Annotated in this window: 47 protein-coding genes and 1 pseudogene (2 of these 48 cut by a window edge); 22 read left to right on the forward strand and 26 right to left on the reverse strand. The window is 61.9% G+C overall.

The features are described from left to right. From G9X64_RS17890 to G9X64_RS17915, 6 genes are all read left to right on the forward strand, one after another. Window positions 1–501, forward strand: the end of a protein-coding gene (locus G9X64_RS17890) for a putative bifunctional diguanylate cyclase/phosphodiesterase (RefSeq protein ID WP_171377101.1). Its footprint begins 1,803 nt before the window's first position; only the last 501 of its 2,304 coding nucleotides appear in the window; its start codon lies off the left edge, out of view; its stop codon occupies window positions 499–501. 145 nt (window positions 502–646) lie between these two features. Then, on the forward strand, window positions 647–1,399 hold the full coding sequence (locus tag G9X64_RS17895; protein ID WP_168308608.1) for an N-acyl amino acid synthase FeeM domain-containing protein: 753 nt from the start codon (window positions 647–649) through the stop codon (window positions 1,397–1,399). A gap of 244 nt (window positions 1,400–1,643) precedes the next feature. Next, window positions 1,644–1,868 (forward strand): aa3-type cytochrome c oxidase subunit IV, encoded by a 225-nt coding sequence (locus G9X64_RS17900; protein WP_003542954.1) that lies wholly within the window; start codon window positions 1,644–1,646, stop codon window positions 1,866–1,868. 154 nt (window positions 1,869–2,022) lie between these two features. Then, entirely contained in the window at window positions 2,023–3,171 is a 1,149-nt protein-coding gene (locus G9X64_RS17905) for a Re/Si-specific NAD(P)(+) transhydrogenase subunit alpha (protein WP_171377102.1), read from the forward strand. Further along, entirely contained in the window at window positions 3,171–3,569 is a 399-nt protein-coding gene (locus G9X64_RS17910) for a proton-translocating transhydrogenase family protein (protein WP_003552830.1), read from the forward strand. Before G9X64_RS17905 ends, G9X64_RS17910 begins: the two co-directional genes overlap by 1 nt. Window positions 3,570–3,575: 6 nt before the next feature. Beyond that, a complete protein-coding gene (locus tag G9X64_RS17915) occupies window positions 3,576–4,970 on the forward strand; it encodes an NAD(P)(+) transhydrogenase (Re/Si-specific) subunit beta (RefSeq protein WP_168308606.1) in 1,395 nt (464 codons plus the stop codon). A 93-nt stretch (window positions 4,971–5,063) separates the two neighbouring features. Here G9X64_RS17915 and G9X64_RS17920 read toward each other — a convergent pair whose 3' ends face one another. From G9X64_RS17920 to G9X64_RS17940, 5 genes are all read right to left on the reverse strand, one after another. Next, window positions 5,064–5,546 (reverse strand): DUF992 domain-containing protein, encoded by a 483-nt coding sequence (locus G9X64_RS17920; RefSeq protein ID WP_171377103.1) that lies wholly within the window; start codon window positions 5,544–5,546, stop codon window positions 5,064–5,066. Between the two features lie 114 nt (window positions 5,547–5,660). Then, window positions 5,661–7,313, reverse strand: coding sequence for a sensor histidine kinase (locus G9X64_RS17925; RefSeq protein WP_168308604.1), 1,653 nt, complete (start codon window positions 7,311–7,313; stop codon window positions 5,661–5,663). Between the two features lie 313 nt (window positions 7,314–7,626). Then, entirely contained in the window at window positions 7,627–8,496 is an 870-nt protein-coding gene (locus G9X64_RS17930) for a tetratricopeptide repeat protein (protein ID WP_171377104.1), read from the reverse strand. A 135-nt stretch (window positions 8,497–8,631) separates the two neighbouring features. After that, on the reverse strand, window positions 8,632–8,844 hold the full coding sequence (rpsU, locus tag G9X64_RS17935; protein WP_003585885.1) for a 30S ribosomal protein S21: 213 nt from the start codon (window positions 8,842–8,844) through the stop codon (window positions 8,632–8,634). Between the two features lie 176 nt (window positions 8,845–9,020). Beyond that, on the reverse strand, window positions 9,021–10,622 hold the full coding sequence (locus G9X64_RS17940) for an adenylate/guanylate cyclase domain-containing protein (RefSeq protein WP_168308602.1): 1,602 nt from the start codon (window positions 10,620–10,622) through the stop codon (window positions 9,021–9,023). Between the two features lie 284 nt (window positions 10,623–10,906). On the opposite strand from G9X64_RS17940, the gene G9X64_RS17945 reads away from it, so the two are divergent. Then, window positions 10,907–13,078: a CHASE2 domain-containing protein gene (locus G9X64_RS17945; protein ID WP_171377105.1), complete on the forward strand. Its 2,172-nt coding sequence runs from the start codon at window positions 10,907–10,909 to the stop codon at window positions 13,076–13,078. Window positions 13,079–13,084: 6 nt separating this feature from the next. On the opposite strand, the gene G9X64_RS17950 is transcribed toward G9X64_RS17945, so the two are convergent. After that, complete coding sequence (locus G9X64_RS17950) at window positions 13,085–14,116, reverse strand: FecR family protein (RefSeq protein WP_171377106.1); 1,032 nt, start codon at window positions 14,114–14,116, stop codon at window positions 13,085–13,087. Window positions 14,117–14,371: 255 nt separating this feature from the next. On the opposite strand from G9X64_RS17950, the gene G9X64_RS17955 reads away from it, so the two are divergent. The 6 genes and pseudogenes from G9X64_RS17955 (at window position 14,372) to G9X64_RS17980 (ending at window position 20,353) form a co-directional block, all read left to right on the forward strand. Then, window positions 14,372–15,625, forward strand: coding sequence for a sarcosine oxidase subunit beta family protein (locus G9X64_RS17955; RefSeq protein ID WP_018243577.1), 1,254 nt, complete (start codon window positions 14,372–14,374; stop codon window positions 15,623–15,625). Then, window positions 15,625–16,025 (forward strand): annotated as a pseudogene (locus tag G9X64_RS17960) (hypothetical protein). Before G9X64_RS17955 ends, G9X64_RS17960 begins: the two are co-directional and overlap by 1 nt. A 12-nt stretch (window positions 16,026–16,037) precedes the next feature. Next, a complete protein-coding gene (locus G9X64_RS17965; protein ID WP_168315418.1) occupies window positions 16,038–16,379 on the forward strand; it encodes a sarcosine oxidase subunit delta in 342 nt (113 codons plus the stop codon). Next, window positions 16,376–19,369: a sarcosine oxidase subunit alpha gene (locus tag G9X64_RS17970; protein ID WP_171377107.1), complete on the forward strand. Its 2,994-nt coding sequence runs from the start codon at window positions 16,376–16,378 to the stop codon at window positions 19,367–19,369. The genes G9X64_RS17965 and G9X64_RS17970 overlap by 4 nt, the downstream gene beginning before the upstream one ends. After that, window positions 19,362–19,910, forward strand: a complete 549-nt coding sequence (locus G9X64_RS17975; RefSeq protein ID WP_168308595.1) for a sarcosine oxidase subunit gamma — start codon at window positions 19,362–19,364, stop codon at window positions 19,908–19,910. The genes G9X64_RS17970 and G9X64_RS17975 overlap by 8 nt, the downstream gene beginning before the upstream one ends. Window positions 19,911–19,954: 44 nt before the next feature. Beyond that, window positions 19,955–20,353, forward strand: a complete 399-nt coding sequence (locus G9X64_RS17980) for a VOC family protein (RefSeq protein ID WP_168308594.1) — start codon at window positions 19,955–19,957, stop codon at window positions 20,351–20,353. A 15-nt stretch (window positions 20,354–20,368) separates the two neighbouring features. On the opposite strand, the gene G9X64_RS17985 is transcribed toward G9X64_RS17980, so the two are convergent. The 14 genes from G9X64_RS17985 to G9X64_RS18050 all read right to left on the reverse strand — a co-directional run bounded on the left by G9X64_RS17985 (window position 20,369) and on the right by G9X64_RS18050 (window position 44,515). Continuing rightward, window positions 20,369–20,857 carry a MaoC family dehydratase gene (locus G9X64_RS17985; protein WP_168308593.1) on the reverse strand — a complete coding sequence of 163 codons (489 nt, stop codon included), beginning with the start codon at window positions 20,855–20,857 and terminating at the stop codon, window positions 20,369–20,371. A gap of 90 nt (window positions 20,858–20,947) precedes the next feature. Then, on the reverse strand, window positions 20,948–22,924 hold the full coding sequence (glgX, locus tag G9X64_RS17990) for a glycogen debranching protein GlgX (protein WP_171377108.1): 1,977 nt from the start codon (window positions 22,922–22,924) through the stop codon (window positions 20,948–20,950). A gap of 12 nt (window positions 22,925–22,936) precedes the next feature. Further along, window positions 22,937–24,568 carry an alpha-D-glucose phosphate-specific phosphoglucomutase gene (locus G9X64_RS17995; RefSeq protein ID WP_168308591.1) on the reverse strand — a complete coding sequence of 544 codons (1,632 nt, stop codon included), beginning with the start codon at window positions 24,566–24,568 and terminating at the stop codon, window positions 22,937–22,939. Window positions 24,569–24,574: 6 nt separating this feature from the next. After that, window positions 24,575–26,017, reverse strand: a complete 1,443-nt coding sequence (glgA, locus tag G9X64_RS18000; protein ID WP_171377109.1) for a glycogen synthase GlgA — start codon at window positions 26,015–26,017, stop codon at window positions 24,575–24,577. A gap of 3 nt (window positions 26,018–26,020) precedes the next feature. Further along, window positions 26,021–27,283, reverse strand: a complete 1,263-nt coding sequence (gene glgC, locus G9X64_RS18005; protein WP_171377110.1) for a glucose-1-phosphate adenylyltransferase — start codon at window positions 27,281–27,283, stop codon at window positions 26,021–26,023. A gap of 19 nt (window positions 27,284–27,302) precedes the next feature. After that, the gene (gene glgB, locus G9X64_RS18010; RefSeq protein WP_168308588.1) at window positions 27,303–29,510 is read right to left on the reverse strand and encodes a 1,4-alpha-glucan branching protein GlgB; all 2,208 of its coding nucleotides are present in this window, start codon (window positions 29,508–29,510) and stop codon (window positions 27,303–27,305) included. Next, window positions 29,507–31,969 carry a glycogen/starch/alpha-glucan phosphorylase gene (locus G9X64_RS18015; RefSeq protein ID WP_168308587.1) on the reverse strand — a complete coding sequence of 821 codons (2,463 nt, stop codon included), beginning with the start codon at window positions 31,967–31,969 and terminating at the stop codon, window positions 29,507–29,509. The genes glgB and G9X64_RS18015 overlap by 4 nt, the downstream gene beginning before the upstream one ends. A gap of 276 nt (window positions 31,970–32,245) precedes the next feature. Further along, a complete protein-coding gene (locus tag G9X64_RS18020; protein ID WP_168315409.1) occupies window positions 32,246–33,448 on the reverse strand; it encodes a vWA domain-containing protein in 1,203 nt (400 codons plus the stop codon). Between the two features lie 116 nt (window positions 33,449–33,564). Continuing rightward, window positions 33,565–34,443 carry a transglutaminase family protein gene (locus tag G9X64_RS18025; RefSeq protein ID WP_171377111.1) on the reverse strand — a complete coding sequence of 293 codons (879 nt, stop codon included), beginning with the start codon at window positions 34,441–34,443 and terminating at the stop codon, window positions 33,565–33,567. A 5-nt stretch (window positions 34,444–34,448) separates the two neighbouring features. Continuing rightward, the gene (locus G9X64_RS18030; protein ID WP_168308585.1) at window positions 34,449–36,866 is read right to left on the reverse strand and encodes a circularly permuted type 2 ATP-grasp protein; all 2,418 of its coding nucleotides are present in this window, start codon (window positions 36,864–36,866) and stop codon (window positions 34,449–34,451) included. Window positions 36,867–36,905: 39 nt separating this feature from the next. Next, complete coding sequence (locus G9X64_RS18035) at window positions 36,906–40,232, reverse strand: transglutaminase family protein (RefSeq protein ID WP_168308584.1); 3,327 nt, start codon at window positions 40,230–40,232, stop codon at window positions 36,906–36,908. Window positions 40,233–40,391: 159 nt separating this feature from the next. Then, complete coding sequence (locus G9X64_RS18040; RefSeq protein ID WP_171377112.1) at window positions 40,392–41,774, reverse strand: sensor histidine kinase; 1,383 nt, start codon at window positions 41,772–41,774, stop codon at window positions 40,392–40,394. After that, window positions 41,771–42,448, reverse strand: a complete 678-nt coding sequence (locus G9X64_RS18045; RefSeq protein WP_168308582.1) for a response regulator — start codon at window positions 42,446–42,448, stop codon at window positions 41,771–41,773. The genes G9X64_RS18040 and G9X64_RS18045 overlap by 4 nt, the downstream gene beginning before the upstream one ends. Before the next feature lie 198 nt (window positions 42,449–42,646). After that, window positions 42,647–44,515 (reverse strand): adenylate/guanylate cyclase domain-containing protein, encoded by a 1,869-nt coding sequence (locus G9X64_RS18050; RefSeq protein ID WP_171377113.1) that lies wholly within the window; start codon window positions 44,513–44,515, stop codon window positions 42,647–42,649. 429 nt (window positions 44,516–44,944) lie between these two features. On the opposite strand from G9X64_RS18050, the gene G9X64_RS18055 reads away from it, so the two are divergent. Both G9X64_RS18055 and G9X64_RS18060 read left to right on the forward strand, forming a co-directional pair. Further along, on the forward strand, window positions 44,945–45,814 hold the full coding sequence (locus G9X64_RS18055; protein WP_171377114.1) for an ornithine carbamoyltransferase: 870 nt from the start codon (window positions 44,945–44,947) through the stop codon (window positions 45,812–45,814). 64 nt (window positions 45,815–45,878) lie between these two features. Further along, window positions 45,879–46,925, forward strand: a complete 1,047-nt coding sequence (locus G9X64_RS18060) for an ABC transporter substrate-binding protein (RefSeq protein ID WP_168308653.1) — start codon at window positions 45,879–45,881, stop codon at window positions 46,923–46,925. Between the two features lie 5 nt (window positions 46,926–46,930). On the opposite strand, the gene G9X64_RS18065 is transcribed toward G9X64_RS18060, so the two are convergent. Next, window positions 46,931–48,544: a right-handed parallel beta-helix repeat-containing protein gene (locus G9X64_RS18065; RefSeq protein WP_168308579.1), complete on the reverse strand. Its 1,614-nt coding sequence runs from the start codon at window positions 48,542–48,544 to the stop codon at window positions 46,931–46,933. A 481-nt stretch (window positions 48,545–49,025) separates the two neighbouring features. Here G9X64_RS18065 and G9X64_RS18070 point away from each other — a divergent pair, with 481 nt between their 5' ends. The 4 genes from G9X64_RS18070 to G9X64_RS18085 all read left to right on the forward strand — a co-directional run bounded on the left by G9X64_RS18070 (window position 49,026) and on the right by G9X64_RS18085 (window position 52,404). Beyond that, window positions 49,026–49,970 (forward strand): Bug family tripartite tricarboxylate transporter substrate binding protein, encoded by a 945-nt coding sequence (locus G9X64_RS18070; RefSeq protein ID WP_168308578.1) that lies wholly within the window; start codon window positions 49,026–49,028, stop codon window positions 49,968–49,970. Next, on the forward strand, window positions 49,967–50,458 hold the full coding sequence (locus G9X64_RS18075) for a tripartite tricarboxylate transporter TctB family protein (RefSeq protein WP_168308577.1): 492 nt from the start codon (window positions 49,967–49,969) through the stop codon (window positions 50,456–50,458). Before G9X64_RS18070 ends, G9X64_RS18075 begins: the two co-directional genes overlap by 4 nt. Before the next feature lie 88 nt (window positions 50,459–50,546). After that, window positions 50,547–52,064, forward strand: a complete 1,518-nt coding sequence (locus G9X64_RS18080; RefSeq protein WP_168308576.1) for a tripartite tricarboxylate transporter permease — start codon at window positions 50,547–50,549, stop codon at window positions 52,062–52,064. Window positions 52,065–52,233: 169 nt separating this feature from the next. Further along, the gene (locus G9X64_RS18085) at window positions 52,234–52,404 is read left to right on the forward strand and encodes a hypothetical protein (protein ID WP_168308575.1); all 171 of its coding nucleotides are present in this window, start codon (window positions 52,234–52,236) and stop codon (window positions 52,402–52,404) included. A 100-nt stretch (window positions 52,405–52,504) separates the two neighbouring features. Here G9X64_RS18085 and G9X64_RS18090 read toward each other — a convergent pair whose 3' ends face one another. Next, complete coding sequence (locus G9X64_RS18090; RefSeq protein ID WP_168308574.1) at window positions 52,505–53,596, reverse strand: DUF475 domain-containing protein; 1,092 nt, start codon at window positions 53,594–53,596, stop codon at window positions 52,505–52,507. Window positions 53,597–53,940: 344 nt separating this feature from the next. Here G9X64_RS18090 and G9X64_RS18095 point away from each other — a divergent pair, with 344 nt between their 5' ends. Both G9X64_RS18095 and G9X64_RS18100 read left to right on the forward strand, forming a co-directional pair. Then, the gene (locus G9X64_RS18095) at window positions 53,941–54,171 is read left to right on the forward strand and encodes a hypothetical protein (protein ID WP_168308573.1); all 231 of its coding nucleotides are present in this window, start codon (window positions 53,941–53,943) and stop codon (window positions 54,169–54,171) included. A 56-nt stretch (window positions 54,172–54,227) separates the two neighbouring features. Beyond that, complete coding sequence (locus G9X64_RS18100) at window positions 54,228–54,404, forward strand: hypothetical protein (RefSeq protein ID WP_168308572.1); 177 nt, start codon at window positions 54,228–54,230, stop codon at window positions 54,402–54,404. A 57-nt stretch (window positions 54,405–54,461) separates the two neighbouring features. Here G9X64_RS18100 and G9X64_RS18105 read toward each other — a convergent pair whose 3' ends face one another. After that, the gene (locus G9X64_RS18105) at window positions 54,462–54,974 is read right to left on the reverse strand and encodes an MgtC/SapB family protein (RefSeq protein WP_168308571.1); all 513 of its coding nucleotides are present in this window, start codon (window positions 54,972–54,974) and stop codon (window positions 54,462–54,464) included. 232 nt (window positions 54,975–55,206) lie between these two features. Between G9X64_RS18105 and G9X64_RS18110 the strand changes: the two genes are divergently transcribed. Beyond that, window positions 55,207–55,920 carry a hypothetical protein gene (locus G9X64_RS18110; protein ID WP_168315397.1) on the forward strand — a complete coding sequence of 238 codons (714 nt, stop codon included), beginning with the start codon at window positions 55,207–55,209 and terminating at the stop codon, window positions 55,918–55,920. 6 nt (window positions 55,921–55,926) lie between these two features. Here G9X64_RS18110 and G9X64_RS18115 read toward each other — a convergent pair whose 3' ends face one another. From G9X64_RS18115 to G9X64_RS18125, 3 genes are all read right to left on the reverse strand, one after another. Beyond that, window positions 55,927–56,421, reverse strand: coding sequence for a hypothetical protein (locus G9X64_RS18115; protein WP_206735345.1), 495 nt, complete (start codon window positions 56,419–56,421; stop codon window positions 55,927–55,929). Window positions 56,422–56,448: 27 nt separating this feature from the next. Further along, on the reverse strand, window positions 56,449–56,691 hold the full coding sequence (locus G9X64_RS18120) for a hypothetical protein (RefSeq protein ID WP_171377115.1): 243 nt from the start codon (window positions 56,689–56,691) through the stop codon (window positions 56,449–56,451). A 183-nt stretch (window positions 56,692–56,874) separates the two neighbouring features. Then, window positions 56,875–57,671 carry the 3' portion of a porin gene (locus tag G9X64_RS18125; RefSeq protein WP_168308569.1) on the reverse strand. 247 nt of this gene lie beyond the right edge of the window, so the window shows 797 of its 1,044 coding nt (coding positions 248–1,044); its start codon lies off the right edge, out of view; the stop codon is at window positions 56,875–56,877.

Raw genomic sequence — 57,671 nt, forward strand, 5'->3', positions numbered from 1 at the left:
GATGCCGATATTCTCTCGGTGGTCGCCGAAGCGCTTGCCCATTCCGGCCTCGATGCGGCGCGGCTGCATCTCGAAGTCACCGAAAGCTGCCTGATCGACGAGCCGGCGGCAGTGCGCGCCATCCTGGCGGAGCTCAGGTCCCGCGGCATCACCATTGCCATCGACGATTTCGGCACCGGTTTCTCCAGCCTCAGTTATCTCGACACGCTGCCGCTCGATATCGTCAAGATCGATCGCTCTTTCGTGCGCAACATCGTCGAGGATACCCGCCGCCTCAAGCTCTTGCGCGGTACGGTCCATCTCGCCCGGGAACTCGGCCTGAAGATCGTGATCGAGGGCGTAGAGACCGAGGAACAGCTGGCCCTGCTCAACAAACACCGCAGCGCCGATCTGGTACAGGGCTATGTTTTCTCGCAACCGGTGCCTTCCCAGAACATCAGGCTGCTGCACGAGGGAATCGGCCGCCGCACCGTCCCCCGCCGTCGCAACAAGGTCGCCTGAGCCGCCTGCAAGTGACTGGTTATCCAGCCGAAAATCTTGCGCCCCGTTAACCTTAATAATTTAAATCCAACGCAAATTCTTAGATTTTCTTGCCTATATGCCGCCGGCGTATGATTAATGATCCGTTAACGAGCGGATCGAGAGAATGTCAGACACACTTTTTACGCGTGGCGATTTCAGCAGGAAAATCCTGGAAATTCTGGATAATGTAGAGTATCGCCGCGTCGAAAGCGGCGAAGACATGGAGGAAGTGGAGCGGCTGCGCTACAAGGCCTACAAGGCCCACGACGCGCTGTCGCTTGCCCCGGAAGGGCTATTGGACGATGTCGATTTCGACAGTCATGCCTATATCTTCGGTCTGTACTATTATGGCGAACTGGTCAGTACGATCCGAATTCACTATGTGACACCGGAGCATCGTATCAGCCGGTCCGGAGAGGCCTTTCCCGAGGCGATGGATGAGCTTCTGGACGCCGGGCTGACCTTGATCGACCCGGCGCGCTTCGCGGTCGATCCGGAGTTCACCGCCGACATGCCATGGGTTCCCTATCTGACGCTGAGACCTGCCATCGTTGCGGCAGCGTATTTCCGGGCGGACCGCGTTATTCAGTCCGTCCGGCCCCCGCATGCCGCCTTCTATAAGCGGGTCTTCTATGCCGATACCATCGTGCCCGGTCGGCTGGCGGAGAGTTACGGGGTTGACGTGACGCTGATGGCCACGAACGTGATCGAGGTCGGGCGCAAGCTGTTGACGCGTTATCCCTTCTTCATCTCCAGCGCCAGCGAGCAGCGCATGATGTTTTCTCGCAATCCCAACGACACGCTGCCGCCCCTCACCATCATTCCGACGGCGCGTTTCGTGCCGCAAGGCGAACTCGGCACCGACCTGCCGCTGTAATTTTCCCTTGTCCCCGACGGAGAGACGGTGTCCGCCGGGGCAGGTGAGGTGGCGATAGACACAGGCGATATCAGCCGTCCTTCAGGTCCCGTTCCGAGCCTCTGACATCGCGGTTGCCAAGCGCGCCTGCGGCATTCTCATGCATTGCGCTTTCGCCTGTCATTGTGTAATCCCTGCACGTAGGGATTTCCCTCGCCTAGAGGGAAATTAGGCAGCGCAGAGGCATTTCAGGGAGACGATATTTATGGCCGAACATCATACCGGACCGGTCGAGACCGGCGCGCCAATGGATTACAAGGAACATGAAAAGACCTACGACATGTTCATCGCCAGCGCGAAATACGGCTCGATGCTTCTCATTGTCCTCCTGCTTGCAATGACCGCCGGTTTCTTCGGCGGCGCCGGCCTTCTCGGCGGTCTCTTCGTCTTCATCATTCTACTCGCTGCCGGCATCTTCCTGCTCCGCTGATCGCGTCGATTCAGAGGGTCAGAGCGTTCTTTGGCGTCCGAAAGGACGCACGGCGCTCTGAGGGGAGGAGAGCTTCTCCGAAGCTTTTTGAATGAGGTGCTTGGCCCGCACAGGGAAGCCTGCGGCGGTCTGGCTGACCCGGAGGAGGGGGCAGTTGGGCAATATCGTTTTCGTTGCAAGGGAAAACACGGGCGAGGAGACGCGCGTCGCCGCCTCCGCCGAGACCGTGAAGAAGATGAAGAGCTTCGGCTTCGACGTCATCGTCGAAGCCGGTGCCGGTGCGGCTTCGCGCATTCCGGACGGGGAATTCGAGGCCGCCGGTGCCAGGATCGGCAGTTTTGCGGATGCAGCCTCCGCCGATGTGGTGCTGAAGGTGCGCCGTCCCAGCGGATCGGAAATCTCCGGCTATAAAAGCGGCGCCGTGATCATCGCCATCATGGACCCTTACGGCAATGACGAAGCGATCGCGGCACTGGCAAGTGCCGGGCTCTCGGCTTTCGCGATGGAACTGATGCCGCGCATTACCCGCGCTCAGTCCATGGACGTGCTGTCGTCCCAGGCCAATCTCGCCGGTTACCAGGCCGTCATCGAGGCGGCGGCGGTCTATGACCGTGCCATGCCGATGATGATGACGGCGGCCGGCACCGTGCCGGCTGCCAAGGTCTTCGTTATGGGCGCCGGCGTTGCCGGTCTTCAGGCGATCGCGACCGCGCGCCGTCTCGGGGCGGCGGTCTCGGCCACCGACGTTCGCCCCGCCGCCAAGGAGCAGGTCGCCTCGCTCGGTGCCAAGTTTATTGCCGTCGAGGACGAGGAGTTCAGGGCGGCGGAAACGGCCGGCGGCTATGCCAAGGAAATGTCCGCCGACTATCAGGCGAAACAGGCGGCTCTGGTTGCCGAACACATCGCCAAGCAGGATATCGTCATCACCACCGCTCTGATCCCCGGTCGTGCGGCGCCGCGCCTCGTTTCGCGCGCCATGCTCGCTTCGATGAAATCAGGGGCGGTTGCCGTCGACCTTGCGGTCGAGCGCGGCGGCAATATCGAGGGCGTCGTCCCCGGCGAGGTCGCCGATGTCGAAGGCGTCAGGGTGATCGGTTTCGCCAACGTGCCGGGTCGGGTTGCAGCCAGCGCTTCGGCGCTCTATGCCAAGAACCTCGTCACCTTCCTCGAGACCATGGTCAACAAGGAAACCCGGAGCGTCGTCGTCAATCTCGACGACGAGCTCGTCAAGGCGACGATGCTGACCTATGCCGGCGATGTGGTTCATCCCGCCTTCGGCGGCGCGAAGAAGGGAGACATCTGATGGCCAGTGAAGCAATGGACAGAGCGCTGGAGCAGCTCGACCACGCGGTGACCGCCGTCATCACGGCAGCGGCCCAGGCACCGGAAGCGGCAAGTGCTGCGACCGGCGGGGCGATCGATCCCTTCGTCTTCCAGCTCGCCATCTTCGTATTGTCGATCTTCGTCGGCTATTACGTCGTGTGGTCGGTGACGCCGGCGCTGCATACGCCGCTGATGGCCGTCACCAATGCGATCTCCTCCGTCATCGTCGTCGGCGCGCTTCTGGCGGTCGGCATCTCGACCAGCGGGCTTGCAACCGGCTTCGGCTTTGTCGCCCTCGTGCTCGTTTCGGTCAACATCTTCGGCGGTTTCCTCGTCACGCAGCGGATGCTTTCGATGTACCGCAAGAAGGACCGGTGAGGACTGATGACCAATATCGCAGCCTTCCTCTACCTCGTTTCCGGCGTGCTTTTCATCCTGGCGCTGCGCGGCCTGTCGCATCCGGCCACCAGCCGCAAGGGCAATCTCTACGGCATGATCGGCATGGGGATCGCGATCCTGACGACGCTGGTGCTGGCGACGCCGAGTTTCGGCGGCTTCGTGCTGATCGTCCTTGGCCTTGCCATCGGGGGTAGCGTCGGCGCCTATGTCGCCCGCACCATTCCCATGACCTCGATGCCGCAGCTCGTCGCGGGTTTCCATTCGCTGGTCGGCCTTGCCGCCGTGCTGGTCGCGGCTTCGGCGCTTTACACGCCTGCTTCCTTCGGCATCGGTGAGATCGGTCACATCCACACCGAGGCACGCATCGAGATGGCGCTCGGCGTGGCGATCGGAGCGCTGACTTTCACCGGTTCGATCATCGCCTTCCTGAAGCTCGACGGACGCATGTCCGGCAAGCCGATCCTGCTGCCCTACCGGCATGTGATCAATGCGAGCCTGCTGGTGCTGATCGTGCTCTTCATCATCGGACTTGCTGCCACCGAGAGCCATTTTGACTTCTGGGCGGTCGTCGCGCTGTCGCTGGCGCTCGGCGTTCTGTTGATCGTGCCGATCGGCGGGGCGGATATGCCCGTCGTCGTCTCGATGCTGAACTCCTATTCAGGATGGGCTGCGGCCGGCATCGGCTTCACACTCGGCAATCTGGCGCTGATCATTACGGGCGCGCTCGTCGGCTCCTCCGGCGCGATCCTCTCCTACATCATGTGCAAGGGCATGAACCGCTCCTTCGTCTCCGTCATCCTCGGCGGTTTCGGCGGCGAGACGGCGTCCGGCGGACCTGACTCATCAGACCAGACGGTCAAGCTCGGTTCGGCCGAGGATGCGGCCTATCTGATGGCGAATGCGTCGAAGGTCATCATCGTGCCGGGCTACGGCATGGCGGTCGCCCAGGCCCAGCATGCGCTGCGTGAACTCGCCGACAATCTGAAGAAAAACGGTGTCGAGGTGAAATATGCGATCCACCCGGTCGCGGGCCGCATGCCGGGCCACATGAATGTGTTGCTCGCCGAAGCGAATGTTCCCTATGACGAGGTGTTCGAGCTTGAGGACATCAATTCGGAATTCGCCCAGGCCGACGTGGCCTATGTCATCGGCGCAAACGACGTGACCAATCCGGCGGCGCGTGACGACAAGACCTCGCCGATCTACGGCATGCCGATCCTCGACGTCGACCGGGCAAAGACCTGCCTCTTCGTCAAACGCTCACTCGGCTCGGGTTATGCCGGCATCGACAATACGCTGTTCTACAAGGACGGGACGATGATGCTGCTGGGGGACGCGAAGAAGATGACCGAAGATATCAACAAGGCGCTCGCGCATTGATCAACGCCAATACAGCCGCCTTTCGGACGGCTGTTTGATTCATAGGCTGCATCCCCATGCCTCAACGGTCGGCAATCGCTGTCTGCGCTTTCGTCAAGTCTCGCCCGGCACGAGTGTCATCTTCTCGACGCCGATCGCCAGGTTCAAACCTTCCTGAGCCTGGACGTTTAACGGCTGCAGCATGAAGGCCTTGTCGGTGCCGCCGGCGATGACCTTGGCGCCGGCGCCTGCACCGATGCTTGCATCGGCGCCGATTCCGTAATATTCGCCGGCAAGGGCGAATTGCGGAATATCCGTTCCGGTCTTTGCCAGCACCTGCCAGATCATGACGCTCTTGCCGGTCTGGCCGATATCGAGGCCGAATTTCTCGATTTTGCCGGCATAGACCGCCTTGGCGCCGCCGGCCGCCGACGTATAGGTGCAAATAAGATTCTTCTGCGAGGTGACGATCAGACCCTGGCCGCCATCCGATCCACAAACCAGACGGCCAAGCGTGACATAGTTTTCCGCGCCCGCCGGGCTCGCCCAGGCAGCGGCTGTCAGTGCCGCGGCTGCGATCATCGATTGCTTGAACATGGTCTTTCTCCTTTGGAACGACCTGTCGGAAACGGGTGGAGGTAGCGATTGTTCCGGGATGCAGATTCAAAGTGATAGAGCGTCCTTAGCGCGTCTGAAGAGACACGCGGCGCTCTATTCCCGCTCCAGCGTGGCGCGCTGCGCCGTCAGCACCCATAACAGGCCTTCGGGCCGGAAATCGATCTCAACCGTGCCGCGGAAGGCGGAGGCAGCATGAGCCTTGATAACAGTCGTGCCGAAGCCCGAGCGCGATGGCTCGGTGACCGGCGGGCCGCCGCGCTCTTCCCAGGTGAAGCGGAGCAGGGCATCCGGCTTGTCCTTCTCGCTGACGTCACGCCATTCGAAACGGACGCGGCCTTGCGGTACGGAGAGCGCACCGTATTTCACCGAATTGGTGGCGAGTTCATGCAAGGCGAGGCCGAGATTCTGCACTGCATCCGGTTTCAGCACGAAATCTTCGCCGCTGATGTCGATCTGCTCACGCGATTGCGGGAAGGCGTGCAAATGGATGTCGACGACCCGCCGCAGCGACACGCCTCCCCATTGTTCGCTGGTCAGGAGCTCGATCGAACGCACCAACCCTTCGAGGCGGTCGGCGACGGCGGCGCGGAAGGTCTCGACGCTGTCGGACTGCTTGGCGAGCTGGCGCATCATTGCCTGGGCAAGTGTCAGAAGATTCTTGGTGCGGTGGACGAGCTCGTGCATGACGAAACGCAGCCGGTCCTCGGTCTGGCTACGATCGAAAGAGGCATTCGAAAGGGCAATTGCCACCTGGTTCGCCTCGATGACGCTGGTCTCGACCGGCGAGACGATATGGCCTTCGCCCATGCGGTTCGCCATGTCGGCGATATCGCGGATGGTGGTGCGCACCTGTCGTGCGACGGCATAGGCGCCCAGCACGGCGACGAGCACAAGGGCCACGCCGCCGATGATGAGGAAACGCCAGGTGCTGAGGATCGAAGCCTGGGCGATCGGTCCCCAGATCACCGTCTTCCACGACCAGCCGGGAATCCGGGCATAACCGAGCAGCATGTGCGGCAGGATTGTCTCGTCCTGGAAGACGCCGCGGGAAGCAGTGAAGGCCGGCAGGATGCGCGGATCGAAGGGCGTGCCGGGTTCGAGATTGGCGGGACCGGTGGCGGCGACGACGTGGCCGCTCTGATCGATGACGGCGGCCGACCAGCCGGGGGCAAGGCCCTCGGTGGTCACGAGCTTGCGCAGATCAGTGGCATTCTGGGTAATGATGAGGGCTGCGACCGGATCGTTCTTCCGCGGCAGGGTGACGTTATAGACCCATTCGCCGCTGGTTCGGCCGCGAAAGACATCGGAGGCCTCGATGCGACCGGACGCCATGACCGCTTCGAGGGCAGGGATGTTCGCCGTCTTGCCGAGCGGCGTGCCGAATGCCCGACGGGTGTTGAGGAGCTGCTGGCCGGTGCGATCGACGGCGATGACGAAAAGCGTGTTGTCTCTGAGGGCCGTTTCGGTGCGCTCGTGGAAGGAGGCGAGATTGCCGTTTTCCAGCTCCGGCGAACTTGAAAGCAGCCTCAGCGTCGTTGCCATATCCTGAAGCTGGCGGTCGATGATGCGCGAAAGGGCGAGCGCATCTTGGGCCGTCTCGCGCCGCAGCGTCGAACGCTGGTTGTCTTCCAGCTGCAGCAGAAGCAGTGTCACAAAGGCGAAGATCGGCAGCGCGATCGCCACCGCCATGGCGACGAGGTAGGTGCCGATCGAGGCTTTGGGAAAGAACAGCGCGACAATCTTCATCTGTTGCGCCACAAAGTGTTACAGGGTCTTTTGCCCGTCTGAAAAGACGCGCGGCGCTGTAATGCACGTGGCCCGCAACGGTTTTCGTTTGCGGCCAGGAAAGCAAAGATCCGCATCTCTCGCAAACCGCCCTCAACTCGTTTTAGAATGCCTGATAGCAGGCTATCGAAGCAGCGCCATGTTAGGGGGAGCAAGAGCAGGTTGCAACATACTATGACAGGTCGTCGAGAGCGGCGGATCTTTTGCGGCGTCTCGTTTTGAGGCCGTACGGCCGCTTTTGCGGCAGTATGGCTCCTGCCGCCCGACCAAGTCCTTAGCCGGCTGGGGCGACGCCGACGCGAGCAAGGCCGTCGCGAGCCGGCTGGTACTTCGGATCGAGGCCGATCGCGTGGCGATAGGAGCGGGCAGCCTTCGCTTTGTCGCCGCGGCGTTCGTAGACGAGCGCCTGGTTGGCCCATGATTCGGCGATGTTGCCGTTAAGCTCGATCGCATGGTTGAAATCGGCAAAGGCGTTGTCGTCGTCGTTCAGCGCGATATAGGAAATGCCGCGGCCATTATAGGGCTCGGCCGAATTCGGCGCGAGCGAGATGGCTTTCGAGAAATCGTCGATCGCCTTATCCTGCTGATTGCGCTTCTGATAGATCAGGCCACGATTGTGATAGGCGCGGCCATCGGTGGTGCCGAGCTGGATCGCCCTGTCGAAATCGTTGAAAGCCTGGTCATCCTGGCCGGCCATGCGATAGACATTGCCGCGGCCGATATAGGCGACGTCATAGCTCGGATTGATCTGCAGGGCGGCATTGTAATCGGCAATCGCCTGGGCTTGCTGGCCCATATTGCGATAGACGAGAGCGCGGTTGGCGTAAGCCTGGAAAAACCGCGGATTGATCTGCAATGCCGTGTTGAAGTCGTTTAGCGCCGGGCGGAACTGGCCGGCGCGGCCATAGGCGGAACCACGGACGTTGTAACCTTCAGGATCCCTCGGATTGGCGTTGATGACCGCCGTCAGCGACGCGATATTCTCTTCCGAACCCTGCGCCTTATCGATGCGGATCACGGCATCCGTGGTATTGGTCGTCTCGCAGCCGGCGAGGCCGAACATTGCCGCCAGCGCCAAAGCGGGCAGGAATGCCGTTTTCTGCAAGCGCAAAGCGCGGGACGGATAAAAGGTGTTGACAGCCATTCTGGCTCGCTTTCCCCATGCGGCATATCCGGTGCGCGGATATGCGATCTTCAGCGGCAAACTAAAAAAGGCGGCGGCGAACCCATCGCCCCCGCCACAATGCATCTGAAAACGTCGAAAAAACGACGGCAACGCTCAGCGTGCGACCAGACCTTCGCGCTGGGCGCGCTTACGGGCCAGCTTGCGAACACGACGAACAGCCTCGGCCTTTTCGCGAGCACGCTTCTGCGACGGCTTCTCGTAGTAGTCGCGCATCTTCATTTCGCGGAAAATGCCTTCGCGCTGCATCTTCTTCTTGAGAGCGCGGAGAGCCTGATCAACATTGTTATCGCGGACAAGTACCTGCACGAGAATCACGTTCCTTTGGTTGGTTGATGCCGGAGGCGGCGCAGCGGCCAGAGGCAAAACAATAACGTTCGCGCGGCCGCAGCCTTGCGATTGGTGATGCGGGATAGCAGATTGGCTACGGGAAGTCCAGATGGATATGGAAGGCACGCTGAAAAATCACGCTTCCCCTGATCCAGTCATGATCTGGCCGGTTCGGGCGCGGCTTCATCCAGCGCGGCGATTGCCTCCTTGAGAGCCGTCCTGACCCTTGGGCGATCGGCAGGCTCCAGCCGGCTTATATCCAGGTGCAGGTCGAGGCCGGAGAGATGTTCGCTCAGAACGCGGCTCTTGTGGTCCACACCGAGTGTCAGCCCATCCACCCCATAGGGCACGATCTCGCGCTGTATGCCCTTCATCGTGATCGGCGGCAAGGGATGAGCGTCGACGATTTCGTTTACCAGCGCATAGGTTTCGTAGCTGATGACGATCTCTCCCCCCTGGGCGATCGATTGCAGCCGGGCTGCGAGATTGGCCTCCGCCCCGATGATCGTATAGTCCATGCGGTCGCTGCTGCCGAAATTGCCGACGTTGCAATACCCGCTGTTGATGCCCATGCGCACGACGAAAGGTTCTTCGGTGCCGTTTCTGCGCCATCTGTCCTTGAGTTCGCCGAGACGGCGCTGCATGTCGACGGCCATGCGCAGACATGCCTTCGCGTCCTCCTCCGGTCCCTTGGTTTCGGGATCGCCGAAGAAGACCAGCATCGCGTCGCCGATGAACTTGTCGACCGTGCCGCCGTGCTCCAGGGCAATGTTCGACATCTCGGTCAGATATTCGTTGAGCATCTCCGTCAGGGCTTCCGGCTGCAGGCGCTCGGTCGTCGCCGTGAAGTCCTTGATGTCGGAGAAGAAGATCGTCAGGCGCTTGCGCTCGGTATGGACGACGACGTCCTTCTGCCCGGAGAAGATGCTCTTGTAGATCTGCGGCGAGAGATAGCGCGAAATCTTCATGGAAACGCTGGCGAGGAATTCGTTCGCTGCTTCCAGATCCTGGTTGGCGCTATGGATTGCGCGCGCCTGCTGCCGCTGGAGCACAATGAAGCTGATGCCGATGACGGCGACGAAAAGAAAATAGCAGAGCAGGTATTTGAAGGCGAAGACGTTGCTCGCATAGGGCTGCCTGATGACGACTTCCTGAATGCCGCGTACATCGCCCACTTTCCAATCGGTCTTCGGACTTTCCGGATGGGTATTGTGACAGGCAACGCAGGCCTGGCCCATGACGACGGGGGTGATGAACCGCAAGGTATCGGTCAATCCGACGCGGGTGAGATCGTTCAGCGTCTGCTGCGGATTGGCGCGCAACGCGGCGAGCGCTTGTCTCTCGAAATCGTCGAGCTCGTGGGATGCGCGGCTCTTGAACGGCAGGTCGGAGACGAAACGGTAGGTGATATTGGCCTGTTGCTCCTTGATGACGTCGCCGAGCTCGAGGGAAAGCGTGGCCGGCAGCGGGATGGCACCCGGAATATTCGCATAATTGTGAGAGACGACCGTGCCTCCAGTCGCGCCGCCGGCATGGGCGGCGAGAACACGCCCCACCACATTCGCGGAATAATAGGAGCGGATGCTCGATATCAGCGAGCTCATGTCGCGCGCCTGACGGCGCAGGGTATTCCCCGACAGATCGCTGATATCAAGCCAGACGGCAAGCGGCAGCCCTGCGAGCATTGCCAGCACGACGACAATCAGCCAGTAGCCGCTGCGGCGTGCGGCAGATTCGGAAATCACGGCGACTTTCATCCTTCTCTCGAAATTATCCGATTTTCGATCGTTACAAGAACATCTCGGCGCGCGCCGGGCAAGCTCGAAGCCTTGTCATCCAGGCAAAAGCCCGGCCAAAACTGGAGGCGTGGCCTGATTGAAGACGGTTGCCCGCCGTCCGCCGGAAATCGAAAAGCGGGAGGCTGAAAAGACAGCGCCCCTGATGCATCTGCGAATGGCGTTTGGACCGAAAGCGGCGTAGCCTGTCTGCCGGCAGGTGCGGGCCGTTCTGTGGGCCGTCGGAGGGGACAGCCGGTGAGATCATGACGCGCGTGCAGCAAATCGGTGTCGTTATCGGCTTGGCGATCGTGGCTATGCTGACGATCCTCCGGGCAGGCGATCCCGGGATTTTCAAGCTGATCCGCGGCGTGACTTTTGACGAGTATCAGCGGTTGGTTCCGAGGACCTTCGAGCCGATGCCGGTCCGCGTGATCGACATCGACGAGACGTCGTTGCGCGAATTCGGCCAGTGGCCGTGGCCGCGGGACCGGATGGCTCTGCTGGTCGACCGGCTTTCGGAGATGGGTGCGTCGGCCATTGCCTTCGATGTTCTCTTCGCCGAGCCGGACCGGCTGTCGCCGCGCAATGTTGTGCGCGACGTTGCCGGCGTGGACCCTTCCCTCGCCGAAAAGCTGCCCGACAATGACGAGATATTCGCCCGTGCAATTACCGAAAAACCCGTCGTGCTCGGCTTCGGACTTTCCAACGAGGGCAATTACCGGCCGCCGGTAAAGGCGGGATTCGCCTTCACCGGCGAAAGCCCCGTCTCGGCCCCGCCCTATCTCGGCGCCTCGACGCCGCTCAGACCGCAATTGGAGGCCAATGCGGCGGGGCTTGGCCATATCAGCCTCAACCCCGGTAATCCCTCGCCGGTGGTGCGGGCGGTGCCGCTGTTCCTGACAGACGGCGAACAGCTCTATCCCAATCTGGCGATCGAGGCCCTGCGCGTCGCGCAAGGGGCGTCGACTTATGTGCTATCGGGGGCGCCCGATCGCGCCGGCATCATGACATCGGCAAAGATCGGGGATTTCGTCGTGCCGCTGACGGCGGCGGGCGAACTCTGGCTCTATGTCAGCCCCGACCGGGCCGAGCGATACATATCCGCCCGTCAGGTGCTCGCGGCCGGAGGGCCCTCTCCCGAGGTCGCGGCCGCCATCGACGGCAGCATCGTCTTCGTCGGCACATCGGCGGCCGGCCTGCAGGACATCCGCGTCACCGCGCTCGGCGAGAACGTTCCCGGCGTTTCGCTGCATGCGCAGGCCGTCGAGCAGATCCTCTCCGGCCATTTCCTGTCGCGGCCCGACTGGGCCGACGGGCTGGAAATCCTGCTGATTGCGGTGCTCGGCTGCCTGCTCGTCGTGGTGACGACCTTCGTCAGCCCTGCCGTCGCTCTGATCTGCGGCCTGCTGATCACGGCCATGGCGCTGGTGGCGTCCTGGCTTTCGTTTCTGTATGCAGGGCTTCTCTTCGATCCACTGGCTCCGATCGTCAGCGGATCGATCATCCATTTTGCCGCGACCTCGTTCCGGATCCTGGTGATCGACCGGGAGCGGCGCGCGGTGCGGCGCGCCTTCGGGCATTATCTTTCCCCGTCGCTGCTCCACCGTATCGAGCATAATCGCGACGCATTGCGTCTCGGCGGAGACGACCGTGAGTTGACGATGATGTTCGTCGACGTCAGGAATTTTACCGAAATGAGCGAGCGGCTGGCGCCAACGGATGTCGTCGCCTTCCTGAACACGCTGCTCGATGCGTTGAGCCGCCATGTCGTGGCAAATGAGGGCACGCTCGACAAGTTCATCGGCGACTCGATCATGGCATTCTGGAATGCGCCCGTCGATGTGGCGGATCACGAAGCCAAGGCTGTTCGCGCAGCGCTTGCCATGCGCGAGACACTCGCCGAATTGAACGCCGGCGACGCCTTTGGCTTCGGGCCTGATCAGGAAGTCAGCATCGGCATCGGCATTCATACTGGCCTTGCCTGCGTTGGCAATATGGGCGCCAAGACCCGCTTCAACTATTCGGCTGTCGGAGATGCCGTCAACGTTGCGGCTCGAATCGAGTCCTCCTGCAAGGAGGTCGGCTTCGATATCCTCATTTCCGACAGCACGGCACGGTCAGTACCGGGAATGGCGCTGATCGAGGCCGGCGCGCTCCCGCTGAAGGGGAAGAGCAGCCGGACACAGATCCTCGCCGTTGTCGGCGATGAGCGGGTCGCGGCATCTCAGGAATTTGCCGCGCTAAAGGTTGTCCATAACCAGTTGATGCAGGCCCTGCAATCACACTCAAGGAATAGCCGGAAGCTTATCGGTACGGCAAAGCTCAGGGCTGTGCAGGTGATCGGCGGTCTGGCGGAATTCTACGAGCGCATATCCCGCAGGGCCGATCATTTCCGCGAGGTGCCGGAGGAGGTCGAAAAAAGCGTTGCAGACTGACAGGCCTCAGCGACCGCGATTGAAATTCTGACCCCTCTCGCGGTTCCGATCGTTGTCGTGATCGCGATCTCGATCATGGTGGCGCTCGTGCCCCCGATGATCCAAACCGTGATTTCCGGGCTTGCCGTCATCGTCATGCCGGCCATGGCCATCATGCTTGTCGGGCCTATCCGGCTTGTCATGATGCGGCTTATCGTGGTGCGGCCTGTCATGATGCGGCCTGTCATGATGCGGCTTGTCATGATGCGGCTTGTCGGGCTTGTTCGGCCGTTCCGTTTGCGGCTCGGCCTGTCTCTGTGGCGGATCCTGCCTTTGCGGAGCAACTGCCGGCGGAGGCCGAGTTCTGTCTTTTCTTTCCGGCGCGACTGAGGCCATATTGCAGCCGCCGAGCATACCGATGCCGCCCGCAAGTCGCTGATTGCCGGAGAGGAAGGGGAGGGCGCGCTGATTTCCGAGCGTCGCGAGGATGCTGGGGTCGACCCGGCGTGCCGCGGACATATCGCCATTCGGCTTGGCCACCACGCAATCGCAGCGCTGCTGCAACTGCCGGCAGCCGCCCGGGCCGCAGAAACGGGCAGCACCATTCAGCAGCACGACGGCGGTCGTGCCATCAGGGCCGACGTAGAAATCGAAAGCGGTGCCGCGAACGCCGATCGTGCCGGCCGGCGTCAGGATCTGGTAGGCTGAAGAATTGGAATTACCGCTGACCCAACGGAATGTGCCCTTTGCCGCCCGGATAGTCAGTTTCTTGACCGATTGGGAATCATCGAAGACATATTTGTCGATCACGACCGACGAGCCCCAGCCGACCGCGAGCTTCGTGCCGTCACGAAACACGAATTGGCCAAGCCCCGATTGCGATGTCTTGATCCGCTCATTGCGATGAACGCGGGTGTCGACCTCGATCGGCCCGCTCTGTCCCGTCACCTGCGTCTTGATGACGACGGCCTGGCCGACCGGCTCGGCGGCGAGCGCCGGCCATGCGCCGTTTAACGCGATGCAAAGCATCGCGACTGATACTGCGCGCCAACCCCACATGATACACGTACCCCCGGGAACAGGCGATTGTTAACATTTTAGCAATTGCTTGTCTTCTAACCCTCTTGGGTTAGAAGACCGGCTGGCGGCAAAGCGGAAATGCCGCGGCTTGCGTCTTCCGCCTGAAGCGACATTCTCTTCAGCGTGTCGAAACCAAAGCTCTCGCGCGTCGCAAAAGAACCGTTGTGCCGCATTTGGATTTGCGATTTGTATGAGCGCGGAGAACAAGCCCTTTCCCCAAGGAGAAGAAGGCGGATGCGGAAATATTCGGTTTTTGCCGTGGCACGGGAGGCCCTTCGTGGCCACAAGGGTTGGGAGAAGCAGTGGACTTCGCCTGAGCCGCGCGCCGAATACGACGTCGTCATCATCGGCGCCGGCGGCCACGGGCTGGGTGCTGCCTATTATCTCGCCAAGGAGCACGGCATCACCAATGTGGCGGTGATCGAGAAGGGCTGGCTCGGCGGCGGCAACACCGGCCGCAACACCACCATCATCCGCTCGAACTATCTCTACGAAGAGAGCATGCACATCTACGAGCATTCGATGAAGCTCTGGGAGGGGCTTTCCCAGGAGCTCAACTACAATGTGATGTATTCGCCGCGCGGCGTGATGATGCTCTCGCACAATATTCACGACCAGCAATCCTTCAAGCGGCATATCCACGCCAACCGGCTCTACGGCATCGACAATGAATGGCTGACACCGGAGCAGGCGAAGGCCTATTGTCCGCCGCTCGATATCTCGGCCAGCGCGCGCTACCCGATCAACGGGGCGGCACTGCAGCGGCGCGGCGGCACGGCGCGGCACGACGCGGTTGCCTGGGGTTATGCGCGGGCGGCTTCAGACCGCGGCGTGCACATCATTCAGAATTGCGAAGTGACCGGTATCCGGCGCGGTCCGGACGGACGGGTGACCGGGGTCGAGACCTCGCGCGGCTTCATCGGCGCCAGGAAGGTGGCGGTGTCGGCGGCCGGCCATACGACAACGGTCATGCAGATGGCTGGGGTGCGCGTGCCGCTGCAATCGAGCCCCCTACAGGCGCTGGTTTCCGAACCACTGAAGCCGATCTTTCCCTGCGTCGTCATGTCGAACACGGTGCATGCCTATATCTCCCAGTCCGATAAGGGAGAACTCGTCATCGGCGCCGGCACCGACCAGTACAATTCCTATTCCCAGACCGGCGGGCTGCAGATTATCACCCACACGCTCGACGCCATCTGCGAGCTCTTCCCGATGTTCCGGCGCGTCAAGATGATGCGGCAATGGGGCGGCATCGTCGACAACACGCCGGATCGTTCGGCGATCCAGTCGAAGACGCCGGTTCCCGGGCTCTACGTCAATTGCGGCTGGGGCACCGGCGGCTTCAAGGCGACGCCAGGCTCGGCCAATCTCTTCGCGCATCTGATTGCCCGCGATGAGCCGCACAAATTCAATGCCGGGCTGACGCTGGATCGTTTCCGCAGCGGCCGGCTGATCGACGAAGCGGCGGCGGCGGCGGTGGCGCACTGATGTGGACGGCGGCTCTCCTCGCAATCGGGATCGACGGCGCGGCCATGCCGGCCAGTGACGTCTTTCCCGGCGTCGGGGATTTCCGCCTGCAGAAGATCCACAGGGCTGCCGGCGAAAGCGAGTGGCCCTTCGTCGCCGAGAGCGGCACGCTGCTTTGTGCCCTGGTCCTGCGCCAGCCAGCCGTTTATTTCGTGCCTGGGGTCGGCGGAGCGCCGGGACGTGCCTTCGTGATCGACAACGATCTCACCAAGATGGCTTTTGCGAATATCGGCATGACCGATGTGCTGGAGCCCTATGACAATTTCGAACAGCTTCTCAAGCGCCTCATTCCCTATGTGCGATGGGAAAGCGTCTCTGCAATCAACCTCCGGGAACCAATGTTTCCGGGTCGGAACTCTAAGACGGGTAACACATGCTGCTGATCTATTGCCCATACTGTCAGGAAGAGCGCTCCGAGCTCGAATTCCGTGGCGCGGGTGACGCGCATATCGCGCGGCCCGCCGAGATCGCCTCGATCTCGGACGAGGAATTCGAGGCCTATTTCTTTCTGCGCGACAATCCGAAGGGGCTGATCTTCGAACGCTGGCGGCACATTCACGGCTGCGGGCGCTTCTTCAACGCGGCTCGCGATACGGTGACCGACAAGTTCATCGTGACCTACAAGGCGGGCGAACCAAAGCCTGAGATCGGTGCGGCGGCAGCGCAGCATGGGCCTGTCGAGACATATGAAGCCGTGGAAGGAGAGGCGCAATGAGCGGCGCGAACCGTATCGCCGGCAAAGGGCGCCTGACACCGGCCAGGACCGCGCGCTTCAGCTTCGACGGCAAGAACTATACGGCGCTCGAAGGCGATACCGTGGCCTCGGCGCTGATCGCCAACGGCGTGCATCTTCTGGGACGTTCGTTCAAATATCACCGGGCCCGCGGTATTCTGTCGGCAGGGGCCGAGGAGCCGAACGCGCTGATCGACGTTTCCCGCGATACGGCGCGCAAGCAGCCGAACGTGCGCGCCACCGTGCAGGAAGTCTTCGACGGCATGATCGTCAGTTCGCAGAACCGCTGGCCCTCGCTTGCCTTCGATGTCGGCGCGATCAACAATCTGATGTCGCCGTTCTTCGCCGCCGGCTTCTACTACAAGACCTTCATGTGGCCGCGCGCCGCCTGGAAACACGTCTACGAACCGCTTATCCGTCGCGCCGCCGGCCTCGGCGTCGCCCCGACGGAGGAGGATCCGGACCATTATGCCAGCCGTTATGCCCATTGCGATGTGCTGGTGGTCGGCGCCGGTGTTGCCGGGCTCTCGGCGGCGCTGGCTGCGGCCGAGACCGGCGCGCGGGTAATCCTTTGCGACGAGCAGGCGGAAGCGGGCGGCGCATTGCGCTACGATACCGGCGTGACGATCGACGGACAGGACGGCAATAGCTGGGCACAGAAGGCCGTGGCGCGGCTGAAGGCGATGGACAATGTCGAGGTGCTCACCCGCACGACCGCCTTCGGCTACTACAACCACAATTTTGTCGGTCTTGCCGAGCGCGTCACCGATCATATCGCCAAGCCTTCCCGCGATCTGCCGCGCGAGCGGCTTTGGCAGGTCCGGGCCAAGCGGGTCATCCTTGCCACCGGCGCGATCGAGCGGCACATGGTCTTTCCGAACAACGACCGGCCGGGCATCATGCTCGCCTCGGCGGGGCGGATGTATCTCAATCATTACGGCGTCGCGGTCGGGGCCAAGGTCGGCATCTACACGGCGCACGACTCGGCCTATGAGGCGGCTTTCGACCTGAAGCGGGCGGGTGTTTCGATCGCCGCCATCGTCGATAGCAGGCAGGCGCCGGGAGCGGCTGTGCTGGCAGAGGCGCGGGCGCTCGGCATCGATGTTCTGGCCGGCCAATCGGTCGTCAACACGTCGGGGCGCCTGCGCATCTCGTCGATGACGGTGGCGCGCAACGGCGGCGGTTCGCCACGCAAGATCGCGGTCGATGCGCTGCTGGTTTCGGCCGGCTGGACGCCGTCGGTCCATCTGTTCTCGCAGTCGCGCGGCAAAGTGGCCTTCGATGCCGAAAGCCAGCGTTTCCTGCCCGGCTCCTATGCCCAGGACTGCCTCTCGGTCGGCGCTTGCAACGGCACCGACGACCTGCAGCGGACGATCGAGGAATCGCTTGCCGCTGGCGAGCTGATGGCGCAGGCCACCGGCAGAAGTGGCGGCGAGAAGATCGCAATTTCGGCTGAGCAGGCTTATGATTGGACGGGCGGCATGATCGGCGCTGCCGAAGGCGCCGGGCCAAAGACCAACGCCAAGGCCTTCATCGATTTCCAGCATGACGTCTGCGCCAAGGATATCCGCCTTGCCGTGCGCGAGGGCATGCATTCGATCGAGCATATCAAGCGCTTCACGACCAACGGTATGGCCTCGGACCAGGGCAAGCTGTCCAACATGCATGGCCTGGCGATTGCCGCCGAAATGCTCGGCAAGGAAATCCCGCAGGTCGGACTCACCACCTTCCGTGCGCCCTATACGCCGGTCACCTACGGTACGCTGATCGGCCATTCGCGCGGAGAGCTGTTCGATCCGACACGCAAGACGCCGCTGCACGACTGGGAAGAAGCCCATGGCGCGGTTTTCGAGGATGTCGGCAACTGGAAGCGTGCCTGGTTCTATCCGCAGGCCGGCGAGACCATGCACCAGGCGGTCGCTCGCGAATGCCGGACGGCACGCGAGGCGGCTGGTATCTTCGACGCCTCGACGCTCGGCAAGATCGAGGTGGTGGGGCCGGATGCGGCGGAGTTCCTCAACCTCATCTACACCAATGCCTGGGACACGCTGAAGCCCGGCAAGGCCCGCTACGGCATCATGACCCGCGAGGACGGCTTCGTTTATGACGACGGTGTCGTCGGACGCCTGGCGGACGACCGTTTCCACGTCACGACGACGACCGGTGGCGCGCCGCGCGTTCTCCATCATATGGAAGATTACCTGCAGACGGAATTCCCGCATCTGAAGGTATGGCTGACCTCGGTGACCGAACAATGGGCTGTCATCGCCGTGCAGGGGCCGAAGGCGCGCGAGATCGTCGCGCCGCTGGTCGAAGGGCTCGATCTTTCGAACGAGGCCTTCCCGCATATGAGCGTTGCCGAGTGCACGGTCTGCGGCGTCCCGGCGCGGCTCTTCCGCGTGTCCTTCACCGGTGAAACCGGCTTCGAAATCAACGTGCCGGCCGATTACGGCCAATCGGTGCTCGAAGCGGTCTGGGCCAATGCCCAGCCGCTCGGCGCCTGCGTCTACGGTACGGAGACGATGCACGTTCTTCGCGCCGAGAAGGGTTACATCATCGTCGGGCAGGATACGGATGGGACGGTAACCCCCGATGACGCTGGGCTTTCCTGGGCGGTTTCGAAGAAAAAGACGGATTTCGTCGGCATTCGCGGGTTGAAGCGGCCGGATCTCGTCAAGGACGGGCGCAAGCAGCTCGTCGGCCTCATCACCAAGGACCCGAAGCTGGTGCTCGAAGAAGGCGCGCAGATCGTCGCGAGCCCGAACGAGCCGAAGCCGATGACCATGCTCGGCCACGTCACATCAGCCTATTGGTCGGAAAATTGCGGCAGGTCGATCGCCTTCGCGCTCGTCGCCGGCGGTAGGGCGAGGATGGGTGAGACGCTCTATGTGCCGATGCCGGACCGGACAATCGCCGTCGAAGTGACGGATCTGGTATCCTTTGACAAGGAAGGGGGCCGTATCCATGGCTGATGTCGCAATTCGCAAACCGGCGATTGCCGGACGTCTCGGCGGCTCCGCGGCGGTGCGGCTGACGACCGCTCCCACCGTCAGCCGGGTGGCGCTGCGCGCGCCGGCGGGATCGCTTGCAGCAATTTCCTCTGCTCTCGGCCTGGCGCTGCCGGATGCCCCGAAGACATCCGGCCGGGCCGGCGACCGATCGGCGCTCTGGATTGGCCCGGACGAGTGGCTGGTGATCGACGAGGCCGGCGCCGATCTGATGGCAGCACTTTCCGGCGCCGGCACGTTGCATTCGGCGACCGACGTTTCCCACCGCAATGTCGCGATCATCGTCTCGGGACCGGGTGCGGAGGCGACGCTTTCGGCCGGCTGCCCGCAGGATCTGTCGCTTTCGTCCTTTCCGGTCGGCGCCGCATCACGCACGATTTTCGGCAAGGCTGAAATCGTGATTTTCCGTACGGAAGAAGACACGTTCCGGGTGGAGTGCTGGCGGTCGTTTTCGGATTATGTCTTCGGGTTGCTGAACGAGGCGGCTCATGACGCCGGGCACTGAGTCTCAGCAAGTCGCGGGCGTGCGCCCGTTCAAGAGGTAAGCGGATGCTGCACCATGCCTCCCTCGGCGTTTCCGACATCGAGCGGTCGGCGGCATTTTACGATGCTGCCCTTGCTGCGCTCGGTTATATCAGGGTCTGGGACGATATCAGGCCGGGGCAAACAGGGCAGGCAGTCGGCTACGGTCCTCCTGGTGGTGGGGACAAACTGGCGATCAAGCATCGCCCGGACGGCCAGCGTGCGCCCGGCCCGGGCTTTCATCTGGCGTTTGCTGCGCCGAACCGCCAGGCGGTCGATCGGTTCTATGCGGCGGCAATCGCGCATGGCGGCAGCGACAATGGCCGTCCCGGGCTGCGGTCTCATTACGATGAGCACTATTATGCGGCGTTCGTCATGGATCCCGACGGACACGCTCTCGAAGCTGTGTTCAATTCGGCCGAGTAACAAAAGCAGTTTTGCTCAGACGTCCTCGGGACGGTCCTTCGGGTCGAATTGGATAATGGTGATCCATTTTGCCGTCAGCGCCGGCTTCTTCTCGTTTTCGATCTCGATTGTGACGTCATAGGTGGTCATCAGCATGCCGGCGCCGCGGAAGCGGGCTTCGGAAAGCAGGAAGCGGCCGCGGACGCGGGCGCCGCTTTTCACCGGCGTCATGAAGCGGACGCGATCGAAGCCGTAGTTGATGCCCAGTGTCTGCTCGCGCACTTTCGGCAGGCAATTGTAGTTCATCGTCGACAGCAGAGACAGGGTCAGGAAGCCGTGGGCGATGGTGCCGCCGAAGGGGCTCTCGACCGCCGCGCGTGCGGGATCAACGTGGATGAATTGATGGTCGTCGGTCGCCGACGCGAAGGCGTCGATCATCGTTTGGTCGACGGTGACCCAATCCGAAAGGCCCGTTTCCATGCCGATCAATCCCCGCACGTCGGAGAGTGAAATTTCCGTGACCATGAATTCCTCGTGAAATAAGCCGCCGCGGCAAAGCCTTATCGTGCATTTGTGACGATTGCGACAAGGATTTGTGCGAGGGAGGGGAGGCGGTCAATTTTCTACGAAAAAGGCAATCGAGCGCGGCTCGACGGTTGCGCGGCCACCGGTTTTCTTCGTTCCATCCGGGATCAGCTGGCGCCAGCCCGGTTCGCCCTCAGAAGGCAGCGTGAAAAACTGGCGGCTCCCCGAGCGGTTGAAAAGCACACCGAGCCGGGTCTGCCTGCCGCGAGAGGAGCGGTCACCGGTCGATAACAGCATGCCGAGGGTGGAAAGCGACGGCGTCTCCCATTCGGCAACGGTCATCGGCTCACCGGAGAGCGAAATCCATTCGACATCGCCGTTTCCTGACAGGAAGCCCGTTTCGGAGAAGACGGTGAAGCGGCGGCGCAGCCCCGCAACGAAGGCGGTGTGGGCGATGAGATCTCCGTCCAACGCCTTCCAGTCCAGCCAGGTGATCTCGTTGTCCTGGCAATAGGCGTTGTTGTTGCCGTGCTGGCTGCGGCCGCCCTCGTCGCCCGCCGTCAGCATGATGCTGCCGCGAGTGGCAAAAAGCGTTGAGATCAGCGCCATCGCATCGTCCCGGCGACGCTTGCGGATCGTCGGATAGACGGTTTCCCCCTCGACGCCGTTGTTCCAGGAGTGGTTCTCGTTATGGCCGTCGCGATTGTGTTCACCGTTGGCGTCGTTGTGCTTTTCGGCATAGGAGACGAGATCGATCAGCGTGAAGCCGTCATGGGCGGCGAGGAAATTGACGCTGCGCGTCTCCTTGCCGTCGTTGCGGGAGAAGATGTCGGAGGAGCCGGCGAGTGCGGTTGCCAGCGCGCCGGTCTTCCAATCGTCGCCGCGCCAGTAGCAGCGCAGGTCGTCGCGAACCCGGTCGTTCCATTCAAGGAAGGGCGGCGGGAAATTGCCGAGCTGGTAACCGCCCGGGCCGATATCCCAGGGTTCAGCGATCATGATCCGGTCGGCAAGCACATCGTCGGAGAGGATCGCGGCCAGTGTTCCGTCGCGTTCGAAGCCCGTTGCGGTGCGGCCGAGCACCGGGGCGAGATCGAAGCGAAAACCGTCGACGCCGGCGTTGAGCACGAAATGGCGCAGGCTGTCGACGACGAGGCGGCGAACCCCAGGATGATCGCAGGCGAGCGTGTTGCCGGTGCCTGTGTCGTTGACGAGTTCGCCCGGGCAATTCTGGGCGTGGCGATAATAATGCAGGTTGTCGAAGCCACGCAGCGACAGCGTCGCGCCATAGCGGTCGCTCTCGCCGGTATGGTTGAAGACGAGGTCGAGGATGACGGCGATACCTTCGGCATGGAGGGCCGCGACCGTCTCGCGCAGTTCCGTCATGCCGCCGGGGACGAGCCGCGGATCGAGCGCCATGAAGGCGACGGGATTGTAGCCCCAGCCGTTGGTGAGGCCGAGCGGCGGCAAATGGCGTTCGTCGATCCAGGCGGTGATCGGCATCAGTTCAACGGCATCGACGCCGATCCGCTTCAGATGCGCGACGACGGAGGGATGGGCAAGGGCTGCGACCGTGCCACGCTCAGCCTCCGGCACGTCGGGATGGAGAATGGTGAAGGGCCGCACCGCCACCTCATAGATAAAGCCGCCCGGCTTGAACAGCGGCTTGCGGATCGCGGCTCGGGTATCGGTGGTGACGATCGTCTTCGGCATCAGATCCTGGCTGTCCTCGCCATAGATGCCGAGGCGGGGATCGTAGCGGAACGGCCTGTCGATCTCCTTGGCGTAGGGATCGATCAGCAGTTTGGAAGGATCGTACCAGAGGCCGTTATCGGGCGCATAGATACCGTCGGCGCGATAGCCGTAGCGTGCGCCCTCCTTCAGCCCGTGGACAAACAGACGATGGAAGTAGTTGCTGTCGCGCGCCATCGGCAGACGCGCGAATTCCCTGTTGCCGTCATCCTCGAAGAGGCAGAGTTCGATCTGTGCGGCATGATGCGACCACACGGCAAATTCGACGCCGGTCTCGAAGACGATCGCGCCGGCTTGCGCCGAACTGTTCCCCCGCATGTTCCCCCCGGATCAGGTGATCACGGTTGGCGCATCGCGTCCCGTGCGTTCACGAATGCTGGCTATGCTTTCGGCGGCGGCGATCAGATCGGCGAGCGCTTCCTGCGTTTCGATGTTGTGGCGAGTCGAATCCGGCTCGTAGCGTTCGATATAGACACGCAAGGTTGCGCCAGACGTGCCGGTGCCGGACAGGCGGAAGACGACGCGCGAGCCGCCCTCGAAGAGCACACGGACACCTTGATGCTCGCTCACCGATTTGTCGATCGGATCGTGATAGGCGAAGTCGTCGGCCTTCTCCACCTTCAGGATGCCGAAGCTCTTGCCGGGCAGAGTGGGAAGCTGGCTGCGGAGATTGTCCACCAAGCCGTTCGCCGCATCGGTGTCGAGGCCTTCATAATCATGGCGAGAATAATAGTTGCGGCCGTAGGTCTGCCAGTGCTGGGTGACGATGTCGGCGACGCTCTCACCGCGCACGGCAAGAATATTCAGCCACAGCAGCACGGCCCAGAGGCCGTCCTTTTCGCGGACGTGACTGGAACCGGTGCCGGAGCTTTCCTCACCGCAGATCGTCGCCATGCCGGCGTCGAGCAGGTTGCCGAAGAATTTCCAGCCGGTCGGCGTTTCGTACATGCCGATGCCGCGCTTTTCCGCGACGCGGTCGGCAGCACCCGATGTCGGCATCGAGCGGGCGATGCCGGCAAGGCCGCCGGAATAGCCGGGGGCGAGATTGGCGTTGGCGGCAAGGATCGCCAGGCTGTCGGAAGGCGTGACGAAGATGCCGCGGCCGATGATCAGGTTGCGGTCGCCGTCGCCGTCGGAAGCAGCGCCGAAATCGGGCGCGTCATCGCCCATCATCTCATCGAAGAGTTCCTTGCAGTGCACCGGGTTCGGGTCCGGATGATGGCCGCCGAAATCCGGCAGCGGCATGAAGTTGCGCACCGAACCCGAGGGCGCGCCGAGACGATTTTCGAAGATTTCCTTGGCATAGGGGCCGGTGACGGCGCTCATCCCATCGAAGGCAATGCGGAAGCCGAGGCTGATCAGATTGCGGATGGCGCCGAAATCGAACAGCTCTTCCATCAGCGCGGCATAGTCCTCGACCGGGTCGATGACCGAGAGGATCGTGCCGCCGGGAAGCTCGTCCTTGCCGATGCGGTCGAGATTGACATCGGCGAAATCGGCGATCTTGTAGCTGTCGATCGTCTTGGAGCGCGCATAGATCGCGTCGGTGATCTTTTCCGGCGCCGGGCCGCCATTGTTGATGTTGTATTTGATGCCGAAGTCTTCGGTCGGGCCGCCGGGATTGTGGCTGGCGGAGAGGATGATGCCGCCGAAAGCCTTGTATTTGCGGATGATGTGGGAGGCGGCCGGCGTCGACAGGATGCCGCCCTTACCGACCATGACTTTGCCGAAGCCATTGGCCGCGGCCATCTTGACCGCCTTCTGGATGACTTCGCGATTGTAGTAGCGTCCGTCGCCGCCGATGACGAGGCACTTGCCCTGATAGCCTTCCAGCGAATCGAAGATCGACTGGATGAAGTTCTCCGCATAGTTCGGCTGCTGGAAGACCGGAACCTTCTTGCGCAGTCCCGATGTGCCGGGTTTCTGGTCCAGATAGGGCGTGGTGGATACGGACTTGATCATTTTAGGTCACATGCCTTTCGAGACGAGGCTTGAATAGAGGGCAGCGTAGCGTTCGGCGCTCTTCTCCCAGGAGACATCCGATTTCATGCCCTGCTTTTGCAATTGGGTCCAGAGTTTTCGGTCCTGATAAAAATGCATCGCACGGCGGATTGCCTGTAGCATGCCTGTTTCTGTCACGGGGGCAAATTGTATGCCGGTTGCGACTTTCGCCGCAAGTGCGGCGTGATTGGCGTCGATCACGGTATCATTCAACCCGCCGGTGCGGGCGACGATCGGCACGCAGCCGTAACGCAGGCCGTAAAGCTGGGTCAGGCCGCAGGGTTCGAAGCGCGAGGGGATGATGATCGCATCGCAGCCGGCCTGCATCAGGTGCGACATCGGCTCGTTATAGCCGATCGAAACGCCGATGCGGCCGGGATGGCGGCTGGCGGAGGCGAGCAGCGCACCTTCAAGGGCGGCTTCGCCGGAGCCGAGCACGACGAGCTTGCCGCCCATGGCGACGATCTCATCGGCGACGTTGGCGACGATATCCATGCCCTTCTGCCAGGTAAGACGGCTGATGACGCAGAAGATCGGGGCGTCGTCATTGTCGAGACCAAAGAATTCGGCGATCGAGCGCCGGTTCTCCTCGCGGTTCTTCAGCGTCGTCGGGCCATAATGGGTGTGGACGACAGGATCGGTCGCCGGGTTCCAGATATCGGTGTCGATGCCGTTGACGATGCCGTGCAGATCGTCGATGCGGCTGGCGATGACGCCCTCGAGCCCCATGCCGAATTCCGAGGTCAGGATCTCATCGGCATAGGTCGGGCTGACCGTCGTGATCGCATGGGCAGTCTTCAAGCCGCCCTTGAGGAAGCCGACAGTGCCGTAATATTCGATGCTTTCAGTGGCGAAGGCATGGGCAGGCAGGCGCAGGCCGGGAAAGATCTCGGAACCGAACTGGCCCTGGAAGGCCATGTTGTGGATGGTCAGCACGCTCGGCAGTTCCGGCGTCGGGTAATAACGCATATAGACCGACGTCAGTGCCGCCTGCCAGTCGTGGGTATGGACGAGATCCGGCCGCCAGCCGGGCAGCAGGCCGGCGGCGATCTCGGAGGCGGCCAGCGACAGGGCGGCGAAACGACGCCAGTTGTCCGGATAGTCCTTGCCGAGCGGATCGAGATAGGGCCCGCCCGGCCTGTCGTAATAGGCCGGCGCATCGAGGATGAGCAGATCGAGGCCCTCGTGCTCAACCTCCAGCACGGTTGCCCGCTCACCGAGCAGGTCGGGGAATTCGAGCCTGACGACGGCGTCGCGAATGACCTTCATGACGGCGGGATAGCCGGGCAGGAGGGTCTTGGTCTCGACCCCGAAGGCTTTCAGAGTAATCGGCAGGGCGCCGGACACATCGGCCAGACCCCCTGTCTTGATCAAAGGGAAGACTTCGGACGAAACCGAAAGAACTTTCATAAGTCAGATATCCAGCTTGTCGATCATCGGTTGCGTGATCAGGCAGATGCCGCTTTCCGTCCGCCGGAAGCGCTTGGCATCGAGTTCGGGATCCTCGCCGACGACCAGGCCTTCCGGAATGACGACACCATGGTCGATCACCACATTCTTGAGCTGCGCGCGCCGTCCGATCTTCACGTTCGGCAGGATGACCGCTCCCTCCATCTTGGAGAAGGAATTGGCCCTGACACCGGTGAAGAGCAGGCTGTTGTTGAGGCTGGCGCCTGAAATGATGCAATCGCCCGACACGACGGAGGAGGTGGCCGAGCCGCGGCGATCCTCGTCGTCATGGACGAATTTTGCCGGCGGGGTGATCTCGGCATAGGTCCAGATCGGCCAGGACTTGTCGTAGATATCGAGCTCCGGAACGATCGCCGTCAGATCGATATTGGCCTGCCAATAGGCGTCGATCGTGCCGACGTCGCGCCAGTAGGGCTCGTGCTCGAAATCGGAACGGACGCAGGACTTGGCGAAGCGATGGGCAACAGCCTTACCGTTCTTGACGATATAGGGGATGATGTCCTTGCCGAAGTCGCGGCTCGAGGTCGGATCGGCGGCGTCGCGGCGCAGCGCATCGAGCAGGAACTTGGTGTGGAAGACGTAGATGCCCATCGAGGCGAGGGCGAAATCCGGCTTGTCGGGAATGGGTGGCGGATCGGCCGGTTTCTCGACAAAGGCGATGATCTCGTCCTTCTCGTTGACATGCATGACACCGAAGCCGACCGCTTCCATGCGGGGCACTTCCAGGCAGCCGATGGTGACGTCGGCGCCGGAATCGACGTGCTGCTGCAGCATCCATTCATAGTCCATCTTGTAGACGTGGTCGCCCGCAAGAATGACCATGTATTCGACGCCGTAATCCTGAATGATGTCGATGTTCTGATAGACGGCGTCGGCCGTGCCTTCATACCATTGCGTCTCGGAGACGCGCTGGCTGGCGGGCAGAATGTCGAAGCTCTCGTTGCGTTCGGGGCGGAAGAAGTTCCAGCCACGCTGCATGTGGCGGATCAGCGAATGCGCCTTGTATTGCGTGGCGACTCCGATGCGGCGGATGCCTGAATTCAGGGCGTTCGACAGGGCGAAATCGATGATGCGGGCCTTGCCGCCGAAATAGACGGCCGGCTTGGCACGCCGGTCGGTGAGTTCCTTGAGACGGCTTCCCCTGCCGCCTGCCAGGACATAAGCCATTGCATCGCGGGCAAGGGGCTGAACGCGCTTTTCTACCATTTTCTCCTCCCACCAGTCACTAATTTTCAGGTTCAAGCATGATTGTCGCCAAGGGCGGCAAGGTGATCGAGCAGGTGATGTCGCCGCCGGCATCGACGGCCTGCACGCGCCCGCCATTGCCCTTGCCGCTGCCGCCGTAGATGTCGGCATCGGTGTTCAGGATTTCCCGCCAGCGACCTGCGGACGGCAGGCGGATCGAGTAATTCTCACGATAGACAGGGGTGAAATTGGTAATGACGGCGACCGGCTTTTGGCCCGGCGCCTTGCGCAGCCAGGCAAAGACGGAATTCTGGTGGTCGTCGGCGACCAGCCATTCGAAACCTTCGCCCTCGCAGTCACGCTCATGCAGCGCCGGCTTGCTGCGATAGGTGAAATTGAGGTCGCGCACCAGACGCCGCATGCCCTCGTGCATACGATACTGAAGCAAGTTCCAGTCGAGTGCCTTCTCTTCGCTCCACTCGCTCCACTGGGCGAATTCCTGGCCCATGAACAGCAGCTTCTTGCCGGGATAGCCCCACATATAGGCGTAGTAGGCGCGCAGATTGGCGAATTTCTGCCAGTCGTCGCCCGGCATCTTGGCGATCAGCGAGCCTTTTCCATGGACAACCTCGTCATGCGAGAGCGGCAGGACGAAATTTTCCGAATAGGCGTAGAGCAGGCCGAAGGTGAGTTCGTTGTGATGGTGCCCGCGATAGATGGGATCGCGGCTCATGTAGCTCAGCGTGTCGTGCATGAAGCCCATGTTCCACTTGAAGCCGAAGCCGAGGCCGCCTTCGTGGACAGGCTGTGAGACCTTCGGCCAGGAGGTCGATTCCTCGGCGATGGTCATGACGTTGGAATGGTTGCCGTAGATGCGGATGTTGAGATCCTGCAGAAAACGGACGGCTTCGAGGTTCTCGTTGCCGCCATATTCGTTGGGGATCCATTCGCCGTGCTTGCGCGAATAGTCAAGGTAGAGCATCGAGGCGACGGCATCGACGCGCAGACCGTCGAGATGGAATTTCTCGGCCCAGTAGAGCGCGTTGTTGACGAGGTAGGAAACGACCTCGGTGCGGCCGAAATTGTAGATCGCCGTGCTCCAGTCCGGGTGAAAGCCCTTGCGCGGGTCTTCGTGCTCGTAGAGTGCCGTGCCGTCGAACCAGCCGAGGCCGTGTTCGTCGGTCGGGAAATGCGCCGGCACCCAGTCGAGGATAACGCCGATGCCGACCTTGTGGCAGCCGTTGACGAAACGGGCAAAGCCTTCCGGCTCGCCGAAACGCGCAGTCGGCGCGTAGAGGCCGGTCGTCTGGTAACCCCAGGAGGGATCGTAGGGGTACTCGGTGATCGGCAGGAATTCGATATGGGTGAAGCCCATGTCGGCGCAATAGGGGATGAGGCTGGAGGCGAGCTCGTCCCAGGACAGCATCGTGCCGTCCTGCCGGCGTTGCCAGGAGGCGGCATGAACCTCGTAGATCGAGATCGGCTGGCGGCGCTTGTCGGTCTCGCGCCAGTGCTTCAGATGGGCTTCGTCTTCCCACTCCTGCTCCAGCTCGGCGGCGGTGACCGAGGCGGTCTTCGGCCGCAGCTCGCTGCGGCGCGCGAAGGGATCGGCCTTCAGCGGCAGCAATACGCCGTCCTGGCCGCGGATCTCGAACTTGTAGGCAACGCCGATCGCTACATCAGGGGCGAAGATTTCCCAGATGCCGCTGTCGGCACGGAAGCGCATCACGTGGCGGCGGCCGTCCCAATTGTTGAAATCACCGACGACCGAGACGCGCTGCGCATTCGGCGCCCAGACGGCAAAATGGATGCCCTGCGCGCCGTCATGCTTGATGAGGTGGGCACCCATCTTGTCGAACAGGCGCAGATGCGAGCCCTCGCGGGCGAAATAATCGTCCATCGGTCCGAGCACCGGACCGAAGCTGTAGGGATCGGTGACAGCCCATTCGGCATCGCCGCGCCGGGCGCGGTAACGCACCGGCTGGAGCTTTGTGAGGGAAACCGGGCCGGCGAAGACGCCGTCGGCATGGAGTTGCTTCAGTTCGCCGATGACGCCGCCATCGAGCGTCATGGCGGTCACTTCCTCCGCGCCCGGGATAAAACACCGGGCGACGAAAGCGTCGCCGGCCTGGTGCACACCTAGGACGGCAAAGGGATTGGAATGCGAGCCGGCAAGGATCGCCGTGATTTCATCTGCCGAAATTTCCCAGGAAAGCTTTACTTCAGGGACGGTTTTCGGCGTTTTCATCCGGCTCTCCAGATTTCGTCTGCATATTGCCTGATCGTACGGTCGGAAGAGAACCAGCCCATCCGCGCCGTATTGTTGATCGTCTTGGTGTACCAGGCGGACTGGTTGGTCCAGATCTGGTCGACGTCGCGCTGGGCCTGGGCGTAGGCGTCGAAATCGGCCGCGACCATGAACCAATCGTGCGAATAGATGCCGTCGATCAGCGCCGTGTAACGGTTGCGGTCATCGGGTGAGAAGACGCCGGAGCCAATGGCGGCAAGCGCCTGGGCGAGTTCGCGCGATCCCTCGATGATGGCGCGGGGATTGTGGCCATCGCTGCGGACTTTCGACACCTCGTCGGCCTTGAGGCCGAAGATAACGATGTTGTCCTCGCCGACATTGTCGCGCATCTCGACATTGGCGCCATCGAGCGTGCCGATCGTCAGCGCGCCGTTCAGGCCGAACTTCATGTTGCCGGTGCCGGATGCTTCCATGCCGGCGGTCGAGATCTGCTCAGAAAGGTCGGCGGCCGGAACCATGACTTCGGCGAGCGAGACATTGTAGTTTGGGACAAAGACGATCTTCAGCAGGCCGCGCACCGACGGGTCGTTGTTGATCGTGCGGGAGACGTCGTTGATCAGCTTGATGATGAGCTTGGCATTGTAATAACTCGGCGCCGCCTTGCCGGCGAAGAGTTTCACGCGCGGCACCCAGTCGAGCTCGGGATGCGAGCGGATCTGGTCGTAGAGCGCGACGGCCTCGATGATGTTCAGTAGCTGGCGCTTGTATTCGTGGATGCGCTTGATCTGGATGTCGAACATTGCCGACGGATCGAGCTTCACGCCCATGCGGCTGGCAACGAGGTTGGAGAGTGCAACCTTGTTGGCGCGCTTTATCGCCGCGAATTTCTGCTGGAAAGCCGGATCGGAGGAATGCACGTCGAGTGCACGCAGCTTTTCGGCATCATCGAGGAATTCGTCGCCGATCGCCTCGCGGATTAGGCCGGTGAGACCGGGATTACACTGCTGCAGCCAGCGGCGCGGCGTGATGCCGTTGGTCTTGTTGTTGATGCGGTCGGGATAGAGCTTATGCAGATCGGCGAAGACCGTGACCTTCATCAGGTCGGTGTGCAGGGCCGAGACGCCGTTGATCGAATGGGAGCCGACGAAAGCGAGGTTGCCCATGCGCACGCGGCGGTCGCCACTTTCATCGATCAGCGAGATCGAGCGGATTTCCCCGTCGGAGAAGTTCTTGCCCTTGCGGGCGTCGATCAGGATCTTGGCATTGATCGCATAGATGATCTGCATGTGGCGCGGCAGCAGGCGCTCGAACAGCGGCACCGACCAGCTTTCCAACGCTTCGGGCAGCAGCGTGTGGTTGGTGTAGGAGAAGGTATGGCGAGTGATTTCCCAGGCCTGATCGAAATCCATTCCGTGAACGTCACAGAGCAGGCGCACGAGTTCGGCGACCGAGACGGCGGGGTGAGTGTCGTTCAACTGGATCGCCACCTTGTCCGGCAGCGAGGTGAAATCGTCATATTGCTGCAGATGGCGACGCAGGATGTCCTGCAGCGAGGCCGACGAGAAGAAGAATTCCTGGCGCAGGCGCAGTTCCTGGCCGGCCGGGGTGGCGTCGGCAGGATAGAGAACCCGGGTCAGGCTTTCGGCCTTGTTGCTTTCGCGTAGCGCGCCGATGTGGTCGCCGGCGTTGAAGGCATCGAGCAGGATCGGATCGATCGGCTGCGCCGACCAGAGGCGCAGCGTGTTGACGCGCTTGCCGCGCCAGCCGACGGCCGGCGTGTCGAAAGCGGCGGCGATGACACGCTCGGCCGGTTTCCAGACATAGCGCGGCTGGTCGTCATGGGTGGTGATGAATTCGACGGCGCCGCCGAAGCCGATTTCATAGGAACTCTCGCGGCGCTCGAATTCCCAGGGATTGCCGTGAGCGAGCCAGTTTTCCGGCAGTTCCACCTGCCAGCCGTCGGCCATCTGCTGGCGGAAGAGACCGTGGACATAGCGGATGCCGTAGCCATAGGCGGGCACGTCGACCGTTGCCATGCTCTCCATGAAGCAGGCGGCCAGACGGCCGAGGCCACCGTTGCCGAGTGCAGCATCCGGCTCCAGGCCGGCAATGACGTTGACGTCGACGCCGAGCGAGGCGAGCGCATCGCGCACCTCCTCCATCAGGCCGAGGTTCGAGATGGCGTCGCGCATCAGGCGGCCGATCAGGAACTCGAGGGACAGATAATAGACGCGCTTGGCGCCGGTCGCATAAACCTCGCGGGTGGAAGCCATCCACTTGTCGATGATGCGGTCGCGCACCACCAGGATCGTCGCCGTCAGCCAGTCATGCGGCTTTGCCACCTTGGCATCCTTGCCGATGCGGTAGGTCAGACGTTCGATGATTTCTTCGGCGAGAATTTCCGGCTTTGAGCTGCGCGGGGCGGGGGAGGGGATGATCGGCTTGGAAACAGTGTTCATCGTCAGGTCTCGCCAATTTTAATTTGGTTTCAGGATGTTATGCCTGATTCAATCAATTTGTCGCTTGCGCCAGCGACAGTTTATGCATCGTTACTAAGCACTTGCAACAAAGGATTTGGACAAACGAAAAATTTGCGAAACCTTCATATTCACGCGGGTCGAGACGCTTGATTTCAATCGTTTTTCCCGACCTGATGCGCCGAACGAGCACAACGAAAAGCCGCTCCGGTTTGTTCCGGTGCGGCTTTTTTCTACGTTGAACTTTGGGCTGAGCAATCAGTTGGTCAGCAGTGTGACAGCCTTCGTCGCCTCTTTTGCAATGCTGGTAAAGGACGCCACCAGCTTCTCCATCGTTTCGGCTTCATAATAGTTTCCGCCCGGCGAAGCGCAGTACTGGAGCAACTGCTTGCCCTTGTCCGGTGCCATGAAGGCGACGGTAAAGATCTTGATGCCGGCTGTTTTGGTCGCGTCGCACTGGTTGCGCACGTTCTGGTCGAACGTACTTTGCCATACGCCTGTGTTGCCGGTCATTTCGCCGTCGGTCATTAGGATGATGTAGCGAGATACAATTGTGTTGCCTTTGACAGCATGCGCTTGAGTCTCAACATCCGAGCCGTCCGAGGCTTTGGCAATAGAAAGAGTTGCCTGTCTCATCGGTTCGGTGGCGTCGGTGCCCCCGCTTGCTGTAATTCCGCTTACATAAGTTGCAGTCGTCGCCGTACCCCAGGCCATACCGCTCATGCTTTTGATCTGGGTCTTTTGCCAGTCCTTATAAATGAGACCGTTATTATAAGAATAGGCACCCGTGCGTACGAGGCTGTGATCCGGATCGGCGGTGTCCAATGCATCAAAGAGGGCATCGGCAGCCTTTTTGAGCGCGTCGATCTTCGTGACGTAGGTTTTGCAATTCTTGCCGTTATAAGTTGCGCAGGTGGTCGTCTTTTCGCCCATCGAACCCGATTGGTCGAGCACCAGTTCCATCGAGAGAGCGGTCTTGGTATCGCTCGTGCCGCTCGAAGTCGAAGTCGAGGCGCCGATATTCAGCGTCTTGTAGCCAAGAACGCTCATGAATGGCGTGGCGGCGATCCCATAAGAGGTCGCGACGGTAACCTTATAGCTCTTGCTTGTTGCCGTCGTGCTGACGTCGATGTCGACGCTTGTTCCAGCCTTAATGCTGCTGATGGCGTCGGTGTCGACATAATTGGCCATCTGGCCGCTTACGAAGTCTTTGGCTATGGCCTCCGCGTCAGCAGTGGTCGAAGCCGCCCCACTGGCGAGTGCGGTCGCTGCCGCGAGAGCGGCCGAGTCGGTGGCTTCCTGCAGTTCGCGCTTCGACAGCGCCATGTTCGAATAGTCAATCGCCAGGCCGGCGGCACCGAGCAGGACGGGCATCATGATCGCCGTCATAATGCCGAAGTTGCCGCTGCGGTCGCCAAGCAAGCGACGCAAGCAGGAATTGTAAAAATAGGAGGTGCTCATCATGTTCACCCGTATAGGAGGCCCTGTGAGGTGACATTACGCACGCTCCTCCTTTCCGCGGTCCTTAGGGCGTCAATACAATTTTAACGAATCGTCGGATTTTTCCAGTTTTGGGATTATTTCAACGGAACGACGTCGACCGCCTGAACGGTGCGTTGGCCGCCATAGCTTTTTAAGACGCCGATGACGGGAACGACGTCGGAATAGTCCCGGCCATAGGCGACGACGATATGGTCCGTGCCGGCGGGGATGTTGTTGGTCGGGTCGAGCTCGATCCAGTCATTCGTCTCACCGCACCAGATCCTGACCCAGGCATGCATGGCGTCCGCGCCTTCCAGCCGTTCCTTGCCGGGCGGTGGGATGGTGCGCAGGAAGCCGGAGACGTAGCCGGCCGGAATGCCGAGGCTTCGGAGCGCCAGGATCATGATGTGGGTGAAATCCTGGCAGACGCCGCGCTTCAATCTGAACGCCTCGAGCGGCGTCGTGTCCACCGTCGTCGCATCGGGGTCGTAGGTGAAATCCTTGTTGATGCGGGCACAGAGTGCATGGGCGATCTGCATCGCCGTCAGACCAGGCATGGCGCAGTTTCGCGCATAGTCGGCGATCTCGCGGGCTTGGGTTAGGCGCGGGCTTTCACCAAGGAAATGATGCGGCGAATCCGGCGCCAGCGACCAGATGCCGGCGATCTCCTCCGGCAAGTCGGCAAGCAGCGGCGAAAAATCGGCGGCGATCGGCTGGCTTTCCACCTGCACACGGGCCTGCATGCGAATGTCGAGCGTCTCGTGCGGCGCGCGCAGCATGAAGGCGGTGGCCGGATGATCGAAGAAATCGACGAAATGCGACTGCTCGTCCGGCGTCGGCGAGACGGTGATCGAGCCGGCGACCAGGCGCTGCCGATTGGTCAGCGACAGCGGCATCAGGCGCATGACGTGGCGGGCGCCGGAGGCCGGCACGTCGTAGATGTAACCCATGTGGAGCGAGAGATCGTAGAGCATCGCCGTCACCCGAGATGGGTCTGGGCGAGCAGATCGGAAAGCTGCTCCAATTCGCGTTCGAGCCGTTGATAGACCTCGACCCCCATGCCCTCCGGCGTCATCACCGCCAAGCCGGAATGGAGTCGCATCGCCTCGCGGTAGAAGGGCGACATCTGGCCGTTGATCAGGGCGTTCGGCAGTTGCTCGACCTCGTGGTGGATCTCGTTGACCTGGAAGAGGACCGAACGCGGGTTGAGGGGGTCGAGCGCCAAGAGGTCGGTGACGGTCAGTCGCGCCGTGTTGACGTTGTAGCGGCGGCGGTGGGTCATGACGCTGTCGCCGATCTCGAGCAGCATGTCGAGCGCGCCGTCGGGCGCTTCGGGGCCGGACATGTGGCCGAGCAGGCGGGTCATGTGCAGGCCGCGCTCGATATAGCGGCCGAGCGAGAGGAAGCGCCAGCCCATGAAGCGGTACATGTTCTCGTGCACGAGGCCGGCGAAGCCCGCAAGCTTGCGCAGAAGGATCGTCATTGCATGGCTGGCGTCGTCGCCGGCAGCGACGGTGACGTGGAAGCGGCGGGCAGTCTTGGCGAGATCGTTGAGGGCCAGCCAGCCGTCGGGCGAGAAACGGTCGCGGATGTTGCTTGCCGAATAAACGGCGCTGTCGATATTGCGCAGCAGGGTTTCCGGTACGGCGTCGGCGGTATCGATATCGACGGCCTTGAGATAATCGGAGACGTCGGCGAGCAGCGGCTGGCTCGGATCGGCAGCTTCGGCGTAACGCGCATGCCAGGCGCGCAGGATGCGCAGTGCGCCTTCGGCGCGTTCGATGTAACGGCCGAGCCAGAACAGATTGTCGGCTGCCCGGCTCGGCAGGCTGCCCGGCATGTTGCGGGTAAAGCTGCCCTCGGCCGGCAGCAGCGTGTGGCGCTCGACCGGCTTGTCGCTGACGATCCAGACGTCGGCGGCCGCTCCGCCCGACTGCATGGCGATCGCCGCGACATCGGCGCCGGAGCCGATGCGGGCAAAACCGCCGGGCATGATCTGCCAGCCGTTTGCCGTGCGGGCGGCGAAAACGCGTAGCGACATCGGCCGCGGCACGAGCTTGCCGTCCACCCAGGCGGGCGTCGTCGACAGCGTGACGACCTCCTGGCCGACCAGTTTCGGGCCGTCCGAACTCAGCCAGTCGGTGATGGAATCCTTGGCGGCTGCACGCAACGACGAGCCGAGTACGGACTCGCCGTTGTCGTCGAAGAAGGGTGCCCGGGAATAGGCCGGGCCGATCACCATCTTCTCGATGTTCTTTGCGACGTGCTCGCGCTCTTCCTTCTGGCCGCACCACCAGGTGGCGATCGAGGGCAGTTGCAGATCCTCCCCCAGCAGACGGTGGCAGATGGTCGGCATGAAGGCCAGAAGCGCCCGGGTTTCGAGAACGCCGGTGCCGAGCGCATTGACGATGGTGACGCTTTCGGCGCGGAGCGCTTCCACCAGGCCGGGCGTGCCGATATGCGAATTCTGGTTCAACTCCAGCGGGTCGGCAAAGGCCGAATCGAGACGGCGCCAGAGCACCCCGATAGGCTTCAGGCCGGCGACGGTGCGCACCATGACGCGGCCCTTGACGACGGTCAGGTCCTCGCCCTCGAGCAGCATGAGACCGAGATAGCGGGCGATATAGGCGTGCTCGTAGTAGGTCTCGTTGGCGGGGCCGGGCGTCAGCACGGCGATACGGTCGTCGCCCGAATGTTTCATGCCCTGAAGTGCGTCGCGGAAAGCCCCGAAGAAAGAGGCGAGGCGGTGGACCGGGGTTTCGGCGTAGATATCCGAGAAGGCCCGGGTCGTCGCGACGCGGCTTTCCAGCGCGAAACCGGCGCCTGACGGTGCTTGCGTCCTGTCGGCCAGCACCCACCAGTTGCCGTCGGGTCCGCGGCCGATCTCGAAGGCGCAGAAATGCAGATAATGCCCGGAGCCCGGCCGGATGCCAGCGAGCGGGCGCTGGAATTCGGGATTGGCGGCCATCAGCGCCGGCGGCAGGACCCCTTCCTCCACCAGCCGGTTGTCGCCGTAGATATCGGCAACGATCGCCTCCAGCAGGTCGGCGCGCTGGACGAGGCCCGCCGACAGCGTCTTCCATTCGCGCTCGTCGATCAGCACCGGGATATGCGAAATCGGCCAGGCGCGTTCGCCGGTGCCCTTGCTGCCATAGGCGCGGTAGAAGACGCCGGCATCGCGCAGGTAGCGGTCGGCGCGGGCAAAACGCTCGGCGAGATCCTTTTCCGGCATTGCGCTCAGATGCGAGAGAAAACGCTGCCAGACCGGGCGGACCGCGCCTTTGTTGTCGACCATCTCATCAGCGGTGCCGGGAAGCGGCGCATAGTCGAAGGCCGCACCCTTGCCGATGCGGTCCTCTGCCTCTCCCCTGCGCTCCGCTGCCGGCCTCTTACCCATCAAAATTGAAACCCTAACCCCCGGCCCTAACCTTCGGCCTTAAATTCCGGCGGGCCGCCGCAGATCCAGCGTCAGCGGGAATTCAAGCGAACCCGTCTCGGCGCGGGGGATATAACCACCCGCCGTATGTCCCCACGGCTCGAAGCGGGCGAGCCGCCTTGCTTCCGCCTCGTTGCCGTTGACCGGGAAGGTGTCATAGGTCCGGCCGCCCGGATGGGCAACATGATAGATGCAGCCGCCGATCGAACGCTTCGACCATGTATCATAAATGTCAAAAGTCAAAGGCGTGTTGATCGGCAGAACGGGATGCAGACCGGAGGATGGCTGCCATGCCTTGTAGCGGACGCCGGCGACCGACACGCCAGCCGTGCCGGTCGGCGTCAACGGCAGGGTGCGGCCATTGCAGGTGACGGTGTAACGCGCGGTATTGCTGGTTTCGAGCCGCACTTGAAGGCGCTCGACAGAGCTGTCGACGTAGCGGACGGTGCCGCCTGGCGCGCCTTCCTCGCCCATCACATGCCATGGCTCCAGCGCCTGGCGCAGTTCCAGCTTCGAGCCCTCATATTCGACTTCGCCGCAGAAGGGGAAGCGGAATTCGAGCTGGGCCTTGAACCATTCCGGGCTGACGTCGAAGCCGTTTTGGCGAAGGTCGGCAAGCACGTCGAGGAAGTCGGCCCAAACGAAATGCGGCAGCATGAAACGGTCGTGCAGGGTCGTGCCCCAGCGGACGAATTTGCCGTCGACGGGATTGACCCAGAAGCGGGCGATCAGCGCGCGCACCAGCAGTTGCTGGGCGAGCGACATGCGCGCGTTCGGCGGCATCTCGAAGCCACGGAACTCGATGAGGCCGAGCCGTCCGGTCGGGCCGTCGGGCGAGAACAGCTTGTCGATGCAGATCTCGGCGCGGTGGGTGTTGCCGGTGACATCGGTCAAAAGGTTGCGGAACAGTCTATCGACGAGCCAGGGCAGCGGCTGCTGACTGCTGCCGGGGGCGGCAATCTGCGCCATGGCGATCTCCAGCTCGTAGAGGCTGTCGTGGCGAGCCTCGTCGATGCGCGGCGCCTGGCTGGTCGGGCCGATGAACATGCCGGAGAAGAGGTAGGAGAGCGAGGGATGGCGCTGCCAGTGGAGGACGACGCTCTTTAAGAGATCGGGACGGCGCAGGAAGGGGCTGTTGTTCGGATTGGCCGCGCCCACGACGACATGGTTGCCGCCGCCGGTGCCGGTATGGCGACCGTCGATCATGAACTTGTCGGCGCCGAGCCGGGTGGCGCGGGCCTCCTCGTAGATCGCCGTGGTGATGTCGACGCAGTCCTTCCAGTTCGAGGCCGGATGAATGTTGACCTCGATGACGCCGGGATCCGGGGCGACGCGGATGACGTTGATGCGCTCGTCCTGCGGCGGCGGATAACCTTCGATATGGACGGGAAGCTTGAGCTCGGCGGCGGCGTTTTCGGCAGCGGCGATCAGCTCCAGATAATCCTCGATGCGTTCGACCGGCGGCATGAAGACGCAGAGCCTGCCGTCGCGCGGCTCCACCGACATGGCGGTACGCACGGCGCCGCGGAGCTCGCCGAGCGTCTGTTCGATCCGGCCGCGATTGCTCTCGTCGGCATGAAAGGAGGCTTCCGGCATGGCCCGGCCGGCCGGTACGAAGACATCAGGCAGCGGTTCGCGCGGGATCGTTGGATCGGCGGGGTGGATATAGGGGTAACGCGCCGGGGGAACATAGGGCAACGTGCCGAGCGGCAGGCGATAACCGATCGGACTGTCGCCCGGGACGAGGAAGATCTTGCCGCGGCGGGTGCGCCATTTTTCGCTGACCCAGACTCGGCTTTCCGCTGCCTTGGCATTCCATGCCTGGACCGGAAGGACGTAACCTGTCGCGACGGTCAGGCCGCGGGCGAAGACGCGGGCGATGCGGTTGCGTTCCTCAGGATCCTTCAGCTTCGAATTCGCCGGATCGACATTTTCGGGAAGGTTGCCTTCCTTGATGATCCAGTCGGCCGGATCTTCATAGGCCGGCTGCACCATGTCTGGCTTGATCGCCAGTTCCTTTGCAATCGCCGTCAGGAGCTTCTCGGCATCCTCGGCGGTGACGCCGGTATCCTTGCCTTCGGCGGCGACCAGATCGAGGTTCTGCCAGACCGGCTTGCCGTCGCGGCGCCAATAGAGCGAGAAGGTCCAGCGCGGCAGGCTTTCGCCCGGGTACCATTTGCCCTGGCCGTAATGCAGGAAACCGCCGGGGGCGAAACGTTCTTGCAGCTTGCGGATCAGGATGTCGGCCTTTTCGCGCTTGGTCGGGCCGACCGCGGCGGTGTTCCACTCCTCGGACTGGAAATCGTCGATCGAAACGAAGGTCGGTTCGCCGCCCATCGTCAGATGCACGTCCTCGGCTTCGAGGACACGATCGACCTTCTCGCCAAGTTCGTTGAGCTCCTCCCAGCTTTCATCGGAAAAGGGCTTGGTGATGCGCGGGTGCTCGGCGACGCGCGAGACCTTCATGTCGAAGGCGAATTCGGTTTCGGCCTCGCCGAAATAACCGCCGGAAATCGGAGCGGCGTTGCGATAATGCGGTGTGGCGGCAAGCGGGATGTGGCTTTCGCCGGTCAGCAGGCCGGAAGTCGGATCGAGGCCGACCCAGCCGGCGCCGGGCAGATAGACCTCCGCCCAGGCATGCAGGTCTGTGAAATCGACTTCGGTGCCGGAGGGGCCGTCGAGCGCCTTCAGGTCCGGCGTCAGCTGAATGAGGTAGCCGGAGACGAAGCGGGCGGCGAGGCCGAGATGGCGAAGGATCTGGACGAGCAGCCAGCTGGTGTCGCGGCAGGAGCCCTTGGCGCTTTCCAGCGTTTCCTCCGGCGTCTGCACGCCGGTTTCCATGCGGATGACATAGCCGATCTGCCGCTGCAGGCGGGCATTCAGGCCGACGACCATATCCACCGTCGGCTGGTCCGGCGACCAGTCGAGCGTCGGCAGCAGCGCCTTGAGGCGCGGACCGGCCGGCTCCGGCGTCATGTAGATCGACAGATCCTCCTGAATCGTTTCAGGATATCCGAAGGGCCACTTGGTTGCCTCTTCCTCGACGAAGAAGTCGAAGGGATTGTAGACCGTCATGTCGGCGACGAGATCGACCTCGATCTTGAACTCCGTCACCGGATCCGGAAAGACGTAGCGGGCAAGGTAGTTGCCGTATGGATCCTGCTGCAGGTTGACGAAATGGTTGGAGGGCGTGACCTTCAGCGAGTGGCTGAGCACCCGCGTCTTCGAATGCGAGGCAGGTTTCAGTCTGATGATCTGTGGGCCGAGGCGAACCGGCTTGTCATAGGTGTAATGCGTCAGATGATAGATGCTGGCTTTGATCGACATATTCTCTTTTTATCCGGCTCGCATCGTCGTGCGGCTTGCTGTTCCCGAAAATCAGTGTGTGCAATGCAGCGAAAGAAAGCAAGGCGGAAAGGTCTACAGCGCCGCGCGTCTTTTCAGATGCGCAAAGGACGCTGTCGCATTTTAAATTGCAGCAGGCTTTTACGCCGCCTTGGCAAAGGTAACCGCCGCCTTCAGGCCCTTGCCGTCCGTACCCGGCTCCAGCGTCAGTGCGGCATTGAAAAGATTGGCGATCTCTTCAACAATCGGCAGGCCAAGGCCCGCGCCAGGCGCACCAGAATCATTGCCGCGCGAAAAGCGCCGGCGCACCGCCTCCAGCTTTTCGGGCGGAATGCCGGGGCCGTTGTCCTCGACTTCGAGGCGGACCGTCTCTGACACGGCGATGATACGGACGGTGACCTCAGCTCCCTTGCCGGCATAGGCGATGGCATTGCCGGCAAGGTTGCGCAGCATTTCACCGATCAGCAGCGGCTCGGCGCGGACCATTGCCGGGCTCTCGCCCTCGAAGCCGAGATCGATGCCGGCGACGGCAGCCGTCGGGATCTGCTCGCCGATGATTTCCTGGGCGATGGCGGCGAGATCGATGGCTGAAGCGGTCAGCGCCTCCTTGGCAGTGGCGGCGTCGATCTTGGCCATCAGGAGAAGCTGGGCAAGAATGCGTTCGGCATGCGCCACCGCCTGGTCGCCCTTCAGTGCTGCCGCCTGCGCCTCGTCAAGCGATCCGGCGCGGGCGGAAAGGGCGAGCTGGGTGCGGATGATCGCCAGCGGCGTGCGCAGCTGATGGCTGGCATTGCCGGTGAAATGGCGGAGCGCATCCAGCGCCGATTGCAGGCGGACCATGAAGGAATTTACCGTATCGACCAGCGGTTCGACCTCGCTCGGCACGGTCTGCTTAATCGGATGCAGGTCATCGGGGCTGCGTTCGCCGATGGCGTCGCCGAGCTTGTAGAGCGGGCGCAGAGCCACCGTGACCGAGATCCAGACGATAACGGCGGCACCGGCGATCATGAAGGCGAGACGGAGTGCGGATCGGACGAGGATTGCCTGCGCCAGCTGCCGGCGGGCGATGGTGGTTTCGGCGACCGTCACCACGAAAGGCACGGAGCGGATGCCCGTCGAGGCAGAGCGCTCGAGTGTAGCGATGCGGATCGGCTCCCCGCGGAAGCTATCGTCGGCGAAGGCGGCGGCATCGCCCGGTGTCTTCTTCAGGACCGGCAGGGACTGGTAGCCGGTGATGAATTGACCCGGCGGGCCGTCGACGCGGTAGAAGACGCGATCCTGCGCGGCCGAGGTCAGCATCTCAAGTGCGACATAGGGGATATCGACCTGCAGCGTGCCGTCCTCTGCGACGACGACGCGCTCGGCGATCGCCAGCGCGGAACCGGCGAGCACGCGGTCGGAGACGATATTGGAGGTCTGGACCGCCTCGCGATAGGTATCGGCGAGTGCCAGCGTGCCGATGACGGCGGTGGAGACGAGCAACCAGAAGAGCAGCCGACGCCTGAGGGAATAGGCGGCTTTCATGAGGCCTCGGGCAGCTTGTCGAGATAATAGCCGATGCCGCGGGCGGTCTTGACGGTCAGGCCGTGCGGCGACAGGCGCTTTCGCAGGCGGCTGACATATTGCTCGATGGCGTTTGTGGAAATGTCGTCGTCGAAGGCCGTCAGCGATTGAATGATCGCCTCCTTTGCGACGACCTTGCCGGCCCGCATGAAGAGGATTTCGAGCAGGCCGAGCTCGCGGGCGGGAATATCGAGCGGCGTGGCGCCTGATGAAAAGGTGCGGGAATTGAGATCGAAGGAGATGCCGCCGAAGCCGACGGTCGCCGAGCGCAGCCCGGCCTGGCGGCGCAGCAGCACGCGCACGCGGGCTTCGAATTCGGCGATATCGAAGGGCTTGATCAGATAATCGTCGGCGCCGAGATCGAGCCCCTTCACCCGCTCTTCCGGCGTGCCGCGTGCGGTCAGGATGAGGACGGCCGCCTGGTTCTGCCGGGCGCGCATGGCGCGCAGCACGTCGAGCCCGTCCATCTCTGGCAGGTTGAGGTCGAGGATTACCAGATCGAAATTTTCCGCAGCGATGACCGCATTGGCAGACGCCCCATCATGGACGACATCGACGGCATGGCCCGTGCCGCGCAAGATCGCCGACAGGCCGTCGGCCAGTGCGATATTGTCTTCGGTGAGCAGGATGCGCACGGATGTTTCCCCTGTTTTTCAAGGGAGATTACAGAGATGAAGCAGGGATGTCACAGCGATTTTCAAGCTTACAGCGCCGCGCGTCCTTCAGACGCGCAAAGGACGCTGTAACACTTTGAATCTACGCATCGTGCTTTCCGAAAATCGATTCCGATTTTCGGGCCGATGCGCCAGTGAACGGCCGATAAAGGTTCGACCTCAGCTCCCGGTCCTTTCGATCCGTTCGCGCTGCATCATTGCGGCGGTGAGCAGCTTCCGGAAGCGGGGATCGTCGCGGATGTTGTCGAGATCGGAATCATTGTCGAACCATTTGATATGATAGACGGAGCTGTTCGGCAGCAGCTTCTCCAGCAGATCGATCGCCTGGTCGACGTCGCCGAGGACGGAGTAGACGCAGGCGAGATTATACTGCGCGACGATGTCGTCGGGATCGATGGCGATCGCACGGGCCGCCCAGTCGCGTGCTCTTGCCGCGTCGCCCATATGGGCAAGCGCCAGCGCGCCGCGATGGGCGGGGCCGGAATTTTCCGGATTGAGGTTGAGGGCGCGTTCGGCGCGCAGCAGGCCGAGGCGCGCCCAGTTTTGCGTATCCACCACCCGGCCGAGCGAGCGGTAGGCGGACATCAGATGGATCGGCGAGACGTAGTCATCAGAGCGGATTGCGGCGGCACGGGTGAAATATTGCACGGATTCGGCGAAGTTGCCGTGCATGAAGAAGAACCGGGCATAGTGGAAATTCGCCTCGAAGAGGTTCGGATCGAGCGCCAGGGCGCGTTCGAAGGCCGCCGCCGCCCTATCGTCATAGCCGCTCTGATGCAGGGCGAGACCATGGGAGGCGTGGGCTTCGGGAAGGTCAGGATCGAGCTCCAGGGCGCGAGCGCTCATGTCGAGGATGCGCCTCAGCGGCACGTCGTCAGGTGCCCAATCGCGGATCGCCGCGTCGCAATCGGCGATGCCGGCATAGGCGCGGGCATAATCCGGATCGAGTTCGACCGCCTTGCAGAACATGCGCCTTGCGAGTTGCAGATAGGATTTGGTCCAGGTGTGGGAGAGCTGGCGGCCCCTGAGATAATAGGTATAGGCCTCGACATTGGCGGTCGGCTCGTTGGCGATCGCCTTCTTCTCTTCCGGCAGCAGACGCACCTTCAATTGGCCGACGATCGCATGGGTGATCTCGTCCTGGATGGCGAAGATGTCGGTCATGTCGCGGTCGTACCGCTCGGCCCAAAGATGGTCGCCGTTCGCGGTGTCGATCAGCTGGCCGGAAATGCGCACGCGATTGCCGACGATGCGCACACTTCCCTCGAGCACGTAGCGCACGCCAAGCTCCTGGGCGAGCCGCTTCACCTTTACCGATATGCCCTTGTAGGTGAAGATCGTATTGCGCGGCACGACGTGCAAGCTGGAGATCTTGGAGAGATCGGTGATGATGTCTTCGGTGATGCCGTCGGAGAAATAGTCCTGGTCGGCGTCGCCGCTCATATTGGTGAAGGGCAGCACCGCGATGAAGCAGGTATTGCGGTTCTGCGCGACCAATTTCGCCGAGGAGGGCGGTGTCAGGGTGACGGTATAGACCTGCACGGGCTGTCTGATGTTCTTCAGCGTATGTTCGCCGATAAATTCGAAGCCGAGATTGAGGCGCGAGCCGACCTGATCGCGCACCGAGGCGGACACGGCGATGCCGCCCGGCGCTGCGATACGCTCGAGTCTGGCGGCGAGATTGACGCCATCTCCGAATATATCGCCATTCTCGACCACGACGTCGCCGAGATTGATGCCGATGCGGAATTCGACGCGCTCGTCCTTGGGCACGTTCTCGTTACGGGCCGCCATACTACGCTGGATTTCGGCGGCGCAGGCGACTGCATTCACCACGCTCTGGAATTCGGCAAGGATGCCGTCGCCGGTGAGTTTGACGATCCGGCCCTTGTAATCCGAAATACGAATGTCGACCAACTCGCAGCGATGGCGGTTCAGCGCCTGCAACGTGCCGGATTCATCGATGCCCATCAGTCGGCTGTAGCCAACGACATCCGCAGCGAGAATAGCGCTCAGTCGTCGTTCCATGACCCCTCCATGGATCTTCCCAGTTTAGTCTAGCTTTTTATAGAGTTTTTGTCGCGTAGAGTCGTCCCCCGAATAATAAATTCGGGCGGTATCGACGTTTTTAACACGGCAGCGCGACCATATAACGTCGTCGATCTTCATCAATACTCTAAACGGGTGAAGGACGGAGCCAATCCCTAATCCTTTGTGATGAAAAGACAATTCACATCGGAGAAAACGAAGTGTTCTGCTGTGGCCGACACTTCCGTCGGCATCATAAAACCGATCGCCGATCGATTTAAGGCTTGAGCCGGACCCAGGGGCATGGCTGGGAGACGAAACGCGAGAGTATCCAGCGCGGTATGAAATGTGATTCGCGGTTGCTTCGGCGATTGCCATGAGGCCAGCCAAGGGTATTGTGGCGACGTTTCATGCTTGGCGGGGATTTGAATGACAGGTTCGGCCCGGAATTTTCTGGAGTTTCATGACATTCCGGAGGCCGGGCTACGCTCGATTATCACTCGCGCCGGTGAACTCGCCAAGGCCTGGGAGGGGCGTGCGATGCCGCAGAGTCTTGCGGGCAAACGCGTCGCGCTGATTGTCGACGACGGCGGCTGGCGCAATACGACCGCCTTCGATCTCGGCATCCAGGCGATGGGTGGTATCTGCGTGCATGTGCCGATCGGTTTCGATGCCAGGGAAGAAACCGGCGATCTCTCGGGTTATCTCGGCAATTGGTTCGACATGCTGGTGATCCGCACGAAGGAGCTTTCGACATTGAAGGCGGTGGCGGCAGCCTCGCCGGTGCCTGTCATCAATGCGCGCACAAGCTCCAACCACCCTTGCGAGACGCTCGGCGACCTTGCCTATATCAACAGCCGGCGCGGCTCGATCGACGGGTTGAAGGTCGTTGGCGTGGCAGCGGACGCAAATATCCTGCGCTCCTGGGCTGAGGCGTCGATCGCATTGCCGATCGAGGTGGTGCAGGTCTTTCCCGAACGCTGGCATATAAGTGGCGCCGCGCTGCTCAACAGGCATTTTCGCGTGGGCACCGATATGGGCGAGTTACTGGATGCCGACATCGTCATCACCGATTCATGGCCGCATGACGTCGCCGGAGGCGCGCTCGCCGGCTACCGGATCGGGACCGATCTGCTCGATCGGTTGCGGGAGGGTGCGATCTTCCTGCCATGCCCGCCGGTTCGGCGCGGTGAGGAGGTGACGGCCGAGGCTATGGAGCATCCGCTCTGCCGAAGCCGCGCCGCTAAGGCCTTTCTGTTGCATGCGCAAAATGCGCTGATGGAGTGGGTCATCGCCTAGATCCGGCGCCCTTGCTCCTCCCGGCGCGCTCAGGCATTGTTGCTGCATGAGGACAGTTTTCATCTTGCTACTGGCGTTCTGGCCGGGCTTCGCGCTAGCCGATCAGGCCTTCTATCCTGCGAAGTCGGGCAATGCCGATGCGCCGGTGCTGACGGTTTATTCCTCGCTCGACGAGCCCCTGGCGCAGCCGATGATCCGGGGTTTCCAGGACGCCAATCCCGATATCGCAGTCAAATATGAGGATATGCTGACCGGCGACATCTACGACCGAATCGTCCGGGAGACGGATGCCGGCAAGAAGACGGCGGATTTCGCCTTCTCCTCGGCGATGGATCTGCAGGTGAAGCTTTCCAACGACGGATATGCACAGGTCAGCAACCTGCCGATGAGTGCTGCATGGCCGAAATGGGCGAACTGGCGCAACACCGCCTATGCGCTCACCTTCGAGCCGGCGGTGTTCGTCTATCACAAGCCGAGCTTCGCGCATGAGCCGGTGCCGAGTTCGCGGGCTGAATTCGTCGACTATCTGAAGCGCAAGGGCAACGAGGTCTATGGGCGGATCGGCACCTACGACATCGAGCGTTCCGGCGTCGGCTTTCTTTTCATGGCGCGCGACCAGGAGCAGTTCGGCGACATCTGGTCGGTGATCGGGGCGATGGGGGCTGCCGGCGTCAAGCTCTATTCGACGAGTTCGGCGATCCTCGAACGCGTTGCCGATGGGCGCTTCGTGCTCGGCTACAATATTCTCGGTTCCTATGCGGCCGACTGGGCTTCGCGCTATCCCGATGTCGGCATTGTGCTGCCGAAGGATTATACCGTGGTGATGTCGCGGATCGGGCTGGTGCCGCAGGCCGCCGCCGAGCCGGAGCTCGGTCGGCGTTACCTCACCTTCTTCATGTCGAGGGAAGGGCAGACGATCATGGCGCGCGAGCTGCAGATCCCGGCCGTCAGCCCCGAGGTGGCGGGGGAGAATACCGCCAATACGCTGCAGGAACTGCTCGGCGCCCAACTGCGGCCGGTGCCGGTCAGCCCTGGGTTGATGGTCTATCTCGACCAGGTGAAACGGGCGCGGCTGATCGCGCACTGGAACGAGGTTCTGCGGACGCAGTGAAGGCGTCAGCTTTCAGCGTGATCATCCTTTTCGCAAGGCCTCGGATAGAGCCAGTATTCGTAGAACATCGGCTTTTCGATCGTAAAGGGACGTTCGCCCTGCCAGGCGCCGACGGTATAGTCCGCACCGGCGACGGACTGTTCGCGTCCGTCGGGAAGCTGCATCTGGAAAGGCACTGCCGCAACCTGCACGGTCAGCTTTAATTCTTCCGGCTTGCCGAAGGCGGTCGAACGGAAAGGGACCGGGCCGGGATTTGCGTCCACGCCGATAGGATATCCCGCATGACGCAGCAGGTCGGGGAAATATTCGTGATCGATCAGATCACCATCGAAGCGTATGTCGAGTTCTTGCCAAAGCTTGGTGAAATATCTGCCTTCGAGTGAATTTTCGCCCTGGCCCGGCTTCGGCACGTTCTGCCAACTCGCACCAAAAGGCGCGGAGTCCTTCGGCGTCGACAGGCCTGCTGTGCCGTAATAGCCGATCGCGTTGTTCAGATGGTGGAACCGACTGAGGCGGTTGCGCTTGCTGATCGGACCTCTCAGCATCCATGAATTGTTGAAGGCATAATGCGGGCCGACGGCTTCGTGCTGTTTGGGAAACTTGAAAAGCTGGCCGAAATTGCGGTCGTCGCCATCGGGGCCAGGCCGATGCTGATTCCAGCCGAGATTGCCGTAGATGTAGAAATAGCCGGACCGTCGCATCTCCAGCGAAAAAGGCATGTAGCAGTTGACAAACCTGTTGCCGTTTACGGTCCAGTTCCAGGCATAGTCTTCCGCCTCGATGGCGTTGTCACGAATGCGGACGAACCAGTTGTTTTCGATGACGATGTTGCGGCAGAAATCCTCCGCCGTGGAATCGGAGGCATCGTTGAAGAAATGGATGCCGTTGAAGGCGTCGAGAATGACGTTGTTGCGCAGGACGACATAGCCGGCGATGGTCCATGCCCGGAAAAAGTCGCCGTCGAAACCGCGCTCATCCTTTTCGACGTCCACGCGGCTCTCGGTGTCTTCGATATTGCCGTGCACCTGTGCCCATGAGATTTTTCGCCAGAGCCTGCAATCGCCGGGATCGAGTCTGGCATTGACCGCGCCGGTCTTTCGGATTGCTGCAAGGTCCGCCTCGCCGTGAGACTGCAGATCCTGTATCCAGTCGCACTCTTCGATCAGCAGATGGCGGGTGTAAGGTCCGGCCGTGCCGATGGCGATCGTGCTGCCGCGAATATGCAGGCGGCGAAGCGTGATATGCTGGCAGTTGTCGAGATAGATCGCGGTGGGCCAGCAGCCTTCGAAGTTGAGATCCTCGATGACGACCCACTGGCAATTCCGCAACACGAGCGCTGCGTTGTCGGCAAGGTAGTAAATGCCGGGGAAGCGGCCGTTGGCTTCCTGCACGGCGGAGAGGCGGTTGGCGCTCTCGCGATAGTCTTCGTAGGGTTCGCCGCCATCGATAACGGCACCGTTGCCGCCGATCACGACCGGGTGCTCCTGCGAACCGCTAACCGAGGAGAGGACAAGCGGCGTTGCGTATCGTCCGCCTTCCAGCGTCAGCGTTGCGCCGGGACGCAGCGATTGCATGTCGTCGTAAATCCGGTCGGGATTTGTGTGCAGGCAGTACGACATATCGTTTCCTGTGGGTATCAGTGAAATAAAGTCTGCAGAAATCGAGATAGCGGGAACCAAAACCCTGGATTGAGCAAGATGTAATTAACTTAGGGTCACGCGTGCAAGGGATTAAACCATAGCTATTTGAGAGCAATGCAGGGAGGACGAGCCGGTCCGAGGGTCTCGTCAGACGAAGCCCTGCAGCCTTACTTCGGCGGCGGATAATGCACTTGCCATCGGCAGCGGAGAACCGGATTTAGTCCGCGCCTGCCAATTACGGCAAAAAAGTGTCCTGTCCTTCTGGATATCTCGCCGATGTCAGCTAAATGACAGGTTGTTGTGGTCGCTTTGGCTACTTCTTCTCCGTGGAGGCGGAGAGCTGAAGCCTTGGGAGGTATTCCGCTCGTCATTCAGGACGCTTGCGTCCGCTGGCCGGCCATTCCTCCCGATTCCCAGAGAACAGCAGGCGGTTTGCTCAGCCGCCGACGGAGGACAGATCGTGAAGCATACGTTCATCGCAACCCTTCTTGCAGCGACCATCGCGCTGCCGGCCTATGCGGCCGATTACACCATCATCGCGCCCGCCGCTCCCGGCGGCGGCTGGGACCAGACGGCCCGATCGCTGCAGACCGCGTTGCAGCAGGAGAAGATCTCCGGCAACGTGCAGGTCCAGAACGTTCCAGGCGCCGGCGGCACCATCGGCCTTGCGCAGTTCAGCAGCCAGGCTGCCGGCAACCCGAATTCGCTGATCGTAGGCGGCTATGTCATGGTCGGCGCGATCCTCACCAACAAGTCGCCGGTCACGCTCAAGGATGTTACGCCGATCGCCCGTCTGACCGGCGAATATGAGGCCGTGGTCGTTCCTGCTGCGTCCGAGATCAAAACCATGGCCGATTTGGTCGCGGCGCTGAAGAAGGATCCGGGCTCGGTTTCCTGGGGCGGCGGCTCTGCCGGCGGCACCGACCACATCACCGTCGGCCTGATCGCCAAGGCCTCCGGCGTCGATCCGACCAAGATCAACTATGTCGCCTTCTCCGGCGGCGGTGAAGCGCTCGCCGCCATTCTCGGCGGCCAGGTCACGGCCGGCGTCTCGAGCTATAGCGAGTTCGAATCGCAGGTGAAGTCAGGCACGCTCCGTCTTCTCGCCGTATCCAGCGAAAAGCGGATCGATGGTGTCGATGCCCCGACACTGAAGGAAGCCGGCACCGACGTCACCATCCAGAACTGGCGCATGGTCGCCGCTGCCCCCGGCCTGTCGGCAGAGCAGGTGGCAAGCGTCACCGCCGATTTCGAGAAGCTGCATAGCTCCGCCACCTGGCAGGAAACGCTGAAGACCAAGGGCTGGGCCGACACCTATCTGTCCGGCGATGCCTTCAAGGCGCAGCTCGAAAAGGATGTCGCCGCCACTGAAGGCATTCTCAAAGATATCGGACTTGTTCAATGAGCGAGGATAACACCTCCTCGGCAACCGAACGCCGCCCTGATTGGGCGGCGTTCATCATTGCCGTTTTCCTCTTCGCCGTCGCCGGCGTGATGGCCTGGGATGCCTTGCATCTGAAAACGATTGCGCAGTACGACCGCATCGGTCCGGCGACAGCGCCTCAAATGGTGGCATTCGGCCTCTTCTGTCTCGGGATCTGGACCGCCTTCGAAGCTTGGCGCGGCGATTTTCCGGAACGTGACCGGCAGGAAGTCGCACCCGTCATCTGGATCGTCGCTGGTCTTGCCGGCCAGATGCTGCTCCTGCGCGTCGCCGGCTTCTCGATCGCGACCGGCATCCTCTTCGCGCTGACGGCACGCGGCTTCGGCAAACGCAAGCTCTGGATCTCGCTGCCGTTTGGCATCGTCCTCAGCTTCGTCGTCTGGGCGATCTTCTCGCAGCTGCTGCAACTGACGCTGCCGGCCGGCCCGCTCGAACATCTGTTCTTCTGACCGCGCGAACGCGCTGTCAGCTCTTTTGATTTTGCGCGGCGCCTGACCCCGAAATCGGATGGTCGGGAACGCCGCTTGGGACACCAAGATGAGCACATTCGAATTCCTATGGCAGGGTATCCTGGTTGCGATGCAGCCGATGAACCTGGTTTATGCGCTGGTCGGCGTGACGCTCGGCACCGCCGTCGGCGTGCTTCCCGGCATCGGCCCGGCACTCACCGTGGCGCTGCTGTTGCCGGTCACCTACAAGCTCGATCCCGGCGGCTCGCTGATCATGTTCGCCGGCATCTATTACGGCGGCATGTATGGCGGTTCGACGACCTCGATCCTGCTCAACACGCCGGGTGAAAGCGCCTCGATCGTCACCGCGCTCGAGGGCAACAAGATGGCGCGCGCCGGGCGCGGCGGACCGGCGTTGGCGACAGCGGCGATCGGCTCCTTCGTCGCCGGCCTGATCGCGACGCTCGGGCTTGCCTTCATCGCTCCCTATATCGTCAAGCTGGCGCTGGTCTTCGGGCCGCGCGAATATTTCGCGCTGATGGTACTTGCCTTCGTCACCGTCTCCTCGGCCTTCGGCGATTCGGCATTGAGAGGGCTGACGTCGCTGTTTATCGGTTTTGCTCTCGCCATGGTCGGCATAGACCAGCAGACAGGGCAGGCCAGGCTTTCCTTCGGCATCCCCGATCTGCTGGACGGTGTCGAGGTGACGACGCTTGCGGTGGCGATGTTTGCGATCGGCGAGACGCTTTATATCGCCGCGCAGGGCAACCGGATCGCCGAGAAGGTCGAGGCGGTCAAGGGTTCGCTCTGGATGACCGCTGAGGATTGGGCGCGCTCGTGGAAGCCTTGGCTGCGCGGTACCTTGATCGGCTTCCCGATCGGCGCGATGCCGGCGGGCGGCGCCGAAATCGGCACTTTCCTCTCCTATGCGACCGAAAAGCGGCTGGCGAAAAACCCGGAAGAGTTCGGCCATGGCGCGATCGAAGGCGTGGCCGGTCCCGAGGCGGCGAATAACGCATCGGCCGCCGGTACGCTGGTGCCGCTTCTGACACTCGGCCTGCCGACGACGGCGACGGCGGCGATCATGCTTGCAGGTTTCCAGCAATACGGGCTGCAGCCGGGGCCGCTGCTGTTTGCCACCAATCCGCAGCTCGTCTGGGGGCTGATCGCCAGCCTGCTCATCGCCAATGCGATGCTTTTGGTGCTGAACCTGCCAATGATCGGGCTCTGGGTGCGGTTACTGACCATTCCAAAGCCGTGGCTCTATGCCGGCATTCTGCTGTTTGCGACGCTTGGGACGATCGGTGCCAATCCATCCGTGTTCGAGCTCGGCATGCTGCTCACTTTTGGCTTGCTCGGCTATGTGATGCGGCTCTTCGGCTATCCGATCGCGCCTACCGTCGTCGGCCTGATCCTCGGGCCGCTTGCCGAACAGCAGCTGCGTCGGGCGCTGGCGATCAGCCAAGGCGACGTCACGACGCTGGTGATGTCGCCGATCGCGGCGGGCCTGCTCATTGTTGCAGCCGCCGCCTTCTTCATTCCGCTGATCCTGCGGCTGCGCGGCAGGGGACAGGTGTTGTCGCAGCTGGCGGCAAACGAAGACTAGAACAAGAAGGCTAGAAGAAAAAGACGACCCACCCCCTCTCTCGAGGCCGGCCATGGAGACATGCGCCGGCCTCCTGTTTTTGCATGGCTGAGGTGATTTTCTGAGCATTGTGGCGGTGTATGCGCGATGCCATCTATAAGTGGTCAATCAGAGCAAGAGGAAAAGGACAATGTCCGCCATCCGCAATTCAGTCCGTACAGGCTTCTTTGGTCGCGCATTCGCCGTGCTTGGTGCCGCAAATGCCGTCAGTGCTGCCGTTGAAGCCGGCCGCCGCCCGCGCGCCAACGACCTCAAGGAACTTGGCATCGACCCGACCTCCTTCGGTCAAGTCACCCGCTAATACGTTTAAGCAATGCATGAATGAAATAGCCCGCAACCGGATGGTCGCGGGCTTTATTTTGTCGGGATGGATGTCGCAGCGCGGCGCGCCGTGATCAGCCTCAGGCGTGAAGTTCCTCCTGCCGGGTGCCTTGATCTTCCACCCGTTCGCGCCTGTTATGGCGAATGGACGACCAGAGCGACAGACCGATCAAGACCGCGCCGCCGAGGCCGGTGATTACCTCGGGAATGTGCACCAAGGTCTGCGCATACATGATCACCGAGAGGATCAAGATGGCGTAGAAGGCGCCATGTTCCAGGTAGCGGTACTCGGCGAGCGTTCCCTTCTCGACCAGCATGATCGTCATCGAGCGCACATACATGGCGCCGATGCCGAGACCGATCGCGATGACGAAGAGGTTCTGCGTCAAGGCGAAGGCGCCGATGACGCCGTCGAAGGAGAAGCTGGCATCCAGCACCTCCAGATAGATGAAGGCGCCGAGGCCGCCCTTGGCGGCAGCACTCATCGTCTGCTGCGACGCATCGAGCAGCTCACCGACAACCTCGACCGCGAGGAAGGTGAGCAGGCCGTAGATGGCGCAATGGACGAAGACACTGGCTTCCTCGCCACCGATCAACCAGGAGAACACAAGCATCAGTGCCAGCACGAAGGCGATCTCGATTCCCCTGATGGTGGCCGAGCGCGCCATCACCTTTTCCAGGCCGCGGAGCCAATGGACTTTCTTCTCGTGATCGAAGAAATAGCTGAGGCCGACCATCATCAGGAAGGTGCCGCCGAAGGCTGCAATTGGCAGATGCGCATCGTTCATGATCCGGGCATATTCCTCGGGTTCGCGGGCGGCGAGCACCAGAGCGTCCCAGGGGCCGATCCGTGCCGCGATCGCGACGATCGCCAGCGGGAAGACGATGCGCATGCCGAAGACGGCGATGATGATGCCCCAGGTGAGGAAGCGTTTCTGCCAAACCGGCGTCATCTCCTTCAGCTTGTTGGCATTGACGATGGCATTGTCGAAGGAGAGCGAAATCTCCAGCACCGCGAGCACGGCACAGATGAAGAAGACGGTCGCCATGCCGCCGATCGTGCCTGTAGTCTGCCATCCGAGCACGCCGCCGAGAACGAGGCCGAGGGCAGTGACGATGAAAGCCCAGCGAAAATAGCTGAGCGAGGATTTGTCGGTGCCGGTCTGGTTCATGGCCGCACCTCGCAGCCGCAAACTTTCGTGGAGAGGGTGAAGAGGGAAAAACGCGGCATGCCATAATGGGCATGCGGATAAGGCATGGTGAGCTTTTTCATCTATGAAAATCCGCCGGCTGAGCTGCAGGCGGTACCGACATCACGAGAGCGCCGTAAAACTCTCGCCAGAGGGGCCCGGCACCAATGTTCCCCGAAGCCGATGTCTGGAAGGCTGCGGGATAGGCCCTAGGTAATGAACTTCCCAAACCAGTCAAGGCCAATTGCGACACTGAAATCCGCAATTTTCCGGGAACTATACGACGCCCTCGCCCGTTAGACGTTGGTTGAGCTTGAAGGAGGCCGATGATGCACACCTCGACCCACATTCCTGACAAACGCACGGAGGCATCGGACCGCATGAAGCGGACGAAGCCAAACCGCATGCAGAAGGCGCAGGTGCTGCCGCCGCATCATGTTGACCTGACGCTGACGCCCGGCGTCTACCACGACATTCACGTGCCGGCCCATGTTACCGGCGCCGATCTTTCCAGGGGTGGTCCCGACATCAAAGGCAATGCAGAGACCAAGAAATAACGATGTTCCGGAAGCCTCCCGCGCTGACGGTAGATTTGAAGCAGGGTGAGAAACATATGACGATCAACTTTGTGCCCCGCGAGATCTTCATCCGGCACGAAAATGAATGGCAGGCCGTACGCGAGGCGGCGGACGAGCGTATCGATATAGGCAAACGCCAGAAGCCGCTCTCCTCCGTCGGCGGCACGGCATCGGTTGGAAAAGACAATCCTTCGGCCGCACGCTCCGAATGACCAACAGACAATCACGCTGACACGAGCGCCCGGCATGATGCCGGGCGCTCTATTTTTCTATTTGTGTTCATCGCGATCGACACGCTGTCCGGAATTAAAGCCGAACCGCTGTTCGAGTTTACCGAAGGCGAAGAGTACGCAGATGGCGACGAGCGTCGTGAAGAAAGCGATCGGCCAATAGCCGAAGCCCATGGCGAGGCCGATCGCGCCTGAGAGCCACATGCCGGCGCCCGTCGTCAGACCGTGCACCCGACCTCTTGCAAAGACGATCATGCCGGCGGCAAGAAAGGCGACGCCGGCGGTCACGGCTTCGATCACGCGCAACGGATCGATGCGCACCTGTTCGTCATCGGTGAAACCCGGCATGTGCACTGCCTCGATCGAGATGATGGCGAAGAGGGCAGCGGCAAGACTGATCAGAATATGGGTGCGGAAGCCCGCCGGGCGGTCGCGTGCCTCACGCTCGAAGCCGATCAGCCCGCCGAAGACGATGGCGCCGAAGAGGCGGGCGAAAATGACGGGATAGTGGATACGCGACTCCGGTATTATGTCGGCCATAATAAGATCCATGAATTTTCCCCCAGAACAGACGGAGTTTTTCGCTGGCTAACGTCTGAGCGCGGAATTTGTTCAGCTTTTTTCCCTCGTGCGTTTTGGCAGTCCCGTTGGCCTCTCCGGTGCGCGCCGGCGCGTTCATGTCATTGGAGGGAAAGTTCGGCGAACCAAGCATCATCCTGCCGCCGTGCCAACCTTTCGGAAAGGATTAGGCAGCGATAATCCCGGCCTCACGGGAATCGGACAGATGGCCAAGACAGCGACACGCGGCCGCCGCAAGGCGCCGGCGAGAGGAAAGAGCAAAGCGCGCAGCAGTGGTGGCGGATTGCTGCCCTGGGCGGTGATCGGCATTGCCGCGATCGGGGGCATCGTCGCCCACGACCATTGGAAGAGCATCCAGCCGATGCTTGCAAGGCAATCGACGCCGATCACACGGGAAACTGCGGAGCCGAGGCCTGTCGTCAGGAAGGACGCGCCGCCGAAGCAGGTGGCGCTGGCCGCACCCACGCCGAAAGTCGCAGTGCCGCAGCCGCTGCCGCCGGCCGCGATCCCGACGCCGATGATCCAGCCGATAAAGGCGGCGCCGTCGCCGGCCCCCGCTGCCGTTTCGGAAACCGGGACAGTCGCCTTCGGCTATTGCGGGCAGGGCGCTCATATCAATTGCGTCGGCGACGGTGGCGTCTTCTGGTACAAAGGCGAGAAGATCGTAATTGCCGACATGGCAAGCCCGGTGGTCGACCAGGCGCGCTGTGACGGCGAGCGCCGGGTGGCTTTTGCCGCCAAGTCGCGGCTGCTGGCGCTTCTGAACGCCGGACCCTTCGTCATGAATGCGGCGGGCAAGGCCGAGCCCTCTGGCGCGCCGCGCGTCGTCTCGCGCAACGGGCGCTCTTTCGGCGCGCAGCTGATCAATGAGGGCCTAGCACGCAAGCCAGGGGCCGCCGGCAATGCCTGGTGCGCCTGAGGACGGCTACTTACCCTTCTTCACCAGCTTGCCGCCGGTGCGGAAGCTGCCGGTAAACGAGGAGTCCTTGCTTTCGGCGGTGCATTCGATCGCGATCGGCTTGCCGGCATAGGGATTGCCGAAGGTGCAGAAACCGGCGACCTTGACCTCTCCGGTCATCTTGTTGCCTACACCCGTTGTGACGAGGCTGAGCGGCAGGCGGGCGTTGCCATTGGAGGCAGGCTTGATGCCGCTGCCATCGCCCTGGAAGCCCAGCGCCTTGCCATCCGAGGTGAAGATGAAGGTCACCACGCCATTGGCCAGCGTGACACTGGCAAGCTCATTCCTGCAGCCCTTGGTGGCGTCGAATTTGGCGACGACGAGCTTGGCGCATTTGCCTGAAAGCGTAATGACGCCGGGAGCACCAGGAAAGGTCTCGGCGGGCGCGGCCGGCGCGGCAGAGGCCGGCAAGGCGAGGACGGCGGAAAAAAGGGCGGCAGCGGCTAACGCGGATAACTTCATTTCGATCTCAAACCCCATGTCGTGGCCCTATGTCGTGGCGAGGCGAATCACTACCTCACCCTCGGTTCGCCATGGCATGGCTCTGTGTCCGAATTTGGCGCCGTTATTGCTGAGGCGCAAAATTTTTGTCGGCCGCCGGGCTCCCTCGGCGATCGGCGGCAGATGAATGAAAAGTTGGTTGAGCTTGCTGGTTGCAAGGTCCAGCAACGGACATAGGCTGCCGGACATCGGCAGCGAACCGATTTGACACGACAGTGGCAAGGCACTCATCGAGCGTGCCGTCCTGGGCGCACGTCTGGTCAAGGGGAATGGGCCCAGGCAGGGAAGTCCAGGCCCATTCTTTCCCGATCGGAGGTCAGTCAGATCAGGAATTTGTAGCTGCCGGTCTAGAGCATGATGCCGAAAAGTGTGAACGGTTTTCGGACGACATACTGTCTAGCCGGCAGCCTTTTATCAGAACGCGCGCTGCAGGCGGAAGAAGCCCGAGGTAACGTCGCTAGCATTGTCCGGATCGAGATACTGAACCGAAATCTTGGTGGAGAGGTTGTCGACGATCTGGTAATCAACCGTCAGACCGACCTTCCAGGCATCATTGTCGTCGTTGAACTCGCCAGCAGTGATGCCGTAGTTGTTGTAGTACTGAACAGCCGGGGTGATCTTCAGCTTATCAGTCGCCTTGATGGCGTATTCGGCAGCTACAGCCCATTCAGCCTTGTTGTAGTAGGCGTTCGGGTTGCTCGCGTAGACAACTGCGAGGCCGAGCGTGCCCGGACCGACAGCAACCGTACCCATAGCACGGACGGCGCCTTCTTCGTTGTCGGTGTCGTAACCGGCAGTGATCTGATAGCTGAATGCACCAGCCTTGCCGCCGAGGCCGACGGCAACGCCGACGTTGTTGGCGGTTTCACCATTGTAGAACGGGCTGTCTTCCAGCTCGTCAACGCTGATGCCAGCGTAGAAGGCGTCGGTTTCGTACTGATAACGGATGGAGTTATGCAGCGTGACGGGAGAACCGATATCGTCCGTTTCGCCGGAGAGACCATCGTCCCACCAGGAGTAGAACAGACCAGCGCGGAAGCCAGCGATGTCGATGTAGGCGGAGTCGAGGATGGCCTTCTGAGCCGAGGCATTGTCAGCATTGAACTGCATGACGATGACGCCGGTCAGCGGACCATATTCGGTGTCGCTCTTAGCCGTAAACTGAACCTGACCACGCGTACGGGCATCCCAGTCCGAGTCGTTGGGGACAG

The organism is Rhizobium sophorae (assembly GCF_013087515.1).
GTDB classification, from domain to species: Bacteria; Pseudomonadota; Alphaproteobacteria; order Rhizobiales; family Rhizobiaceae; genus Rhizobium; species Rhizobium sophorae.

Excerpts from the sequence above, each read along its gene's own strand:
- G9X64_RS17895 (WP_168308608.1), top strand. The coding sequence starts at position 647 with ATGTCAGACACACTTTTTACGCGTGGCGATTTCAGCAGGAAAATCCTG.
- G9X64_RS17900 (WP_003542954.1), top strand. The coding sequence starts at position 1,644 with ATGGCCGAACATCATACCGGACCGGTCGAGACCGGCGCGCCAATGGAT.
- G9X64_RS17910 (WP_003552830.1), top strand. The coding sequence starts at position 3,171 with ATGGCCAGTGAAGCAATGGACAGAGCGCTGGAGCAGCTCGACCACGCG.
- G9X64_RS17915 (WP_168308606.1), top strand. The coding sequence starts at position 3,576 with ATGACCAATATCGCAGCCTTCCTCTACCTCGTTTCCGGCGTGCTTTTC.
- G9X64_RS17920 (WP_171377103.1), bottom strand. The coding sequence starts at position 5,546 with ATGTTCAAGCAATCGATGATCGCAGCCGCGGCACTGACAGCCGCTGCC.
- G9X64_RS17925 (WP_168308604.1), bottom strand. The coding sequence starts at position 7,313 with ATGAAGATTGTCGCGCTGTTCTTTCCCAAAGCCTCGATCGGCACCTAC.
- G9X64_RS17930 (WP_171377104.1), bottom strand. The coding sequence starts at position 8,496 with ATGGCTGTCAACACCTTTTATCCGTCCCGCGCTTTGCGCTTGCAGAAA.
- G9X64_RS17940 (WP_168308602.1), bottom strand. The coding sequence starts at position 10,622 with ATGAAAGTCGCCGTGATTTCCGAATCTGCCGCACGCCGCAGCGGCTAC.
- G9X64_RS17945 (WP_171377105.1), top strand. The coding sequence starts at position 10,907 with ATGACGCGCGTGCAGCAAATCGGTGTCGTTATCGGCTTGGCGATCGTG.
- G9X64_RS17950 (WP_171377106.1), bottom strand. The coding sequence starts at position 14,116 with ATGTGGGGTTGGCGCGCAGTATCAGTCGCGATGCTTTGCATCGCGTTA.
- G9X64_RS17955 (WP_018243577.1), top strand. The coding sequence starts at position 14,372 with ATGCGGAAATATTCGGTTTTTGCCGTGGCACGGGAGGCCCTTCGTGGC.
- G9X64_RS17965 (WP_168315418.1), top strand. The coding sequence starts at position 16,038 with ATGCTGCTGATCTATTGCCCATACTGTCAGGAAGAGCGCTCCGAGCTC.
- G9X64_RS17970 (WP_171377107.1), top strand. The coding sequence starts at position 16,376 with ATGAGCGGCGCGAACCGTATCGCCGGCAAAGGGCGCCTGACACCGGCC.
- G9X64_RS17975 (WP_168308595.1), top strand. The coding sequence starts at position 19,362 with ATGGCTGATGTCGCAATTCGCAAACCGGCGATTGCCGGACGTCTCGGC.
- G9X64_RS17980 (WP_168308594.1), top strand. The coding sequence starts at position 19,955 with ATGCTGCACCATGCCTCCCTCGGCGTTTCCGACATCGAGCGGTCGGCG.
- G9X64_RS17985 (WP_168308593.1), bottom strand. The coding sequence starts at position 20,857 with ATGGTCACGGAAATTTCACTCTCCGACGTGCGGGGATTGATCGGCATG.
- glgX (WP_171377108.1), bottom strand. The coding sequence starts at position 22,924 with ATGCGGGGGAACAGTTCGGCGCAAGCCGGCGCGATCGTCTTCGAGACC.
- G9X64_RS17995 (WP_168308591.1), bottom strand. The coding sequence starts at position 24,568 with ATGATCAAGTCCGTATCCACCACGCCCTATCTGGACCAGAAACCCGGC.
- glgA (WP_171377109.1), bottom strand. The coding sequence starts at position 26,017 with ATGAAAGTTCTTTCGGTTTCGTCCGAAGTCTTCCCTTTGATCAAGACA.
- glgC (WP_171377110.1), bottom strand. The coding sequence starts at position 27,283 with ATGGTAGAAAAGCGCGTTCAGCCCCTTGCCCGCGATGCAATGGCTTAT.
- glgB (WP_168308588.1), bottom strand. The coding sequence starts at position 29,510 with ATGAAAACGCCGAAAACCGTCCCTGAAGTAAAGCTTTCCTGGGAAATT.
- G9X64_RS18015 (WP_168308587.1), bottom strand. The coding sequence starts at position 31,969 with ATGAACACTGTTTCCAAGCCGATCATCCCCTCCCCCGCCCCGCGCAGC.
- G9X64_RS18020 (WP_168315409.1), bottom strand. The coding sequence starts at position 33,448 with ATGAGCACCTCCTATTTTTACAATTCCTGCTTGCGTCGCTTGCTTGGC.
- G9X64_RS18025 (WP_171377111.1), bottom strand. The coding sequence starts at position 34,443 with ATGCTCTACGATCTCTCGCTCCACATGGGTTACATCTACGACGTGCCG.
- G9X64_RS18030 (WP_168308585.1), bottom strand. The coding sequence starts at position 36,866 with ATGGGTAAGAGGCCGGCAGCGGAGCGCAGGGGAGAGGCAGAGGACCGC.
- G9X64_RS18035 (WP_168308584.1), bottom strand. The coding sequence starts at position 40,232 with ATGTCGATCAAAGCCAGCATCTATCATCTGACGCATTACACCTATGAC.
- G9X64_RS18040 (WP_171377112.1), bottom strand. The coding sequence starts at position 41,774 with ATGAAAGCCGCCTATTCCCTCAGGCGTCGGCTGCTCTTCTGGTTGCTC.
- G9X64_RS18050 (WP_171377113.1), bottom strand. The coding sequence starts at position 44,515 with ATGGAACGACGACTGAGCGCTATTCTCGCTGCGGATGTCGTTGGCTAC.
- G9X64_RS18055 (WP_171377114.1), top strand. The coding sequence starts at position 44,945 with ATGACAGGTTCGGCCCGGAATTTTCTGGAGTTTCATGACATTCCGGAG.
- G9X64_RS18065 (WP_168308579.1), bottom strand. The coding sequence starts at position 48,544 with ATGTCGTACTGCCTGCACACAAATCCCGACCGGATTTACGACGACATG.
- G9X64_RS18075 (WP_168308577.1), top strand. The coding sequence starts at position 49,967 with ATGAGCGAGGATAACACCTCCTCGGCAACCGAACGCCGCCCTGATTGG.
- G9X64_RS18080 (WP_168308576.1), top strand. The coding sequence starts at position 50,547 with ATGAGCACATTCGAATTCCTATGGCAGGGTATCCTGGTTGCGATGCAG.
- G9X64_RS18085 (WP_168308575.1), top strand. The coding sequence starts at position 52,234 with ATGTCCGCCATCCGCAATTCAGTCCGTACAGGCTTCTTTGGTCGCGCA.
- G9X64_RS18090 (WP_168308574.1), bottom strand. The coding sequence starts at position 53,596 with ATGAACCAGACCGGCACCGACAAATCCTCGCTCAGCTATTTTCGCTGG.
- G9X64_RS18095 (WP_168308573.1), top strand. The coding sequence starts at position 53,941 with ATGATGCACACCTCGACCCACATTCCTGACAAACGCACGGAGGCATCG.
- G9X64_RS18100 (WP_168308572.1), top strand. The coding sequence starts at position 54,228 with ATGACGATCAACTTTGTGCCCCGCGAGATCTTCATCCGGCACGAAAAT.
- G9X64_RS18105 (WP_168308571.1), bottom strand. The coding sequence starts at position 54,974 with ATGGATCTTATTATGGCCGACATAATACCGGAGTCGCGTATCCACTAT.
- G9X64_RS18110 (WP_168315397.1), top strand. The coding sequence starts at position 55,207 with ATGGCCAAGACAGCGACACGCGGCCGCCGCAAGGCGCCGGCGAGAGGA.
- G9X64_RS18115 (WP_206735345.1), bottom strand. The coding sequence starts at position 56,421 with ATGAAGTTATCCGCGTTAGCCGCTGCCGCCCTTTTTTCCGCCGTCCTC.
- G9X64_RS18120 (WP_171377115.1), bottom strand. The coding sequence starts at position 56,691 with ATGAGTGCCTTGCCACTGTCGTGTCAAATCGGTTCGCTGCCGATGTCC.